At 58.3% G+C, this 56,880-nt stretch carries 54 protein-coding genes (1 of these 54 only partly in view); 29 read left to right on the forward strand and 25 right to left on the reverse strand.

Translation table 11 applies throughout. From position 1 onward, the window contains the following. Positions 1–7: 7 nt before the first annotated feature. Entirely contained in the window at positions 8–121 is a 114-nt protein-coding gene (gene ccoM / locus ACIOYV_RS09365) for a cytochrome c oxidase subunit CcoM (RefSeq protein WP_054046898.1), read from the reverse strand. A 144-nt stretch (positions 122–265) separates the two neighbouring features. Beyond that, positions 266–427, reverse strand: coding sequence for a hypothetical protein (locus ACIOYV_RS09370; RefSeq protein WP_008016476.1), 162 nt, complete (start codon positions 425–427; stop codon positions 266–268). Between the two features lie 173 nt (positions 428–600). Here ACIOYV_RS09370 and ACIOYV_RS09375 point away from each other — a divergent pair, with 173 nt between their 5' ends. The 3 genes from ACIOYV_RS09375 to ACIOYV_RS09385 all read left to right on the forward strand — a co-directional run bounded on the left by ACIOYV_RS09375 (position 601) and on the right by ACIOYV_RS09385 (position 3,219). Further along, positions 601–1,473 carry a LysR substrate-binding domain-containing protein gene (locus tag ACIOYV_RS09375; protein WP_401323105.1) on the forward strand — a complete coding sequence of 291 codons (873 nt, stop codon included), beginning with the start codon at positions 601–603 and terminating at the stop codon, positions 1,471–1,473. Positions 1,474–1,561: 88 nt separating this feature from the next. After that, on the forward strand, positions 1,562–2,032 hold the full coding sequence (locus ACIOYV_RS09380) for a RidA family protein (RefSeq protein ID WP_401323108.1): 471 nt from the start codon (positions 1,562–1,564) through the stop codon (positions 2,030–2,032). Next, positions 2,029–3,219 (forward strand): aminotransferase class V-fold PLP-dependent enzyme, encoded by a 1,191-nt coding sequence (locus tag ACIOYV_RS09385; RefSeq protein ID WP_401323109.1) that lies wholly within the window; start codon positions 2,029–2,031, stop codon positions 3,217–3,219. Before ACIOYV_RS09380 ends, ACIOYV_RS09385 begins: the two co-directional genes overlap by 4 nt. A gap of 45 nt (positions 3,220–3,264) precedes the next feature. Here the strand turns inward: ACIOYV_RS09385 and ACIOYV_RS09390 are convergent, their stop codons facing one another. Next, on the reverse strand, positions 3,265–3,606 hold the full coding sequence (locus ACIOYV_RS09390; protein WP_163908854.1) for an aspartate-semialdehyde dehydrogenase: 342 nt from the start codon (positions 3,604–3,606) through the stop codon (positions 3,265–3,267). Positions 3,607–3,846: 240 nt separating this feature from the next. On the opposite strand from ACIOYV_RS09390, the gene rapA reads away from it, so the two are divergent. After that, positions 3,847–6,693, forward strand: a complete 2,847-nt coding sequence (gene rapA, locus ACIOYV_RS09395) for an RNA polymerase-associated protein RapA (protein ID WP_401323112.1) — start codon at positions 3,847–3,849, stop codon at positions 6,691–6,693. A gap of 180 nt (positions 6,694–6,873) precedes the next feature. Here rapA and ACIOYV_RS09400 read toward each other — a convergent pair whose 3' ends face one another. Then, on the reverse strand, positions 6,874–8,265 hold the full coding sequence (locus ACIOYV_RS09400) for a spinster family MFS transporter (protein WP_401323114.1): 1,392 nt from the start codon (positions 8,263–8,265) through the stop codon (positions 6,874–6,876). Between the two features lie 368 nt (positions 8,266–8,633). On the opposite strand from ACIOYV_RS09400, the gene ACIOYV_RS09405 reads away from it, so the two are divergent. Both ACIOYV_RS09405 and ACIOYV_RS09410 read left to right on the forward strand, forming a co-directional pair. After that, positions 8,634–8,999, forward strand: a complete 366-nt coding sequence (locus ACIOYV_RS09405; RefSeq protein ID WP_054046910.1) for a YkgJ family cysteine cluster protein — start codon at positions 8,634–8,636, stop codon at positions 8,997–8,999. 149 nt (positions 9,000–9,148) lie between these two features. Beyond that, positions 9,149–11,431, forward strand: coding sequence for a putative bifunctional diguanylate cyclase/phosphodiesterase (locus ACIOYV_RS09410; protein WP_401323117.1), 2,283 nt, complete (start codon positions 9,149–9,151; stop codon positions 11,429–11,431). Here ACIOYV_RS09410 and ACIOYV_RS09415 read toward each other — a convergent pair. Further along, a complete protein-coding gene (locus ACIOYV_RS09415) occupies positions 11,322–12,218 on the reverse strand; it encodes an NAD(P)-dependent oxidoreductase (protein WP_401323120.1) in 897 nt (298 codons plus the stop codon). The genes ACIOYV_RS09410 and ACIOYV_RS09415 overlap by 110 nt on opposite strands. A 194-nt stretch (positions 12,219–12,412) precedes the next feature. Here ACIOYV_RS09415 and ACIOYV_RS09420 point away from each other — a divergent pair, with 194 nt between their 5' ends. Then, complete coding sequence (locus ACIOYV_RS09420; RefSeq protein ID WP_401323122.1) at positions 12,413–14,608, forward strand: hypothetical protein; 2,196 nt, start codon at positions 12,413–12,415, stop codon at positions 14,606–14,608. Between the two features lie 307 nt (positions 14,609–14,915). Here ACIOYV_RS09420 and ACIOYV_RS09425 read toward each other — a convergent pair whose 3' ends face one another. Then, positions 14,916–15,221 (reverse strand): DUF2288 domain-containing protein, encoded by a 306-nt coding sequence (locus ACIOYV_RS09425; protein WP_133837346.1) that lies wholly within the window; start codon positions 15,219–15,221, stop codon positions 14,916–14,918. 350 nt (positions 15,222–15,571) lie between these two features. On the opposite strand from ACIOYV_RS09425, the gene ACIOYV_RS09430 reads away from it, so the two are divergent. The 5 genes from ACIOYV_RS09430 (at position 15,572) to ACIOYV_RS09450 (ending at position 20,574) form a co-directional block, all read left to right on the forward strand. Beyond that, positions 15,572–16,699 carry a branched-chain amino acid ABC transporter substrate-binding protein gene (locus ACIOYV_RS09430; protein ID WP_401323124.1) on the forward strand — a complete coding sequence of 376 codons (1,128 nt, stop codon included), beginning with the start codon at positions 15,572–15,574 and terminating at the stop codon, positions 16,697–16,699. Between the two features lie 232 nt (positions 16,700–16,931). Continuing rightward, entirely contained in the window at positions 16,932–17,855 is a 924-nt protein-coding gene (livH, locus tag ACIOYV_RS09435; protein WP_054046925.1) for a high-affinity branched-chain amino acid ABC transporter permease LivH, read from the forward strand. Then, on the forward strand, positions 17,852–19,108 hold the full coding sequence (locus ACIOYV_RS09440; RefSeq protein WP_163908848.1) for a high-affinity branched-chain amino acid ABC transporter permease LivM: 1,257 nt from the start codon (positions 17,852–17,854) through the stop codon (positions 19,106–19,108). Before livH ends, ACIOYV_RS09440 begins: the two co-directional genes overlap by 4 nt. Next, entirely contained in the window at positions 19,105–19,872 is a 768-nt protein-coding gene (livG, locus tag ACIOYV_RS09445; RefSeq protein WP_054046929.1) for a high-affinity branched-chain amino acid ABC transporter ATP-binding protein LivG, read from the forward strand. The genes ACIOYV_RS09440 and livG overlap by 4 nt, the downstream gene beginning before the upstream one ends. Next, positions 19,873–20,574 (forward strand): ABC transporter ATP-binding protein, encoded by a 702-nt coding sequence (locus ACIOYV_RS09450; protein ID WP_054046931.1) that lies wholly within the window; start codon positions 19,873–19,875, stop codon positions 20,572–20,574. Positions 20,575–20,637: 63 nt separating this feature from the next. Here ACIOYV_RS09450 and acpP read toward each other — a convergent pair whose 3' ends face one another. Both acpP and ACIOYV_RS09460 read right to left on the reverse strand, forming a co-directional pair. Continuing rightward, positions 20,638–20,877, reverse strand: coding sequence for an acyl carrier protein (gene acpP / locus ACIOYV_RS09455; protein WP_401323129.1), 240 nt, complete (start codon positions 20,875–20,877; stop codon positions 20,638–20,640). 262 nt (positions 20,878–21,139) lie between these two features. After that, the gene (locus tag ACIOYV_RS09460) at positions 21,140–22,054 is read right to left on the reverse strand and encodes a LysR family transcriptional regulator (RefSeq protein WP_401323131.1); all 915 of its coding nucleotides are present in this window, start codon (positions 22,052–22,054) and stop codon (positions 21,140–21,142) included. Between the two features lie 105 nt (positions 22,055–22,159). On the opposite strand from ACIOYV_RS09460, the gene ACIOYV_RS09465 reads away from it, so the two are divergent. The 3 genes from ACIOYV_RS09465 to ACIOYV_RS09475 all read left to right on the forward strand — a co-directional run bounded on the left by ACIOYV_RS09465 (position 22,160) and on the right by ACIOYV_RS09475 (position 25,305). Next, positions 22,160–22,759, forward strand: a complete 600-nt coding sequence (locus ACIOYV_RS09465; protein WP_401323134.1) for a short chain dehydrogenase — start codon at positions 22,160–22,162, stop codon at positions 22,757–22,759. A 184-nt stretch (positions 22,760–22,943) separates the two neighbouring features. Continuing rightward, the gene (locus ACIOYV_RS09470; RefSeq protein WP_054046938.1) at positions 22,944–23,597 is read left to right on the forward strand and encodes a COG3650 family protein; all 654 of its coding nucleotides are present in this window, start codon (positions 22,944–22,946) and stop codon (positions 23,595–23,597) included. 94 nt (positions 23,598–23,691) lie between these two features. Further along, positions 23,692–25,305, forward strand: coding sequence for an NAD(P)/FAD-dependent oxidoreductase (locus ACIOYV_RS09475; protein ID WP_054046940.1), 1,614 nt, complete (start codon positions 23,692–23,694; stop codon positions 25,303–25,305). Positions 25,306–25,552: 247 nt separating this feature from the next. On the opposite strand, the gene ACIOYV_RS09480 is transcribed toward ACIOYV_RS09475, so the two are convergent. Continuing rightward, on the reverse strand, positions 25,553–26,647 hold the full coding sequence (locus ACIOYV_RS09480; protein WP_401323137.1) for a PLP-dependent cysteine synthase family protein: 1,095 nt from the start codon (positions 26,645–26,647) through the stop codon (positions 25,553–25,555). Between the two features lie 258 nt (positions 26,648–26,905). Here ACIOYV_RS09480 and nhaA point away from each other — a divergent pair, with 258 nt between their 5' ends. The 4 genes from nhaA (at position 26,906) to ACIOYV_RS09500 (ending at position 29,962) form a co-directional block, all read left to right on the forward strand. Continuing rightward, positions 26,906–28,093, forward strand: a complete 1,188-nt coding sequence (gene nhaA / locus ACIOYV_RS09485) for a Na+/H+ antiporter NhaA (RefSeq protein ID WP_163908844.1) — start codon at positions 26,906–26,908, stop codon at positions 28,091–28,093. Between the two features lie 120 nt (positions 28,094–28,213). Beyond that, positions 28,214–29,434 (forward strand): colicin E3/pyocin S6 family cytotoxin, encoded by a 1,221-nt coding sequence (locus ACIOYV_RS09490; protein WP_401323140.1) that lies wholly within the window; start codon positions 28,214–28,216, stop codon positions 29,432–29,434. Between the two features lie 7 nt (positions 29,435–29,441). Beyond that, complete coding sequence (locus ACIOYV_RS09495; RefSeq protein ID WP_401323142.1) at positions 29,442–29,696, forward strand: colicin E3-like toxin immunity protein; 255 nt, start codon at positions 29,442–29,444, stop codon at positions 29,694–29,696. Next, a complete protein-coding gene (locus ACIOYV_RS09500) occupies positions 29,693–29,962 on the forward strand; it encodes a pyocin S6 family toxin immunity protein (RefSeq protein WP_401323145.1) in 270 nt (89 codons plus the stop codon). Before ACIOYV_RS09495 ends, ACIOYV_RS09500 begins: the two co-directional genes overlap by 4 nt. A gap of 70 nt (positions 29,963–30,032) precedes the next feature. Here the strand turns inward: ACIOYV_RS09500 and ACIOYV_RS09505 are convergent, their stop codons facing one another. After that, positions 30,033–30,497, reverse strand: coding sequence for a glycine zipper 2TM domain-containing protein (locus ACIOYV_RS09505; protein ID WP_213937447.1), 465 nt, complete (start codon positions 30,495–30,497; stop codon positions 30,033–30,035). Between the two features lie 166 nt (positions 30,498–30,663). Between ACIOYV_RS09505 and ACIOYV_RS09510 the strand changes: the two genes are divergently transcribed. Then, positions 30,664–30,900 carry a hypothetical protein gene (locus tag ACIOYV_RS09510; RefSeq protein WP_163908840.1) on the forward strand — a complete coding sequence of 79 codons (237 nt, stop codon included), beginning with the start codon at positions 30,664–30,666 and terminating at the stop codon, positions 30,898–30,900. Between the two features lie 5 nt (positions 30,901–30,905). On the opposite strand, the gene pdxH is transcribed toward ACIOYV_RS09510, so the two are convergent. From pdxH to dinG, 5 genes are all read right to left on the reverse strand, one after another. Further along, complete coding sequence (gene pdxH, locus ACIOYV_RS09515; protein WP_054046956.1) at positions 30,906–31,553, reverse strand: pyridoxamine 5'-phosphate oxidase; 648 nt, start codon at positions 31,551–31,553, stop codon at positions 30,906–30,908. A gap of 23 nt (positions 31,554–31,576) precedes the next feature. Next, positions 31,577–32,701, reverse strand: a complete 1,125-nt coding sequence (locus tag ACIOYV_RS09520; protein ID WP_401323150.1) for an OmpA family protein — start codon at positions 32,699–32,701, stop codon at positions 31,577–31,579. 113 nt (positions 32,702–32,814) lie between these two features. After that, complete coding sequence (locus tag ACIOYV_RS09525) at positions 32,815–33,960, reverse strand: serine hydrolase domain-containing protein (protein WP_054615947.1); 1,146 nt, start codon at positions 33,958–33,960, stop codon at positions 32,815–32,817. 276 nt (positions 33,961–34,236) lie between these two features. After that, the gene (locus tag ACIOYV_RS09530) at positions 34,237–36,732 is read right to left on the reverse strand and encodes a beta-galactosidase (RefSeq protein WP_401323155.1); all 2,496 of its coding nucleotides are present in this window, start codon (positions 36,730–36,732) and stop codon (positions 34,237–34,239) included. Positions 36,733–36,827: 95 nt separating this feature from the next. Next, positions 36,828–38,972, reverse strand: a complete 2,145-nt coding sequence (gene dinG, locus ACIOYV_RS09535; protein WP_163908837.1) for an ATP-dependent DNA helicase DinG — start codon at positions 38,970–38,972, stop codon at positions 36,828–36,830. A gap of 99 nt (positions 38,973–39,071) precedes the next feature. Between dinG and ACIOYV_RS09540 the strand changes: the two genes are divergently transcribed. Then, positions 39,072–39,536 (forward strand): CopD family protein, encoded by a 465-nt coding sequence (locus tag ACIOYV_RS09540; RefSeq protein ID WP_054615950.1) that lies wholly within the window; start codon positions 39,072–39,074, stop codon positions 39,534–39,536. A 131-nt stretch (positions 39,537–39,667) separates the two neighbouring features. On the opposite strand, the gene ACIOYV_RS09545 is transcribed toward ACIOYV_RS09540, so the two are convergent. The 4 genes from ACIOYV_RS09545 to ACIOYV_RS09560 form a co-directional block, all read right to left on the reverse strand. Continuing rightward, positions 39,668–40,426 (reverse strand): collagen-like protein, encoded by a 759-nt coding sequence (locus tag ACIOYV_RS09545; protein WP_401323158.1) that lies wholly within the window; start codon positions 40,424–40,426, stop codon positions 39,668–39,670. Further along, on the reverse strand, positions 40,419–40,697 hold the full coding sequence (locus tag ACIOYV_RS09550; protein WP_054046970.1) for a DUF1145 domain-containing protein: 279 nt from the start codon (positions 40,695–40,697) through the stop codon (positions 40,419–40,421). The genes ACIOYV_RS09545 and ACIOYV_RS09550 overlap by 8 nt, the downstream gene beginning before the upstream one ends. Positions 40,698–40,847: 150 nt before the next feature. Next, the gene (locus ACIOYV_RS09555) at positions 40,848–41,570 is read right to left on the reverse strand and encodes an OmpA family protein (protein WP_401323160.1); all 723 of its coding nucleotides are present in this window, start codon (positions 41,568–41,570) and stop codon (positions 40,848–40,850) included. 93 nt (positions 41,571–41,663) lie between these two features. Further along, positions 41,664–42,359, reverse strand: a complete 696-nt coding sequence (locus ACIOYV_RS09560) for an OmpA family protein (protein WP_163908835.1) — start codon at positions 42,357–42,359, stop codon at positions 41,664–41,666. A 190-nt stretch (positions 42,360–42,549) separates the two neighbouring features. Here ACIOYV_RS09560 and ACIOYV_RS09565 point away from each other — a divergent pair, with 190 nt between their 5' ends. The 6 genes from ACIOYV_RS09565 (at position 42,550) to ACIOYV_RS09590 (ending at position 49,446) form a co-directional block, all read left to right on the forward strand. Continuing rightward, positions 42,550–43,047, forward strand: a complete 498-nt coding sequence (locus ACIOYV_RS09565; RefSeq protein WP_054615951.1) for a DUF6231 family protein — start codon at positions 42,550–42,552, stop codon at positions 43,045–43,047. 245 nt (positions 43,048–43,292) lie between these two features. Next, positions 43,293–44,360: a tyrosine-type recombinase/integrase gene (locus ACIOYV_RS09570; protein WP_401323446.1), complete on the forward strand. Its 1,068-nt coding sequence runs from the start codon at positions 43,293–43,295 to the stop codon at positions 44,358–44,360. Further along, positions 44,360–46,036, forward strand: coding sequence for a hypothetical protein (locus ACIOYV_RS09575; RefSeq protein WP_401323163.1), 1,677 nt, complete (start codon positions 44,360–44,362; stop codon positions 46,034–46,036). Before ACIOYV_RS09570 ends, ACIOYV_RS09575 begins: the two co-directional genes overlap by 1 nt. Further along, positions 46,033–47,919, forward strand: a complete 1,887-nt coding sequence (locus ACIOYV_RS09580) for an integrase (protein ID WP_401323166.1) — start codon at positions 46,033–46,035, stop codon at positions 47,917–47,919. Before ACIOYV_RS09575 ends, ACIOYV_RS09580 begins: the two co-directional genes overlap by 4 nt. Next, positions 47,916–48,344 carry a TetR family transcriptional regulator gene (locus tag ACIOYV_RS09585; protein ID WP_401323169.1) on the forward strand — a complete coding sequence of 143 codons (429 nt, stop codon included), beginning with the start codon at positions 47,916–47,918 and terminating at the stop codon, positions 48,342–48,344. The genes ACIOYV_RS09580 and ACIOYV_RS09585 overlap by 4 nt, the downstream gene beginning before the upstream one ends. Positions 48,345–48,465: 121 nt before the next feature. After that, positions 48,466–49,446 (forward strand): toll/interleukin-1 receptor domain-containing protein, encoded by a 981-nt coding sequence (locus ACIOYV_RS09590; RefSeq protein ID WP_401323172.1) that lies wholly within the window; start codon positions 48,466–48,468, stop codon positions 49,444–49,446. Between the two features lie 591 nt (positions 49,447–50,037). Here the strand turns inward: ACIOYV_RS09590 and ACIOYV_RS09595 are convergent. From ACIOYV_RS09595 to ACIOYV_RS09620, 6 genes are all read right to left on the reverse strand, one after another. Then, complete coding sequence (locus tag ACIOYV_RS09595) at positions 50,038–50,361, reverse strand: helix-turn-helix domain-containing protein (protein ID WP_401323175.1); 324 nt, start codon at positions 50,359–50,361, stop codon at positions 50,038–50,040. Between the two features lie 709 nt (positions 50,362–51,070). Beyond that, the gene (locus tag ACIOYV_RS09600) at positions 51,071–51,385 is read right to left on the reverse strand and encodes a hypothetical protein (RefSeq protein ID WP_401323178.1); all 315 of its coding nucleotides are present in this window, start codon (positions 51,383–51,385) and stop codon (positions 51,071–51,073) included. After that, positions 51,382–51,657, reverse strand: a complete 276-nt coding sequence (locus tag ACIOYV_RS09605; protein WP_250603279.1) for a hypothetical protein — start codon at positions 51,655–51,657, stop codon at positions 51,382–51,384. The genes ACIOYV_RS09600 and ACIOYV_RS09605 overlap by 4 nt, the downstream gene beginning before the upstream one ends. Before the next feature lie 167 nt (positions 51,658–51,824). After that, positions 51,825–52,628 (reverse strand): AAA family ATPase, encoded by an 804-nt coding sequence (locus tag ACIOYV_RS09610; RefSeq protein WP_401323180.1) that lies wholly within the window; start codon positions 52,626–52,628, stop codon positions 51,825–51,827. A 21-nt stretch (positions 52,629–52,649) separates the two neighbouring features. After that, entirely contained in the window at positions 52,650–52,952 is a 303-nt protein-coding gene (locus tag ACIOYV_RS09615) for a hypothetical protein (protein ID WP_401323183.1), read from the reverse strand. Continuing rightward, positions 52,949–54,802, reverse strand: coding sequence for a TrlF family AAA-like ATPase (locus tag ACIOYV_RS09620; protein ID WP_401323185.1), 1,854 nt, complete (start codon positions 54,800–54,802; stop codon positions 52,949–52,951). The genes ACIOYV_RS09615 and ACIOYV_RS09620 overlap by 4 nt, the downstream gene beginning before the upstream one ends. Before the next feature lie 517 nt (positions 54,803–55,319). Between ACIOYV_RS09620 and ACIOYV_RS09625 the strand changes: the two genes are divergently transcribed. Together ACIOYV_RS09625 and ACIOYV_RS09630 are read left to right on the forward strand one after the other, a co-directional pair. Then, on the forward strand, positions 55,320–56,282 hold the full coding sequence (locus ACIOYV_RS09625; protein ID WP_401323188.1) for a hypothetical protein: 963 nt from the start codon (positions 55,320–55,322) through the stop codon (positions 56,280–56,282). A gap of 425 nt (positions 56,283–56,707) precedes the next feature. Next, positions 56,708–56,880, forward strand: partial view of a hypothetical protein gene (locus ACIOYV_RS09630; protein ID WP_123366397.1) — the 5' portion only. 43 nt of this gene lie beyond the right edge of the window; 173 of the gene's 216 nt are visible here — the first part of the coding sequence; the start codon lies at positions 56,708–56,710; its stop codon lies beyond the right edge, outside the window.

A 56,880-nucleotide genomic window follows, 5' to 3' on the forward strand; every position in this document is an offset into this window, starting at 1 on the left:
GAAAGACCTACGGTTTGCGCTTATGCGAATCCTTCCAGATGAAATATCCAAACCCTGCAAAAAACAGAACCATGAGGCCGACTGTCAGCACTCCGGCGATCACCACGTTGTCGAAAAACATGACTGGCCTCCTGCACTTGCCCTGTTGCGATGGGGCTAAGTTAACCAATCGGGCAGGAGAGAAAATTGACCGGGATCAATGTCGCCCGAGACTGGGCGTAAAGGAGGGGAAATAACTGACCTGCATCAAACGATGCAGGGGGCTTCAACGCTTTTTCGGTTTGTTCTTCGGCTTTTTCTTCGCTTTACCCAACGGCATGGCCTGTTCGAAGGCCTGGCGCACTTCATTCAGGCGCTTGTCGTTGAGGTCATGAACGCGCTTGGCACGTTCGGCATTCAGGTCGATCAGTTTGTCGTCTTGGCTCATGGCGTTCAGTGCATCGCAGGAAAAGGACGTTCAGTCGGGATTGCGCCAATAATGCGGTCTGGCGTCCGCGCTGACCAGTCACCGCGCAACGGGGCGTTAACAAAATATGTGCTCACACCTGATTTTCACCGCACAATCGGCGCTTTGCTACAGACAGCCTTTAAGGACCGACCGTGGAATTGCACCAGGATCTGCCGCCCTTGATGGCCCTGCGCGCCTTCGAGGCCGTGGCCCGCCACTTGAGTTTTATCAAGGCTGCCGACGAGTTGTCGGTAACCCAAAGTGCGATCAGCCATCAGGTGCACAAGCTTGAGCAATTCCTCAACCAGCGACTGTTTATCCGGCGTACCCGGGCCATCGATTTGACGCCGGCCGGCGAAACCTACTACCGCAAGATCCAACCCGCGCTGGAATCCATTGCCTCGGCCACCCGCGAACTGCGAGGTGATGAACACCAGGAAAGCAGCCTGCGCATCGGCCTGCTCGCATCGTTCGCGACCTTATGGCTGGCACCGCGACTGGCCGGGTTCAATGCGCGCCACCCGCAGATTCATGTGGAATTGTTGCCTTCAGTGCAACTGGCCGACGTCAATGGCGGCGAAGTGGACCTCGCCATCCGTTACGGCAAGGGCGGTTGGCCCAAGGTCCGGGCCCGGCGCTTCATGGGAGAAACACTCACGCCCGTGTGCAGCCCCGCGTTCAAGGCCCAAGGTGTCGATAAAGGTCCGCTGCTGATGGCCAAATCCCTGCAGCCCTTCGAGTGGATCGACTGGAGCGCGCAAAACGGCATCGACCTCGCCCCCTACCCCAGCGTGATGCTCCACGATTACAACATCGTGGTCGAAGCCGCTGTGGCTGGCCAGGGCATCGCGATGGGTCGCAAGCGCTTGATCGAGCGACGACTCAGGGAAGGCGCGCTGGTGGCAGCTTTCGACACCCCGCCATTCAGCAGCGAGATCGGCTATTGGCTGGTCACCCCGGATCGCCCGCCGAGCCATGCGGCCGAATGTTTCGGCCAATGGCTGAACGAGATCGCCGACACATGAGCCATTTGAATACGTCGGATTAAATCTATCCGTTTGTCGCACCTGTGCGGCGCCACCATGCTGAACCCTTCATTCAGGAGGATTCAACATGACCGACTCACTCGCCCAACGCGTCCAAAAACTCGGCCTGGCCCTGCCCTCCCCGAGCCAGCCGGTTGCCAACTACGTCAGCCATGTGGTCAGCCAGAACCAGTTGTTCATTTCCGGGCAGATCCCGTTGCTCGACGGCAAGCCAGCGTTCATCGGACGCCTGGGTGAGTCGATCAGCGACGAAGAAGGCACCAACGCCGCCGAACTCGCCACCCTCGGCCTGCTGTCACAGCTTGGCAACGCATTGGGCGATGACCTGAGCAAACTGGTGCGCATCATCCGCCTCGGCGTGTTCATCGCCAGCGCCGGTGATTTCAAGAACCAGAGCGCGGTCGCCAACGGTGCGTCCAACCTGCTGGTCAACGCCCTCGGCGAGAAAGGTAAACACGTACGCACAGCGGTCGGCGTGTCCAGCCTGCCCGCTGGTGTGGCGGTGGAAGTTGACGCGATATTCGAGCTGCGTCCATGAACCGCGCCGAAGTGGAGCGTTTGCGGGCTGCCACTCCAGGTTGCGCCAGCGTGATTCACTTCAACCACGCTGGCGCTTCATTGCCCAGCCAGGCGACCCTCGACGCCATCCTTGAGCAATTGCAGCGCGAAGCCCGCGGCGGCCCGATGGAGGCCGCCGATCAAACCATCCAGGCCCGCGCCCGAACAGCGGCGGCCACACTGCTGAATAGCGTGCCCGAGGCCATTGCCTTTGCCAGCAGCGGCTCGGCGGCCTGGGGCATGGCGTTCAATGCGCTAGGACCGTGGCAGGCCGGCGACCGGATTCTGATTGGTCGCCACGAATGGGGCGGCAATCTGGCGTGCATCGCCCAGGCCGTCGGCGCCGGGGCGCAACTGGAAGTGATCCCCTGCGACGCAACGGGCGTCGTGTCGGTGACCGCTCTTCAGCAAATGATCGATCCAAAGGTGAAGCTGATTGCCCTGACCTGGCTCCCCGCCAACAGTGGCCTGATTAACCCCGCCGAGGCGATTGGTGCTGTGGCGCGAGAGCACGGCATCGCTTATTTCATCGACGCCGGCCAGGCGCTGGGGCAATTGCCCTGCGATGTACAGGCGTTGAACTGCGATGTGCTCAAGGGTGCCGGGCGCAAATTCCTGCGCGGGCCACGGGGTACGGCGCTGCTGTATATAAGGCCGGGATTTATGCAGCGGCTTAAACCCACGCAACTGGATGTTCTGTCAGCCCCGTGGAACGGCGAAGGTTTCGCCCTGCGCGACGATGCGCGGCGCTTTGAAACCAGCGAAGTGTCCGTGGCGTTGCTGGCCGGCTTGGCCAACGCGCTGGAGGAATGCAACGGTTTGGGACTGGCACAGATTCGCCAGCGGATTGATTCGCTCAGCCGAGATTTGCGCGAACGCCTGATGACGATCCCCGGCCTGACGCTGCACAACCTCGGCCCGGCGAACCATCAATCCGGGCTGATCGCCTTTACGCTCAAGGGCTGGGACAGTGTCGAACTGAAGCAACGGCTGGCACAACGCGGGATCAATATCGGCGCCAATGGCGTGGCGTATACGCCGCTGGACATGCAGGCTCGTGGATTGGAGAGCATTGCGCGGATTGCGCTGAGTTATTTGAATACTGAGGAGGAGATCGAGGTGTTGCTCGGGAGTTTGCGGGAATTGGCCGGCGTGGGCGGCGATTGAAAAGATCGCAGCCTTCGGCAGCTCTTACACGGGCGGGGTCGTTCTTCAGATCTGGATATCGACCCAGAGGCCCTGACGCGGTTCGTCTTCGATCAGCGGCACGACCGGCACGGTGTTGTCGGCATTGAGTTCGTCACCGGGGACCGCCAGGTGGACTTCCGGATCTGCGTCGGCTTCATGGCGACGGCGATCCTGTTCCTGGCGGCGGCGTTGTTCCTCGCGCAGTTGCAGGGCGGCCTCTTCCGGGTCGCGCTTTTGCAGGTCGATCGTGCTTTCGCTGGAGCTTTCCTGCACAGGCACTACCGGCGGAATGTCCGGGCGCTGGCGGATCGGGTCCTGCTGAGAGGTGATCGGCACGGCACTCAAGGGGAGCATCGGTTGCAGCATAATTATTAGTCTCCTGTCATCAGGCTGTCGGCTGCTGCTGCGGCGACTTGAGCCATCGGTCGCAAAGTTGTGAACCAGCGCACGCGCGAGCAGCGATGTTTTATCCGACAACACAGAACTCAGGTGTTCCCGAACATCGAAAAATCGCGGCCGTCACCCACACCGACGCGAGTTATCCTTTGGCCCTGAAGGCTCATTCCGTTAAGATAGCCCGCTTTTTCAAGGTGGGAGTCAGGCAGCATGGCGCAGCAGTATCAACCGGGGCAACGCTGGATTAGTGACAGCGAAGCCGAGCTGGGTTTGGGCACCGTTCTGGCACAGGACGGCCGCTTGTTGACCGTGCTCTATCCGGCCACTGGCGACACTCGTCAGTACGCGCTACGGAATGCGCCCCTCACACGTGTGCGGTTTTCCCCGGGTGACTCGATCACTCACTTCGAAGGCTGGAAACTGACCGTACAGGAAGTCGACGATGTCGATGGCCTGCTGGTCTACCACGGCCTCAACGCGCAAAACGAAGTGGTGACCCTGCCGGAAACCCAACTCTCGAACTTCATTCAGTTCCGTCTGGCCAGCGACCGTCTGTTCGCCGGGCAGATCGACCCGCTGGCCTGGTTCTCCCTGCGTTATCACACCCTGGAACACACCAGCCGTCAGCTGCAATCTTCCCTTTGGGGCCTGGGCGGCGTGCGTGCGCAGCCAATCGCTCACCAATTGCACATCGCCCGTGAAGTCGCTGACCGTATCGCGCCGCGGGTATTGCTGGCGGACGAAGTGGGCCTGGGTAAAACCATCGAAGCCGGTCTGGTGATCCATCGCCAACTGCTGTCGGGTCGCGCCAATCGCGTGCTGATCCTGGTTCCAGAGAACCTGCAGCATCAGTGGCTGGTGGAGATGCGCCGCCGCTTCAACCTGCAAGTCGCGCTGTTCGACGAAGAACGCTTTATCGAAAGCGATGCCGCCAACCCGTTCGAAGACACCCAGCTCGCACTGGTTGCACTGGAATGGCTGGTGGACGACGAGAAGTCCCAGGACGCGCTGTTCGCCGCCGGTTGGGACTTGATGGTGGTCGACGAAGCCCACCACCTGGTCTGGCACGAAGAAAAGGCCAGCGCGGAATACTCGCTGGTCGAACAACTGGCCGAAGTCATTCCCGGCGTGTTGCTGCTCACCGCGACCCCGGAACAACTGGGTCAGGACAGCCACTTCGCGCGTCTGCGCCTGCTCGACCCGAACCGCTTCCATGACCTGCACGCCTTCCGCGCCGAGAGCGAAAACTATCGCCCGGTGGCCGAAGCCGTTCAGGAGTTGCTGGATAAAGGTCGCCTGTCGCCAGAAGCGCACAAGACCATCCACGGTTTCCTCGGCAACGAAGGCGAAGCGCTGCTGACCGCCGTCAATGATGGCGACGTCGAAGCCAGCGCCCGTCTGGTGCGTGAGCTGCTCGACCGCCATGGCACCGGCCGCGTGCTGTTCCGCAACACCCGCGCCGCCGTACAGGGTTTCCCGGAACGCAAACTGCACCCGTACCCGCTGCCGTGCCCGGACGAATACCTCGAACTGCCGCTGGGCGATCACGCCGAGTTGTACCCGGAAGTCAGCTTCCAGGCCCAGCCGGATGCCAACGAAGAAGAACGCTGGTGGAAATTCGATCCGCGCGTCGAATGGCTGATCGATCAGCTGAAAATGCTCAAGCGCACCAAAGTGTTGGTGATCTGTGCCCACGCGGAAACCGCCATGGACCTGGAAGACGCCCTGCGCGTGCGTTCCGGCATCCCGGCCACGGTGTTCCACGAGGGCATGAACATCCTCGAACGTGACCGCGCCGCCGCTTACTTCGCCGATGAAGAGTTTGGCGCGCAAGTGCTGATCTGTTCGGAAATCGGCAGTGAAGGTCGCAACTTCCAGTTCTCGCACCACTTGGTGCTGTTCGATCTGCCGTCGCACCCGGACCTGCTGGAGCAGCGTATCGGTCGTCTTGACCGGATCGGCCAGAAGCACATCATTGAGCTGCACGTGCCGTACTTGGAAACCAGCCCGCAAGAGCGCCTGTTCCAGTGGTACCACGAAGCGCTGAACGCCTTCCTCAATACCTGCCCGACTGGCAACGCCTTGCAGCATCAGTTCGGCTCGCGCCTGCTGCCGCTGCTGGAAAACGCTGACGATGGCGAGTGGCAAGCACTGATCGACGAAGCGCGCAGCGAGCGTGAACGTCTGGAAGCCGAGTTGCACACCGGTCGCGACCGTTTGCTGGAACTCAACTCCGGTGGTTCGGGCGAAGGCGATCAGTTGGTCGAGGACATCCTTGAGCAAGACGATCAGTTCGCCCTGCCGATCTACATGGAAACCCTGTTCGACGCGTTCGGCATCGACAGCGAAGACCATTCGGAAAACGCCCTGATCCTCAAGCCGAGCGAAAAAATGCTCGACGCCAGCTTCCCGCTGGGCGACGAAGAAGGCGTGACCATCACCTACGACCGTAACCAGGCGCTGTCTCGCGAAGACATGCAGTTCATCACCTGGGAACACCCGATGGTGCAGGGCGGCAAGGACCTGGTGCTGTCCGGTTCGATGGGCAACACCGCCGTGGCGCTGAACAAGAACAAGGCGCTGAAGCCTGGCACCGTGTTGCTGGAACTGCTCTACGTCAGCGAAGTGGTCGCCCCGCGTTCGCTGCAACTGGGCCGTTACCTGCCGCCGGCCGCCCTGCGCTGCCTGCTCGATGCCAATGGCAACGACCTGTCGGGCCGGGTGTCGTTCGAGACCCTGAACGATCAACTCGAAAGCGTGCCGCGTGCCAGCGCCAACAAGTTCATCCAGGCCCAGCGCGATCAGCTGACGCCACGGATCAACGCCGGCGAAGAGAAGATCGCCCCGCGTCACGCCGAGCGTGTGGCTGAGGCGCAACGTCGCCTGGCCGCCGACACCGACGAAGAACTGGCGCGCCTGACCGCGTTGCAAGCGGTCAACCCGACCGTGCGCGACAGCGAACTGGTGGCCCTGCGCAATCAACGCGAGCAAGGCCTGGCCATGCTCGACAAGGCTGCGCTGCGACTGGAAGCGATTCGGGTGTTGGTGGCGGGCTAATCGCCCTCCTCTACTCCGTAGAAACAAAAAAGGCCCGCAGCGATGCGGGCCTTTTTTGTCTGGCTGATTATTGCTGCGCTGCTGATGGCCTCTTCGCGAGCAGGCTCGCTCCCACATTTGGAATGCATTCCCCTGTAGGAGCGAGGCTTGCCCGCGAAGAACGATAACGCGGTCTTTCAGTTAAACCGCAGCGCCCCCTTCGCGGGCAAGTCGGGTCGCCGCATCGCTCGCTCCCACAGGGCTTGGTGTCTCAACAACAGCCACCAACCCTTCCTTCATCCGCTTCGCATCCCGCACAAAACACCGCGACGCCATAAACAGAAACACCATGGTGAGAAACAGCGCCACCGGGATCAAATACATCGCGTCATGCAGCCCGACTGCCTTGAACGCCTCAGTCATCTCAGCGGCGCCCGCCGCCAGCATCGCGGTGTGGGCGAAGTGATCGGACAAACCGCCCACTACCACCGGCCCCAAACCACCGCCCAGCAAATACAACCCGGCAAAGAACAGCGCCATCGCCGTGGCCCGCAGGCGCGGTTCGACCACGTCCTGAATCGCCGTGTACACGCAGGTGTAGAAGTTGTACGCAAACAGCCAACCGAGGCTGAACACCGCGACAAACAACCCGATGTCGATGCGCCCGGCATGCAGCGCCCAAGCGGTGCACACGGTCGAGATGATCAAACTGAACGCGGCAAACAACAGGCGTCCATTGGCCACGCGCTGGTGAATCTTGTCCGCTACCCAACCGCCCAGCGTCAGGCCGAACAGCCCGGTCACGCCGACGATCACACCCGTCGCCACCGCCGCTTCATGCAACGGCATCAGGAAATAGCGCTGCAGCATCGGCACCAGGAAGGAGTTGCAGGCGTAGGTCGCGAAGTTGAAACACAGCCCCGCCATCACCAGCCACAGGAAAGTCGGCACCGCCAGCACCCGACGAATCGGCCGGTCCACGCGTTCCTGGGAGACTTGCACACTTTCCGCCGCGCCGCGTTTCGGTTCTTTAATGAAGAACATGAAAATCGCCAGAATCAGCCCCGGCACCGCCGCGATAAAAAACGGCGCACGCCAGCTGTCGAAGGCCTTGACCATCGCGCCGATGGTGAAGAACGCCAGCAACAAGCCCAATGGCAGGCCCAGCATGAAAATGCCCATCGCACGCGCGCGGCGGTGGGCCGGGAACAGGTCGCCGATCAGCGAGTTGGCGGCAGGTGCATAACTGGCTTCACCGATACCGATGCCCATCCGCACAATCAGGAAACTCCAGAAACTGCCGACCAGACCGTTAACGGCGGTGAGCCCGCTCCAGACCGCCAGGCCCCAGCCCATCAACTTGGCCCGGGAACCGGTATCGGCCATGCGCCCCAGCGGCAGGCCGGCAATCGCATAAACGATGGTGAAAGCCGTACCGATAATCCCCAGCTGAAAGTCGCTGAGGTGCCATTCCATGCGGATTGGCTCGATGATAATGGCCGGGATGGTGCGATCGAAGAAGTTGAACAGGTTGGCCAGGAACAGCAGGAACAGAATGCGCCAGGCATTCGCCGCTTGGGTCGAGTTCTGCATGGGTCCGTCTCTTTTATTGTTATGAAGGCGTCGCGGCCCCCGGAAACTGCAATCTAGTCAGGCGCGCGCGGCGTGTCTGTCATCATTCGCCAGCCTGATATCAGACCATCGAATCCCAGCCAGACACAAACCCTGTAGGAGCGAAGCTTGCTCGCGAAAGCGGTCTTTCAGCCAACGAAGATATCGACTGTACGACCGCTTTCGCGAGCAAGCTTCGCTCCTACAGGTCCGGTGAAATTTCAAGCCACGCGCTGACGAAACATGTGAAAAATATACCTCCGCGCCCCCCTTCCCAAGTCCAAAGCGAAGCCTAGAATAGCGACCTGTTCTGCCCCACCGTTGCCCCCATCCCTCTTTGACTATCGCCCATGTCCGAAGCCAGTCCGTGTCTGAATTGCGGTGCCTGCTGTTCTCATTTTCGCGTGTCTTTTTTCTGGGGTGAATGCACCTCGGCGGGGGGAACGGTGCCCGACGAGCTGGTCGCGCCGATCAGCCCCAGCCGGGTCGCCATGCTCGGCACAGACTGCAAACCCACGCGCTGCATCGGGTTGGTGGGCGAAGTCGGCAGCCAGGTGCAGTGCTCGATTTATGATCAGCGCTCCAGCACTTGCCGGGAGTTCGACGCCTCCTGGGCCAATGGCGAGGCGAACGTGGATTGCGATGCGGCGCGCGCCGCATTCGGGCTGCCAGCGCTGCAACCTGAGTTCGAAATACCTTATGAGCAGAGCGCTTGAGGCTTAGCGCCAATCGCTATTAGCCCCATACCGAAATCATTGGCGTCACCGTGCCATCACGGCTTGCGCTCTGTACATGACCTCTATACTCCAAAGCATTCGCCGGTGCTCAGGGCACCGGCCAGGATGACTCAGAGACGGGGCGTGCTATGGAGTGGCTTGGTTTGCAGTTCCTTACCGAGCTGCCGGAAGGCGGACAGGTCGTACTCAACTGCACCCACAACCCTTTTTTGGTGCTGCTGGCCTATGTGGTGGCGTGTGCGGCTGGCTTTGCCACGCTGGACATGACCGAACGGGTCGGCCATGTGGAAAAGGCCGGTACTCAGCGACTATGGCGCTGGGTCGGCGCCGGGTGCCTGGCGGGCGGTATCTGGGCCATGCATTTCATCAGCATGCTGGCGTTCCAGGCACCGGTCGAAATTCACTACCAATTGCCCGTCACCCTGCTTTCGCTGGTATTCGCCCTGACGGCCTCTTTTCTGGCGATGCACACCCTCAGCCATCCTCATGTGACGTTCTGGCAATACCTGCGCGCCGCCATCTGGATCGGCCTGGGCATCGCGACCATGCACTATGTGGGCATGGCCGCCATGCATTCGATTGCGACGGCCTACTACGACCCCACCCTGTTCACCCTCTCCATTGTCATCGCGATTGGCGCCAGCCTAGCCGCCCTGTTGATTTCCAGCCACCTGCGCAATGGCACCGGGCTGTTTCATCAAATGCGCAAATTGACCGCCAGCCTGGTGCTCGGGGCCGGCATCGTCAGCATGCATTTCACCGGCATGGCGGCGCTCACCCTGGTGCTGCCGATTGGCAGCTTGCCGATCCTGCCCAGCGAAAATAACCACCTGCAATTGGGGCTGACGGTCGCGGTCATGACGCTGTTGATCATCGGCAGTTGCATCAGCGCAGCACTGGCCGACAAGAAACTGCAAAACAAGGAACACGACCTGCGCCGGGTCAACACCCTGCTCAGTCAACTGGACCAGGCGCGCATGTCGCTGCAACAGGTGGCGCACTACGACGCCCTGACCAACCTGATCAACCGTCGTGGCTTCAATCAGATATTCGCCGAGAAACTGATCGAGAAAACCAACGAAGGCGGCATGCTGGCGGTGATGTTCCTCGACATCGACCACTTCAAACGCATCAACGACAGCCTGGGCCACGATGCCGGCGACGAGTTGCTCAAGGTGCTGGCGGCCCATATCAAAGGCGCGGTGCGCAGTCACGACGATGTGGTCGCGCGTTTCGGTGGCGACGAGTTCTGCATCCTCATCGGCCTGCACGATCGCGAAGAAGCCCGGCACATGGCCCAGCGCATCATGTTCAAAATGAAAGAGCCCATCGAGCTGTCGGGTCGGCGCATGGTGATGACCACCAGCATCGGCATCAGCCTGTTCCCCGAGGACGGCAAGACTTGCGAAGAGCTGCTGAAAAACGCCGACCTGGCGCTGTATCAGTCCAAGGGCAGCGGTCGCAACAGCCTGCATTTCTTCAGTGCGAACCTGCGCACCCGGGCCACGATGGAACTGCAACTGGAAGAAGAATTGCGCCACGCCTTGCGCGAAGACATCGGACTGAAGCTGTACTACCAACCGATCTATGAGCTGAAAAGCGGCCAGGTCACCAAGCTTGAAGCGCTGGTTCGCTGGCAACACCCGATTCATGGTTTGCTCACGCCGGACCGTTTCATCGCCATCGCCGAGGCCAACGGGCTGATCGCCGAACTGGACAATTGGGTGCTGTGTAAAGCCTGCGAAGACTTGGGCGAGTTGTCGCGTAATGGCTGTGAGGCGCTGAAAATCGCAGTGAACTGTTCGCCGCTGAACCTGGCTCGGGAAGAACTGGCCGATGAAATCGAAGAAGTCCTGCGCGTCACGGGCGTTGCGCCCGAACGCCTGGAACTGGAAGTCACGGAAAATGCGCTGATGGGCAACATCGCCAACACGCTGGTGCTGCTGCGGCAGATCCGTGCCCTCGGCGTGTCGCTGTCGATCGATGATTTCGGCACCGGTTATTCATCCCTGGCCTACCTCAAGCGCCTGCCGCTGAACACGCTGAAGATTGATCGCTCGTTTATCCAGGACATCCCCAAGGCCACTGCGGACATGGAGATCGTGCAGGCCATTATCGTCATGGCGCATACCCTGCATTTGCAGGTGGTCACCGAAGGCGTCGAAACCCTGGAGCAATACGAGTTTCTCGAACGCCACGGCTGCGATTTCGTCCAGGGTTATCTGCTCAGCCGCCCGGTGCCGCTGGAGGAACTACGCCCGGTGCTGAACGAAATCAACCAGCGCAAACACGCGCACACGGTCAGTCCGTTGAGTCTGGCTCGCGGTATAACCGGACTAACGTTGACGGATCCTTTTCCAAAAAGCCCTGGCCCCCATGCAGGCGCATCAATTGTGCGGCCAATCCGCTGATCGGCGTGGCCGAGCCCTGTTCGCGAGAGAATTTTACTGCGGTGTCCAGATCCTTGAGCAGCGTGCGCACATGCCATTTCACGGGTTCGAAGCGGCTCTCGGCCATTTGCGGGGCGAGGATCTGTAACGGTTTGGAGTCGGCGAAACCGCCGGCCAGCGCTTCGGCGATCAGGCTGGCATCGACGCCTGAACGTTCGGCCAGCGCCACCACTTCAGCGATCACCAAGGCATTGCAGGCGACGATCATTTGATTGCAGGCCTTGGTCACCTGGCCAGCGCCAACGGCGCCCATATGAGTGACCCGCTGCCCCAGACTCAGCAACACCGGCCGCACACGCTCAAGGTCTGCCGCTTCGCCACCGACCATGATCGCCAGGCTGCCCGCCTCGGCACCGACCACCCCGCCCGACACCGGCGCATCCAGCCAGGCCATGCCGGATTGGCTGGCGAGTGCCGTGGCCATTTCCCGCGTGGCGGTGGGCTCCAGGCTGGAAAAATCCACCAGCAACTGGCCACTTTTCCCACCCTCGGCGACACCTGCCGGACCAAACACCACCTCGCGCACCACCGCCGTCTCCGCCAGACACAGCATCACCACGTCCGCGTGCTGACACAGTTCGGCGGGCGTCGCGACCTGCCGCGCTCCCGCTTCGACCAAGGGCGCGCACTTGGCCGGATTACGGTTCCACACCGTCAGCGGATAGCCCGCAGCCAACAGGCGCTGGCACATCGGCAGGCCCATCAAGCCAATTCCGGCGAATCCGAGGGAAGGTAAAGCGGCCATCATTTTGCCTCCTTTTGATTAAAGATCGTCGAATACTGGCCGATCCATCATAAATCAGGAAGGGACTCCCCTGAGCGACGAACGGGCAAGCCCAATCGCTCGGGACATTTACGCGCGCAAAAAGACGCGAGAACCCATTCCGTGAAGTTCGATGACAGCTTGTCGTTGAACCAACCCGTCCAGGCACATGGCGCACCATGACTTCTAAAAATAATCCAGCCACTGCGGTATCCGATTTGACGTTGAGCCCAGCGGCCAACAGCCCTTCAGCGTCGAAGCCATTGGTCCCGTCGCGCCCGCTGGCGACCCAGCAGTACCTGTATTTCACCGAAACCAATACCGACCGCATCCTCGACAACCTCGACGGCCTGCGCGACATGGTGTTCCCGCGCCCACCGCATCTGGAAGGCGACAGCGAACAGCACAACGAGCAGGAATTCCCCTCGGTGTGCCTGATCGGCCTGGGCCGCTGCGGTTCGAACATCGCGCTGGATGTCGCCGAACTGGTGTACAACGCGCGCAAGTTCTACCTCAACGAATTCAACAACGAAGATCGCCTGTCGCCGGACAAACGCTACGCCGAAAAAGGCTACAGCCCGGCGCAGTGGATTCGAAACAACCTGCGTCTGGGGCCGAACAAGGCCACCAAACCGGTGTTCCTGGTCGAGCCGCTGGTAATGCTCGGCGACCTGGACAAAGACATCGCCGGTCGCATCCGTTTCTCGCGCAAGGGCGAAAAAAGCGGTTTCCTGCGCGACTACAGCAAAATGAAAATCATGGACTTGTCGGAAGTCCACGCCGGTGGTGCGGGTAACGCGCCGATCCTCGGTCAGTACCTGGCCAAGATCATCCTGAACAAGGACACCCAGCGTTTCTCCAGCCCGGACTGGAAGATGATTCACTCGTACCTGATCGACAGCTGCGGGATCAAGGCCAACCAGTCGCGCCTGTATTTCTCGATTTTCAGCGCTGGCGGCGGCACCGGTTCGGGCATGGCCTCGGAGTTCGGCCTTGCCCAGCAGCACTCGTACATGAACAAGACGTTCGACACCAAGCCGATGGACGAGCACGACAGCAAAAGCGGCCACGCCTTTGTCTTCGAGCCGATCTTCACCAGCGGCATTTGCGTGCTGCCGAACATTTCCGACCACCGTAGCGAAATGTCCGAGGCGCTGCACATCAACGCCGGTCGCCTGCTGTGCAAATACCTGTCGGAGGAATGGGACTTTTCGTACAACTTCGACAATGAAGACAGCAGTGAAGCCAGCGTCATGGGTCGTATCCGCCCATGGAACGCGATGATGCTGATCTCCAACGACATCATGCGTTACGCCGAAGAAAGCGATGACGGCAACATCCAGAACATTGATGTCAATGCGATGGAAAAACACGCCAACCAATACATCTCGCAGCAGATCTTCAACATTCTGACGGCGCAGGCGGTTACGACTGACTACGACCAGAACTATTTCCGACGCGCCGGCATCGACATCGGCGAAACCATTCGCCTGGATGCCAACGACCTGTTCATGAGTCTGGCCGGCCCGGTGGCGATTGCCTACGCCGAGTCCGTGGTGCCGGAAACCCCGGCGCCGAGCAGCGACAAGTTCAAGGTGTTTGATAAAGAGCCGCAACGCCTGAACATCGATGACCTGTTCTTCCGCTCCATCGACTTGCCGCATTTCAACAAAGTCACCCAGGCGATCGAAGGCATCAGCCTGTTGCCGATCGAGTCCAAGCGCTATCGCGCCTCGCTGGAGCAGTACAAGAATTCCGGCTATGACGCGGCCGCGTTGCACGACCTGCACTTCTTCAAGAACTGTTCGTCGGTGGTGTCGATCGTGTCGTTGCCGAAAGACTACAAGCTGTCCTACATGGACCTGAACCGCTTGAAGACCCACCTCAACAGCCTGTTCCCCAACACCACGCTCAAGCGTTATGCGCTGGTGATCGGCGCCTCGGCCAACCTGTCGCTGACCACCTTGATCGCCAAGAGCCCGTGCCTGTCGGACGATTTCCTGACGCTGATCGTGGCGTTCATCAAGCGCTGCTTCGCGAAGAATCCGTACCGCTTCGACGAGACCCTGGACAACTCGATCCTCGACTTCATCATCCATGAAGACTTCGACGAAGACCTGATCGACGACTTGCTCAACGAATTCGAAAATCCGGCGAAGATCCTCGACACCAACTGGTACGCGATCAAGCCGATGTACGAGAAGAAATACCGCGAGCTGATCAACGACAAGGACAAGTTCGTGTCGATCAACGACATCCGTTTGTCACGGGATTGCGTGAAGAAAGCGATCAAGTACTTGCGTGAGATTTATCGTCATCGGATTGGCAAGACCAAGGTTATTTCCCTTAATAACCATACTGGCAAGACTTTCTAATCCAGGCCTAGACCGAGTCGCCCCAATCGCGAGCAAGCTCGCTCCCACAGGGGATCATGTTCCTTCAGAAAGAATGCGATCCCTGTGGGAGCGAGCTTGCTCGCGATGGCGTCCTCAAACCCACCACAAATCCCAACATCCAGAAACAATTAAGCAGCCCGCAGGCTGCTCACAAAACTGTTCCCGTTACGTGCACGTCACCCTCTTCAAGACCCTTCTGTGGCCTTTCTCTACGGCAACATGCCATCACGCTACTCGGCTACACACTTTTAGCCGATCAAGCCGCGCACCATTTTAGTGCCGCTCGTCAGCTCGTCGCCCTTTCCTGGATCAGAATCCACGGCGAAACCACCACCGCCCACAACTCGGGATCACGTTCGAAAAGATCCAGCGCCCGCGTTTCAGAGAGCTTGGCGAGGGTGTCGGCGGCCAGCCAGGCAGCCACTTTCTCGCCTTCGTCCGTGGCCACGGCTTCGGCGGCGGCGATCAAATCCAGGCTCGGGTCGACCCACAATAGGGCACCCTTGGCGAAGAACGGTTCCAGTTCCTTCCAGGTAATAGATGCGGTCTCACCAAGCAGCTTGGCATAGAGGGTGCTAGGTTCTTGAGTCATGGGTCCTGTCCGGAAAAGAAATCGGCGTGAATGATAACGTCGGTGGTCTGGCAGAAAAACCCGGATGCAATTGAGTCACCGAATGAAAAGCGCAGGAAAGCCAAGGAATGCTGCTGAATCAAGCGATTAGCCAGCTAACAACCCGCCGCAATTCTGTATTTTTCTTTCAAAAAAGCGACACCCTTTGGTTTTGCCCCTCGGCGCCAGCTTCCCAGGCTGACAATCGGCGCTCTACACTGTACCGGTACAGTTGCCGGGGGCATTTTCCGGAGGATATCCAAGATATCTGACCCGGTTCTGCTGCTACGGCGCCAGGACTATAAAAACTACAACAGTAAGAGTGGAGCACTATGACTAAGGCTACTAAGCAGATTTCCAAACTGTTTGCCGCTATGGTTCTGGCCGGGGTTGCCAGCCATTCGTTCGCAGCTGACACCATCAAGATCGGCATCGCCGGCCCTAAGACCGGTCCTGTAGCCCAATACGGCGACATGCAGTTCAGTGGCGCCAAAATGGCCATCGAACAAATCAACGCCAAGGGCGGCGTCGACGGCAAGAAACTCGAAGCCGTTGAATACGACGATGCCTGCGATCCGAAACAAGCGGTTGCTGTAGCGAACAAAGTCGTCAACGACGGCGTCAAGTTCGTGGTCGGTCACCTGTGCTCCAGCTCCACCCAACCCGCTTCGGACATCTACGAAGACGAAGGCGTGATCATGATCACCCCGGCTGCCACCAGCCCGGACATCACCGCCCGTGGTTACAAAATGATCTTCCGTACTATCGGCCTCGACAGCGCCCAGGGCCCTGCCGCCGGTAACTACATTGCCGATCACGTCAAACCGAAAATCGTTGCTGTGTTGCACGACAAACAGCAATACGGTGAAGGCATCGCCACCGCCGTCAAGAAAACCCTCGAAGGCAAAAACGTAAAAGTTGCCGTATTCGAAGGTATCAACGCTGGCGACAAAGACTTCTCCTCGATGATCTCCAAGCTCAAGCAAGCCAACGTCGACTTCGTCTACTACGGCGGCTACCACCCGGAGCTGGGTCTGATCCTGCGTCAAGCACAGGAAAAAGGCCTGAAAGCCAAGTTCATGGGTCCGGAAGGCGTGGGTAACGACTCCATTTCGCAGATCGCCAAAGACGCTTCCGAAGGTCTGCTGGTAACCCTGCCGAAATCTTTCGACCAGGATCCGGCCAACATCGCCCTGGCTGATGCGTTCAAAGCCAAGAAAGAAGATCCGAGCGGTCCGTTCGTGTTCCCGGCCTACTCGGCTGTTGAAGTCATCGCCGGTGGTATCACTGCCGCCAAGAGCGAAGACACTGCCAAAGTGGCTGCTGCTATCCACGCTGGCACCTTCAAGACCCCGACTGGCGACCTGAGCTTCGACGCCAAGGGCGACTTGAAAGACTTCAGATTCGTGGTTTACGAGTGGCACTTCGGCAAACCTAAAACTGAAGTTTCGCCTCAGTAAGGCGTTGCCTGACTGACTGCCAATAAAGCCCACGGCGTGCCGTGGGCTTTGTTTTACGAACGTATTGGGCCGCGCTGGCGTGATCCGCCAGTCTCCCCACCTGAAAATCTCAAAACCGTCATCAGCGGTTCGCTGGCAAACCTCGAATTCGAAGTGGATGCAGATCCACGGGGCTCGAGCGGGAAAATGACTCCACCAGTGAAATGCGTATCAGGTTTTTAGGAGCGCAGTAATGCCTGACATCTATCACTTCTTCCAGCAGCTGGTTAACGGTCTGACCGTTGGCAGCACGTATGCCTTGATCGCCATCGGCTATACGATGGTTTACGGCATCATTGGAATGATCAACTTCGCCCACGGCGAGGTGTACATGATCGGTTCCTACGTGGCGTTCATCGCCATCGCGGGCCTGGCCATGATGGGACTCGACAGTGTCCCGCTCTTGATGACCGCCGGTTTTATCGCGAGCATCGTCGTCTGCAGTGCCTACGGCTACAGCATTGAACGGATTGCCTATCGCCCCTTGCGCGGCAGCAACCGTCTGATCCCGCTGATTTCAGCCATCGGCATGTCGATCTTCCTGCAGAACACCGTTCTGCTGGCGCAAGACTCCAAGGACAAATCCATCCCCAACCTGATCCCCGGCAATCTCTCCTTCGGGCCAGGTGGCGCACATGAAGTGCTGATTTCCTACATGCAAATCGTCGTGTTCGTGGTGACCCTGATCGCCATGCTCGGCCTGACGCTGTTCATCTCCCGCTCCCGCCTGGGTCGCGCCTGCCGCGCCTGTGCCGAAGACATCAAGATGGCCAACCTGTTGGGGATCAATACCAACAACATCATCGCCCTGACCTTCGTCATCGGTGCTGCGCTGGCGGCCATCGCGGCCGTGCTGCTGAGCATGCAATACGGCGTGATCAACCCGAACGCCGGTTTCCTCGTTGGCCTCAAGGCCTTCACCGCCGCAGTACTGGGCGGTATCGGCAGCATCCCCGGCGCCATGCTCGGCGGGTTGGTGCTTGGGGTGGCGGAAGCCTTTGGTGCCGACATTTTCGGCGACCAATACAAGGACGTCGTGGCTTTCGGCTTGTTGGTTCTGGTGCTGTTGTTCCGGCCGACCGGCATTCTGGGCCGTCCGGAGGTTGAGAAGGTATGACTAAGAATCTTAAGCAAGCGCTCTTCAGCGCGCTGCTGGTCTGGGCGGTTGCGTACCCGGTACTCGGCCTGAAACTGACCATCGTCGGCATCAACCTGGAAGTTCACGGCACCAGCAACATGACCCTGGCGATCATCGCGATCTGCTCGGTCCTTATGTTCCTGCGCGTCATGTTCAATGACCCGATCAGCAAGGCCTGGAAATCCTCGCCAAGCATGCCGTTGATTCCCGCGAAGGCAAGCAACTTCCTGACCCTGCCGACGACCCAACGCTGGATCATCATCGCGTTGATCATCGGCGCCCTGGTGTGGCCGTTCTTCGGCTCGCGCGGCGCGGTGGACATCGCGACCCTGATCCTGATCTACGTGATGCTGGGCCTGGGCCTGAACATTGTGGTCGGTCTGGCGGGCCTGCTCGACCTTGGTTACGTCGGTTTCTACGCCGTCGGCGCCTACAGCTATGCGCTGTTGTCGCATTATCTGGGCTGGAGTTTCTGGGTCTGCCTGCCGATTGCCGGCCTGATGTCCGCCACGTTCGGCTTCCTGCTCGGCTTCCCGGTCCTGCGCTTGCGCGGTGACTACCTGGCGATCGTGACCCTGGGCTTCGGTGAAATCATCCGTCTGTTCCTGCGTAACCTGACCGACATCACCGGCGGCCCGAACGGCATCAGCAACATCGAAAAGCCGACGTTCTTCGGCCTGACCTTCGAGCGTAAAGCCGCTGAAGGGATGCAGACGTTCCACGAATACTTCGGCCTGGAATACAACTCGATCAACAAGGTGATTTTCCTGTACCTGGTTGCCCTGTTGCTGGCCCTCGGTGCGCTGTTCGTCATCAACCGCTTGCTGCGGATGCCGATCGGTCGTGCGTGGGAAGCGCTGCGTGAAGACGAAATTGCCTGCCGTGCGCTGGGTCTCAATCCGACCGTGATCAAGCTGTCGGCCTTCACCCTGGGCGCGAGCTTCGCCGGTTTTGCCGGTAGCTTCTTCGCCGCCCGCCAAGGCCTGGTGACACCGGAGTCTTTCACCTTCATCGAGTCGGCGATCATTCTCGCCATCGTGGTATTGGGTGGCATGGGCTCGCAGTTGGGCGTGATTCTCGCGGCCGTGGTGATGATTCTGTTGCCGGAAATGATGCGTGAGTTCAGTGAATACCGCATGTTGATGTTCGGCGCCTTGATGGTGCTGATGATGATCTGGCGTCCTCAGGGTCTGCTGCCCATGCAACGTCCTCACATGGAGCTGCGCAAATGAGCCGCGAGATCCTTAAAGTCGAAAATCTGAGCATGCGCTTCGGCGGCTTGCTGGCGGTCAACGGCGTGGCCCTGACCGTGCACGAAAAACAGGTTGTGGCGCTGATCGGCCCTAACGGCGCCGGCAAGACCACCGTGTTCAACTGCCTGACCGGTTTCTACAAGCCGAGCGGCGGCAGCATCCTGCTTGATGGCCAGGCGATTGAAGGCCTGCCCGGCCACGAGATCGCCCGCAAAGGCGTGGTGCGCACCTTCCAGAACGTGCGGCTGTTCAAGGACATGACCGCGGTCGAGAACCTCTTGATCGCCCAGCACCGTCACTTGAACACCAACTTCCTGGCCGGTCTGTTCAAGACTCCGTCGTTTCGCAAAAGCGAGCGCGAAGCCATGGAATTCGCCGAGTACTGGCTGGACAAGGTCAACCTCACGGCCTTCGCCAACCGTCCGGCCGGCACCCTCGCCTACGGTCAGCAACGTCGCCTGGAAATCGCCCGCTGCATGATGACCCGCCCGCGGATCCTCATGCTCGACGAACCGGCCGCCGGCCTGAACCCGAAGGAAACCGAAGACCTCAAGGCGCTGATCAGCGTGCTCCGCGAAGAGCACAACGTGACCGTGCTGCTGATCGAACACGACATGAAACTGGTCATGAGCATTTCCGACCACATCGTCGTGATCAACCAGGGCACGCCCCTGGCGGACGGCACGCCGGAACAGATCCGCGACAATCCTGAAGTGATCAAAGCCTACCTGGGGGAAGCGTAAATGCTGCAATTCGAAAACGTTTCCACCTTCTACGGCAAGATCCAGGCCCTGCACAGCGTCAACGTGGAGATCCGCCAAGGCGAAATCGTCACCCTGATCGGTGCCAACGGCGCGGGCAAATCCACCCTGCTGATGACGCTGTGCGGTTCGCCGCAGGCCCACAGCGGCAGCATCAAGTACATGGGTGAAGAACTCGTGGGGCAATCCTCGGCGCAGATCATGCGCAAGAGCATCGCCGTGGTGCCGGAAGGTCGTCGGGTGTTTGCCCGTCTGACCGTGGAAGAAAACCTCGCCATGGGCGGCTTCTTCACCGACAAGGGCGACTATCAGGAACAGATGGACAAGGTCCTCGGACTTTTCCCACGCCTGAAAGAGCGTTTTGCCCAACGCGGCGGCACCATGTCCGGCGGCGAACAACAAATGCTCGCCATCGGCCGTGCGCTGATGAGCAAGCCCAAGTTGCTGCTGCTCGACGAGCCTTCACTGGGTCTGGCGCCGATCATCATCCAGCAGATCTTCGACATCATCGAACAACTGCGCAAGGACGGTGTGACGGTGTTCCTGGTAGAACAGAACGCCAACCAGGCGCTGAAAATTGCTGACCGCGCGTACGTTCTCGAGAACGGCCGCGTAGTGATGCAAGGCACTGGCGAAGCGCTGCTGACCGATCCGAAAGTGCGCGAAGCGTATCTGGGTGGTTGAGGTTTTGCGGTAAACAAAAAACGGCCTTCGGGCCGTTTTTTTTGTGCGGTGAAACCTATGGCACTACGACCAGACACGGCGTTCCAAATAGTCTATCGCTGCTTGAACAGTTCCAATCCTTTCGACGTCTTCGTCCGAAATCTCCAATTCAAACTCTTCCTCCAGACCCATGACTATTTCAACGCCATCCAGGGAATCTGCTCCCAGATCAGTAACAAAAGCGGCCTGGTTTTTTACCTCGGCCTCAGACACTCCCAGTTGTTCAGCTATTACTTTTTTAACCCTTTTTTCTATGTCGGCCATTTTTCGCACCCCTGATCGTAACCACCTGATCTGAATTTATTGAAGGTGCGGGCAATTTTCTACTGTCAGAAATAACAGGTATCGATAACTAATCACGATGAGCAACTGCTGGTTATTCCAAACACTTCCATCAAGGATGTTCGCAAATCCCCGTGGGAGAGGGCTTGCTCGCGAAGGCAATTTCATATTCAAAAGAGATGTTGGCTGACCCACCGCTTTCGCGAGCAAGCCCGCTCCCACAGGATCTGTGCAGGACCGGACGTTAGCGCTGGAGTCGGTCGAGGGCTTCACCACTGCGTTTGAACCAGCCAATCAAATAATCCGCCAGAACTTGGGTGCGCTTCGGCAACCCGCCCTGATAGGGATGCACCAGGTACATCGGCATGCGACGGGTCTGATAATCGCGCAGGAGCCAGCGCAATCGGCCGTCAGCCAATTCCGCTTGCAGCAGGTATGACGGCAACCGCGCGATGCCGGCGCCGGCCAGTGCCGCTTTCTTCAGCAGGCTGTAATGGTTGCTGGCGAACGGTCCCGAGACGCGAACCCGCAGCAATTCGTGCTGCTGGTGATAAAGCCATTCTTCTCGCCCGCTGTAATGACTGTTGAGCAGGCAGCGGTGTTCAGCCAACGACTGAGGCGTCAGCGGTTCACCGTATTGCTCAAGGTAAGCCGGACTGGCGCAGGTCATTTCGTGCCAGGCCAGCAGCGGTCGGGCCACCAGGCGTTCGTCGTTGCCGACTTCGGAGCGAACCGCCAGGTCAAAACCGTCACGGGACAGATCTCGATAGTTGTTGCTCAGGTCCAGCTCGATCTGCACTTCGGGGTATTTACTGGAGAACTCCAGCAACAAACCATCGAAGAAGGTTTCCCCTAGCGACACAGGAACGGTCATACGCACCGGGCCGGCCACGTCGTCCTTCAATCGCGCCAATGCCTGACGCGCTCGTTCCACTTGGACTACAAGCGCCTGGGCTTGCGGCAGCAACGCTGCACCCGCTGCCGTGAGACTCAAGCGGCGAGTGGTGCGTTGCAGCAGGACCACGGAGAACCGCATCTCCAGAAGACTGATGCGCTTGGAGAGTTGGCCCTTGCTGCACCCCAATTGCTGGGCCGCCAGGGTAAAACTCCCGGCTTCGATCAACACCGCGAACGCCGCCAGGTCATCCATTTCGCTCATGGATTGTTTCCATTTGAAAACCAAAGGTTGCCTATTAGTGCGCTTATCCACAGAAAAAACCACTCTAGACTGATGCCTCGTTCAACCACTTCGAGGAACAGCACGATGAAAATTCTTTTGATAGGCGCAGGCGGCACCATCGGTTCGGCGGTCGACAAAGAGTTGTCGCAACGCCACGAAGTCATCCGCATTGGCCGCAACAGCGGTGATTTACACGTGGATATCAGCGACAGCGCCTCGATCCGCACCCTGTTCGAAAAAACCGGCAAGTTCGATGCACTGGTCTGCGCCGCCGGCAACGTGACCTTCGCCCCGCTGGACGAAATGACCGCCGACAGCTTCGCCCTGGGCCTGAAAGACAAGTTGATGGGCCAGGTCAACCTGCTGCTGATCGGCCGCGAATTCGCCAATGACGGTGCCTCGTTCACGTTTACTACCGGCGTGCTCAGCCACGACCCGATTCGCAGCGGTGCTTCAGCAGCATTGGTTAACGGCGCGCTGGACAGCTTCGTCCGCGCCGCCGCCATTGAATTGCCCCGTGGCCTGCGGGTGAACTCGATCAGCCCGACTGTGTTGCTGGAAGCCATGGGCAGCTATGCACCGTATTTCCGGGGTTATAAGCCGGTTCCTGCGGCGGATGTGGCGTTGGCCTACGCCAAAAGTGTCGAAGGCTTGCAGACCGGTCAGACTTTCCACGTCGGTTAAACCCGACGCGATCCCTGTAGGAGCGAAGCTTGCTCGCGAAAGAGGCTGAACATTCACTAGGGATGTTGGCGGACACACCGCCTTCGCGAGCAAGCTTCGCTCCTACAGGAGATTGGGAATCGTCTGGGGTTGTGATGAGCGGTCAGGCTGCGTAACGTGGCGGCACTTGTCTGGAGAACCAAAGATGCGTGTTGCCCGTTCCCTTGTCCTCGTTGCCCTGCTTCCGTTGTTCGCCGCATGCCAGTTGTTCGATGGTCCGCGGCAGAGCGCCTCCCATGTCGGCCAGACCCGCATGCAGGGTCAGTTGACGGCGGCGGACGGCAAGCTGATGTTCCAGCCATGCAATGAACAGCGCAGCCTGGTGGTCAACGACACCGGCGGCACCAGCGTGCTGCAAGAGGCCGCGAGCCTGGCCGATGATCAGGGCAAGTTGTTCGCCGACGTGCGTGGCCGGATCAATGGGAGCAGCCTTGATCTGGAACAGTTGTACCGCGTCGAGCGCTCGGGCACGGCGTGCGACGATCCCAATTTCAAACTGTTGATCCTGCGGGCTGCCGGCCATGGGCCGGAGTGGAACGTCAAGGTCAGCGGCAAAGGCATGGCCATCGACCGTGCCGGCGAGCCACCGCTGGCGGTGCCCTACGTTGAAGAACAATTGGGCGACGGCCGTTTCAATCTCAGCAGCGAAGCCAACGGCAAGCACATCGAATTGTGGGTCGCGCCGAATCGTTGCGTCGACAGCAGCACTGGCAGCATCCAGCACATGAGCGCCGAACTGCGGATCGACGGTCAGGTGCAGCGCGGCTGCGGGTATTTCGGCGGCTCGCGTAACGACTGATCGTTTTTGCCTCACGGGACCGGCGTTTGGGGCTTATAATCGCCGCCTTCAAACGCCTTGGCGCAGTTGTGCGCCCCGCGAACCGGATCCTGTCATGTTACGAATCACCGAACTCAAGTTGCCGATCGACCATCCCGAAGAAGACCTGCGCCCTGCCATCGTGCAGCGCCTGGGCATCGCCAGTGATGACCTGCTCGATTTCACCTTGTTCAAGCGCAGCTACGATGCGCGCAAGAAGTCCTCCGAACTGTGCTTCATCTACACCATCGACCTCACCGCCAAGGATGAGGCCGCGTTGCTGCACAAGTTCGCCGATGACCGTAACGTCAACGTGGCGCCGGATGTCAGCTACAAAGTGGTCGGCCAGGCGCCGGCCGATCTGCAGCAACGCCCGATCGTGGTCGGTTTCGGCCCGTGCGGGATCTTCGCCGGGCTGCTGCTCGCACAAATGGGTTTCAAGCCGATCATCCTCGAACGTGGCACCGAAGTGCGCCAGCGCACCAAGGACACCTGGGGCCTGTGGCGTAAAAGCGTGCTCAACCCCGAATCCAACGTGCAGTTCGGTGAAGGTGGCGCGGGGACATTCTCCGACGGCAAGCTCTACAGCCAGATCAAGGACCCGAAATTCATCGGCCGCAAAGTCCTGCATGAGTTCGTGAAGGCCGGCGCGCCGGAAGAAATTCTCTACGTCAGCAAGCCGCACATCGGTACGTTCCGTCTGACCGGCGTCGTGGAAAACATGCGTGAGCAGATCCGTGCACTGGGCGGCGAAGTGCGCTTCCAGCAGCGCGTCACCGACGTGTTGATCGAAGACGGCCAACTGGTCGGCGTCGAGCTCAATGGCGGCGAACAGATCCATTCGAAGCACGTGATTCTGGCCCTCGGCCACAGCGCCCGAGACACCTTCCGCATGCTCCACGGCCGTGGCGTGTTCATGGAAGCCAAGCCGTTCTCGGTGGGTTTCCGCATCGAACACCCGCAGTCGCTGATCGACCGCGCGCGCCTGGGCAAATACGCCGGCCACCCGAAACTCGGGGCGGCCGACTATAAACTGGTGCACCACGCGAAGAACGGTCGTTCGGTCTACAGCTTCTGCATGTGCCCGGGCGGCACCGTAGTGGCGGCGACTTCAGAGCCGGGCCGTGTGGTCACCAACGGCATGAGCCAGTACTCGCGTAACGAGCGCAACGCCAACTCCGGGATCGTCGTCGGCATTACCCCGGAAGTCGATTACCCGGGCGGTCCGCTGGCCGGCATCGAATTGCAGGAACGCCTGGAATCCCACGCCTTTGTGCTCGGCGGCAGCAACTACGAAGCCCCGGCGCAACTGGTCGGCGACTTTATCGCCGGCAAGCCGTCCACCGAGTTGGGTAGCGTCGAGCCGTCCTACAAACCGGGGGTTGCCCTGGGTGATCTGGCGCTGGCTCTGCCGGCGTTCGCCATCGAAGCGATACGCGAAGCCTTGCCGGCGTTCGAGAAGCAGATTCGCGGCTACTCGCTGCACGATGCGGTGTTGACCGGGATCGAGACGCGCACCTCCTCGCCGTTGCGGATTACCCGCAACGAGTCGATGCAGAGTTTGAACGTGAAAGGCTTGTTCCCGGCCGGTGAAGGCGCGGGTTATGCGGGCGGGATCTTGTCGGCGGGTGTCGATGGGATTCGGATTGCCGAAGCCGTGGCTCGCGATATCCTCGGCCTTGAGGCATAACACCAATCCCCTGTGGGAGCGAGCCTGCTCGCGAAAGCGGATTAACACTCAACAGAAATGTTGGCTGATCTACCGCTTTCGCGAGCAGGCTCGCTCCCACATTGGTTTCTGGGGTGTGCCTGCGATTCGCGCCATCACACAAATCTCTTGTAGGAGCGAGGCTTGCCCGCGAAGAAGTTGACGCGGTCTTCCTGAAAGACCGCGTTATCGTTCTTCGCGGGCAAGCCTCGCTCCTACAGGGGCGGTTTTAGATGTTTGCGCGCAGCACGGTCGTCGGCAGCGGTTCGCCGCGTTCGACACTGGCCGCCACGGCATCGATCAGCCCACTCAATTCATAGCCCTGGCCCTTGAGCCAATCCTGGTCGTAATAGGTGGTGGCGTAACGTTCGCCGCCGTCGCACAGGATCGCCACGATCGACCCCGACTCCCCCGCCGAAACCATTTGCTGCGCCGCGATCAACGCGCCGATCAGGTTGGTGCCGCTCGACCCGCCCACGCGCCGACCCAAACGCTGCGCCAGGTAATGCATGGCCGCCAGCGACAAGGCGTCCGGCACCTTGACCATCGCATCGATCACCTTGGGCAAAAACGACGCTTCCACCCGCGGCCGGCCAATCCCTTCGATCCGCGAACCGCAGTCCAGACGCAACGTCGCATCGCCAGTCTGGTAGTAGTCGAAAAACACCGAGCGCTCGGCATCGGCACACAGCACGCGGGTGCAATGCTGGCGATAACGCACGTAACGGCCGAGGGTCGCGGTGGTGCCACCGGTGCCGGGGCTGGAGATCAGCCAGCTCGGCTCCGGGTGCTTTTCAAAGCGCATCTGCTGGAAAATCGACTCGGCGATGTTGTTATTCGCCCGCCAGTCAGTGGCGCGCTCGGCGAAAGTGAACTGGTCGATAAAGTGGCCGTCGTGCTCGCGAGCAAGGCGCTCGGACTCGGCGTAGATCTGGGTCGGATCATCCACCAAATGGCTCTTGCCACCATAAAAAGCGATCTGCGCGATCTTCTCTTTGGAAGTGGTCGCCGGCATCACCGCAATAAACGGCAAGCCCAGCAAACGGGCGAAGTACGCTTCGGAAATCGCCGTCGAACCGCTGGACGCCTCGATCACTGGCGCACCGGGCTTGAGCCAACCGTTACACAGCGCGTAGAGGAACAAAGAACGAGCCAATCGATGTTTCAGGCTGCCGGTGGGATGGCTGGACTCGTCCTTGAAATACAACTCGATGCCCGGCAAGCCCGGCAGCGGCAAGGGAATTAGATGGGTGTCGGCGCTGCGCTGGAAGTCGGCTTCGATGATCCGGATGGCTTCGCGGGCCCACTGTCGGTTGTCGCTCATGGTGGTGATCTCGTTGAATCAGGCAAGAGTCGGCCTTGTTTCAAGGCTCAGCCCACAAGCTTAGGAAAATTCCTGCATCACGCACAGATACAGCTGAGGTCCAATACGCCCGGCAACTGCTAGGCTCAGTCCTCGTTGGATGTCGCTGGCGTTCGCGTCGCAATGCTATATAACAAAAAAGAATATAACTTTTGTTTTAACAACTAACGGTACGGGTTAGGGTGTGCCACCTTTTGAATTCATCGATGGAGAGCGACCTTGCCTCTGCGTAGCACTTTCACGCGTTTCTTTCAGTTGGAAGCTGCCAGCGGTCTGTTACTGATCGCCGCTGCAGCCCTGGCTTTAATCATCAACAATTCTTCGCTGTCGTGGCTGTATAACGGCCTGCTGGACACCCCCGTGGTGGCCCAGATCGGCGCGTTGAAAATCGCCAAACCCCTGCTGCTGTGGATCAACGACGGCCTGATGGCCATGTTCTTCCTGCTGATCGGCCTGGAAGTGAAGCGCGAAGTCCTCGATGGCCAGTTGTCCAAGCCTTCGCAAATCGTCCTGCCCGGCGCGGCGGCGATTGGCGGCATGGTGGTGCCGGCGCTGGTCTACTGGTTTCTCAACCGCGATGACCCGACAGCGCTGGGCGGTTGGGCGATCCCGATGGCCACCGACATCGCCTTCGCCCTCGGCGTGCTCGCCCTGCTGGGCAAGCGTGTGCCGGTGTCGCTCAAGCTATTCCTGATGACCCTGGCGATCATTGATGACCTGGGCGCCATCATCGTTATCGCGATTTTCTATTCCGGCACACTGTCGACCTTGTCCCTGGCCTTGGCCGGTGCCTGCATAGTCGCGCTGATCGCGATGAACCGGCTCGGGGTGGTCAAGCTCGGGCCGTACATGATCATCGGTTTGATCCTGTGGGTGTGCGTGCTCAAGAGCGGTGTCCACGCGACACTGGCCGGCGTGACGCTCGCGTTCTGCATTCCACTGCGCACCAAAAACGCCGAACCTTCGCCGCTGATGACCCTGGAACACGCCCTGCACCCGTGGGTGGCCTACGGCATCCTGCCGCTGTTCGCCTTCGCCAACGCTGGCCTGTCCCTGAGCGGCGTGACCCTGGAAAGCTTCACCCACCACGTACCGATGGGCATCGCCATCGGCCTGCTGCTGGGCAAAACCGTCGGCGTCTTCGGCCTGACCTGGCTGGCCGTAAAGATCGGCATCGCCGCCCTGCCCCAAGGCGCCAATTGGGGCCAAGTGCTGGGCGTCGCGATCCTCTGCGGCATCGGTTTCACCATGAGCCTGTTTGTCGGTTCCCTGGCGTTCGTGCCGGGCGCCAGTGAATACGCAGGGATGGACCGAATGGGGATTTTGACCGGTTCGATTCTGGCGGCGTTGATCGGTTATGCGGTGACGGCGGCGGCGAGCCGCAAGAGCGCCGCGCTGCAATCCTGAGTCACAGAGAACACTCCTAGGGATATCAGAGACTCGTCCTACAGCCACGCTTAGCCACATTCGTTAACGTCGTGCAGCCTCCTTTCGAGGCTGTCGACGGACGAACTTCAAGGACGATCAGTGGCTGGCAACAAGGACATTCCCCGGGTTAAAAACCCGCCGTCAGGTGACGGACATCGCGTCACCTACCGCTTTATGACCTCCGCCGAGCTGGCCGAGCGTGACGCACGGCAGCAAGCCTACGACGACATGCTCGCGAGGCAAGCGGCGTTCGAACGCACTCTTCCAGTCACTTCTTCTAAGGACGAAATCGTTCGCGCGGGTTGCGTCTTCGCCAAGTCCTGCAAGTTGCCGGACGCGATCATCGATTACGCCAATCCTTCTGGGATGGTGCCCACCGACAGCCTCAACGATTACGGGGAAGTCGCCTGGCTCGGTGCTCGCGAGGCAGACGATGCAGGGCTGCTGAATCTGCAAACGATCAGCGCCAATACCCTCCCGCTGGGCATCGGACATATCGCTTTACGCGCCACGGCCATTTCTGCCTTGCCATCCATAGGCGCAGCAGGCGCCACCGTATTGGCCGGTTTGGTCGCGTTGTTCTGGACGCCGAGCCTGGGCGATAGCGCGCTCTATACCGAAGATCAACTGCGCGCACTGAAACAGGCTCGCACGCGTGTTCGGTTAAGGGTCGAGCAACAGGCTGACGGCAATCTCAAGGGTTACGCCTTTTACACCGGCAAGAACCGCGATTGGGAAATGGTCGATGTCGCGCAGTTCGAGTTACGCGGCAGTCAGCAGGTGGCGGACCTTGGGGATGGCATTGAACTGATCTGGACGCCGGCAGTGGATGGCTCCGACATTCTCGGCATTCCTGCTTTGGAAGCTGCACCGCAAGCACCGCATATCTGGGTTTATCCGCCGACGGAAGCAGCGGATAGCATCATCGTGAACCCGGTTTACCCGCCTGAATACAAGGATTTCATTCTTGTGTTTCCGGTGGGGTCGGGGGTTAAGCCGGTTTACATTGTTGTTAACGTCTCTGGAAGAAAACTTCCGAACCCTGATCACGACTATCACTCACCACCTGAAACAGAAGAGATCACAGGCTTTTCAGGGTTGAAGGAGGTTAAAAAGAAAACACCCAAACAAGGGGGCGGTGGGCTGCGGTCACGTTGGATGGATGCTAAAGGACGGACGATTTACGAGTGGGATTCCCTGCACGGTGAACTAGAGGCATACCTCGCTAGCGATGGCAGTCATCTAGGTTCTTTCGATCACACGACAGGCGAACAAATAGACCCACCCAAGAAGAAACGAAGCATTAAAAAGTACTTGTGAGGATTGTATGGGCTTGAAAGTCAGTTTGGATTGGTACGATAAAAAAACAGAAATTGCGAAAGGGAAAGAATACTCCGCAGATTTAGCCGACGACGGCTCAATAATTGACGCGTTAGGCTTGATGAATGAAGGCAATATTTATGACGGTGGTTTCGATTTGAAAGCAGACTGGGTTCCGAAACTTCAGCCCTTGTTTACTCACAGAATTGAACCCGCTACCTTCGATTACCAAATATCGTTTCGGTATAGGAAGGAGTGGTGAGCATCTTTATCGCACTCTCTGGATTCTTCCCCGACCCTGATACAGACAATTCACTACAGTACGAAAAAGATGTACCGCAAGTCTTGGAAAGAACGGTGCTTGAGGCCATGGGCTGGTCGACCCTGTGGGATATACCTGAAGGTGAACACGAGTTATCCCCCACTCAAGCTGTTGCGATTATGCAAATCGTCGACAGCTCTTTCAGAACCGATTTGGTTTATTACCTGGGACTTTGCCAACGCCTAGAGGTATTGAATAAAACCTAAATGGATACCCAGACACAAAAAACCCCGACCAGTCACCTGATCGGGGTTTTCTTTTACCCTTCGCTTCCGCTTAGTGCGAAACGCGACTAGTCCCGCCAACAGTGGAAATCCGCACCCGCTCGCCAACACGGAACACTTCATTCTCCTGAACCTGCTGCACATAGGCGCGCATGCTGCCGTCGTCTTCACGCACGGTAATTTCTACGCCTTGAGTACGCGTCAGGCCTTCTTCAGTGGCCGAACCGATCAAGCCACCCGCAACAGCACCAATAACCGCTGCAACGATGCTGCCGCGACCGCCACCGATGGCGCTGCCGCCAACGCCGCCGACTGCTGCACCGGCGATGCCGCCGATTGGGGTCTTGGTGCCTTCGATTTTCACGGGACGCAGGGATTCGATGGTGCCCATACGAATCGTCTGCACGCGACGCGCTTCGTCACGGGAGTAGGAGTCACCGGTCAGGCTGGACTGGCAGCCGGTGAGCAACATCGCCATCGTGGAAAAGGAAGCAACCAGCAGAACAGACTTACGCATAGCATCAACTCCAAAGGACAGGTATTCATTAAACTCCGCAGCTTGACGCGTGTCACGGCATCGCCCGGATAAAATTGGTTTCATTCAGGCCCGGTACAGGCGCCTCTGAACTCACAACACAGTAGCGTCAAATCCACAAAACTGCGTCGTTGACCCAAGGATTTCCATGGATTACTTCATCATTGTCGTCACGACGGTAGCCGGTTTGTACTTCCACTGGTGGCTGTACGTTCGGATCAAACGCTGGATGGACCGCGATCTGGCGTTAGCGTTGGCCGGGAAAGACGAGCATAAAAAAGCCTTTATGCTCCAGCAACTGGCGAATGCTCAAGCGCAGAAAATCAAGCGTCGGGACCTGCCGCAGTGGCTTGAGGCCGCTGCGGCGGGCTATCCCGGTCGGTAGACTGCTTAAGGTGCCAGACGTTCAAGAATCCAGTCGGCGCCTTGCAAGCGGTAGTTGAGGCGATCGTGCAGGCGGCTCGGACGGCCTTGCCAGAACTCGATGCGCTCGGGGAGCAAGCGGTAACCGCCCCAATGTTCCGGGCAGTGTGGCTGCGTGTCGCTGAAGCGCTGCTCGGTAATCTTGAGCAACTCTTCCAATTCGCCACGATCAGCAATCACCCGGCTCTGCGGCGAAGCCCAGGCACCGAGGCGACTGCCCAGGGGCCGGACCTGGAAGTAAGCGTCGGACTCTTCAGGCGAAACCTTGACTACGCGTCCTTCGATCCGCACCTGGCGCTCCAGGGTCGGCCAGAAGAACGTCATGGCGGCGAACGGGTTCACCGCCAGATGCTGGCCCTTGGCGCTGTCGTAGTTGGTGAAGAAGGTAAAACCCTGAGCATCCAGGCCCTTGAGCAGCAGAATGCGGCAATGGGGCCGACCGTCCAGATCGACGGTGGCCAAGGTCATTGCATTCGCCTCGACCGGCACCTGTTCGGTTTTCACCGCATCGGCGAACCACTGATGAAACAGCGCGAACGGCTCGGCCGGGGCTTGCGCCTCGGTCAGGCCATCACGGGTGTAGTCGCGACGCATATCAGCCAGGGCCTGGGTCATGGCACATTCCTTCTGGTTAACGATCAGTTCTTCGCAGCATCCGCCGCTACGACTTTCTTATCAGCAGCAGCTTTGGCCGGTGCAGCTTTTTTCGCCGGGGTCGCGGCTTTGGCGGGTGCTTTCTTGGCCGGAGCCTTGGCTGCGGCTTTCTTGGCTGGCGCCTTTTTCGCGGCAGGCACAGCGGCTTTCTTGGCGGCCGGTGCAGGCGCTACAGGTGCAACCACTGGTTTGGCGGCCTGGGCAGCGACCATGGTCACCGGCGCCGGGGCTGGCATGTTGTACTTGCTCAGCAACGCCACCATGGTGTTTTGCGGGGTCACCAGCAATTCCACGCGACGATTCAGGGCACGGCCTTCATTGCTGTCGTTGGCGGCACGCGGGGCTTCACCGCCCATGCCACGCAGCATCAGGCGATCACGCTGCAAACCGCTGAGACGGAAGATCGCGGCCACGGCCTGAGCACGTTCCTGGCTGAGTTTGACGTTGGCTGGAACGGCGCCCGAGGTGTCGCTGTGACCGAGGACCAGCACAGCGGTTTTTGGATCGAGTTCGAGAATTTTCGCAACGCGGCTGAACGGGCCCAAGGTAACCGGCAGCAGCATGGCCGGGCGATCCGGGTTGAACGAACTGTCTGCCGGCGCGATGACCACCAGCACGTTTTCACGGCGCTCGAGTTGCAGGTTGCTGTCCTTGATCGCGTCACGCAGGCGCGGTTCGTAATCGTCGAGCCAGGCCTGGGTCACTTTCGGATCGGGCATCGGCACGGCTTTGGCGGTGCTCTGCTCTTTGCCGCCGAACGGCCACCACCACTTGCCACCCGCATCGGCTTCAGCCTTGGCAACGTCGGCTGGCTTGGCTTCGGGTTTGGCTTCAGGTTTGACGTCTGCCTTGGCGACAGGTTTGTCGGTGCTGTCATCGGAACCGAACGGCCAGTACCAATGGCTGCTACTTTCAGCCTTGGCCACTGGCGCGGTGATCGCTGCTTTCACAGGTGCGGGCGCTTGGGCCGGTTCTTTGGCGGCGACGGTGTCGGAAGAGGAACCAAACTGCCACCAGTGGCTACCGCCCTCGGCGTCATTTTGCGGAGTTTGCGCGCAACCGGTGATGGCGAAGCACAGTGCCAAAGCGAGAGTTTTATTGGATGACATTGGATATCCACAAAATGAAGTAATAAACACAGGCCCACATCGGGACCGCATAAACAGACGCTTTGAAACGAAAAAGGTTACGAGGTTCCTGCGCAGGAACGTTCAGCAAAGTTTTACAGACAAGTGGCAAGCACCCGTACGAGCTTCTGCGCGCGTGGATCCATCAAGACATACGGTCCCAAGGTATTTGTCACAAAACCAAAGGCCACATCGTGCTCTGGGTCAGCAAAGCCGATGGAACCGCCAGCGCCCGGATGGCCGAATGCGCGTGGGCCGAGGCCATACGTGGCGTTCGGAACGTCCGGTTGATCGAGCATGCAACCCAGGCCGAAACGGGTCCGGGTCAGCAAAGTCTTGTCCTCACCGAGGCTGTGTTCGCGGGTCAGCTCGTCGAGCATTTCGCTTTCCAGCAAGCTGCCGTCCAGCAGACCGGCGTAGAACCCGGCCAGGCTGCGGGCATTGCCGTGGCCATTGGCGGCGGGTTGTTGCATGCGCCGCCACTCCGGTTTGTTGGTGCTGGTCATGATCGACGGCGGATTGGTGAACGCTCGGGTGGTCATGGCCGTCGGTTCGCGCATGGTCACTTGAAGCAGGCGTTGGGCCGCAGCATCGCCGACGTTGCCCTTGCCCCGGGCGATGTGCGCCACGCGGTGAAACTCTTCGTCTGCCAGGCCGACATGGAAGTCCAGGCCCAACGGCTTGGCGACCCGCGCGACGATGGATTCACCCGGCCCACGACCGTCGGCACGGCGCAGCAACTCGCCCACCAGCCAGCCGTAAGTGATCGCGGCATAGCCGTGACCGTCACCCGGCGTCCACCATGGAGTTTCGGCGGCCAGCGCGTCGACCATGGTTTGCCAGTCATACAGCGCTTCGGGCGCCAGCAACTCACGCAGGGCCGGCAGACCGGCCTGATGGCAGAGCAATTGGCGCAGGGTCACGGATTCTTTGCCGGCAGCGGCGAATTCAGGCCAGTAGCGGGCCACCGGGGCATCGAGTTGCAGCTTGCCTTCGGCGACCAGTTGCAGCGCGGTGACGGCGGTGAAGGTCTTGGTGCAGGAGAACAGGTTGGCGATGGTGTCGCTGTGCCAGGCTTCAAGGCCATCCTTGTCGGAAGTACCGGCCCAGAGATCGAGAACGGTTTCACCGCCGACCTGAATGCACAACGCTGCGCCACGTTCCTGGGGATCGTCGAACAGCGCGGCGAAGGCTTCGCGCACTGCTTCGAACTTAAGCTCGTAATGACCCTGAATCTGCAAACGCAACTCCCCCGGATAAACGCTCTACAAAGTGGTCCGCATTGTTCCAGCCCTAGAGGGTTTTGGGAACAGGGGCGGGCTGGGCGGTGTAGCCGCCCATAGATTTGTTTTTAAGATGTATGCCGTATGTGTGGCGAGGGGGCTCGCCCCCGTTGGGCTGCGAAGCGGCCCCAAAACCTGCAACCGAGGTGTATCAGATACACCGCATGCATTGGTTTCACGACTGCTTCGCAGCCGAACGGGGGCAAGCCCCCTCGCCACAGGCGGTCTTAAACCTTAATGCCCATTCCCGGAATGCCCGCCCGCATGCCCGGCGCCCTGCCCCGGGCCTTTACCGGCATCGGCTTTCCTGCCGCCCTCGGCCGCATGGCTGGCTTTATCCGCCTCGGCCTTGGCCTTCTCGGCCTCTTTACCCAATTGATCGACGGTCGCCAGGTTGCTTTTACGCACGCTGTCGACGAAGCCCTGGAACGGCACATCGGTGATGCCCACCAGGCCGAAGTGGCCGTTCTCGCCATCCAGCAAGCGACCGGTCACCGGTTGATCGAGGTACTGGAACCAGTGCACACCGACAATCGACGGTTCGCTCAACGCCTGTTTGAGGAAGTTGGCGTAGGCCGGGCCACGGTCTTCTTCCTTGGCCAGTTGCGTCACGCCGCCCCAGAACGGGCCGCGATCCGCCGAGCCGAAATTGAACTCGGTGATCAGCACCGGTTTGTCCAGGCTACGCAGTTTTTCGAAGTCGTAACCGTCTTGGGGTTGCAGGGTGTACATGTTGAAACTCAACACATCGCAATACTGCGCGCAGGACTCGACCGCTTCCGGGGTGCTGATGGCGAAACGGCCGCCGAGCAGCAACTGGTTCGGCGCGTGCCACTTGAGCGAGTCGGAAATGGTCTTGAAGTAGGTGTCCGCAAAGACCTTCTGGAAGTATTTGTAGTCGGCTTCGATTTCCGGGTGTTCGGCGCTTGGCAGCGGCGCCACGAAGCCCGGATCTTCCATCAGTTCCCACGCCGGCAGGTCAATGCCCCAGGCTTTCGACAGGCCCGCCTGGTTGCGGTACTTGTCACGCAATTGCTTGAGGAACGCACGTTTGGCCGGCACGTCGGTGGTCATCTTCAAAGTGCCGTAGGCCAGGGCATAACGGGATTTCGGGTCATCACCGGGACCGGCCCAAGCCAACTCGTTGTCGGCAAAGTAACCGATCAGCCATGGATCATCACGATGATCCCGGGCTGCGATGGCCACGGCACGCTCGGTGGCCATGGCGAAACGCGGGTCGAACGGGTCAGGCATACCGCCCCACCAGTCAATGCCGGTGCTGATGCTGGCGTAATCGCCGACGATCGACAGCGGCAAGGTGTACGGCACGCGATCCGCGTTACCCAGCGCCGGATCGCTCCAGTTGCCGACGGTATTGAAGCCCCAGGCTTGCAGGCGATTCAGGGTGTGGTCGGTCCAGCGTTGTTCATCAACCACCGCTTTGCAGGGCTCGGCCGATTTGGCGACGGTGGCTTCGGCGGCGTTGGTCTTGGCGGCTTCGGCGATGCCGGACTCGGCCGTTGAAGGCGCGACAGGTTGCTCGGCGGCTTTTTCCGCTGTCTGTACCACCGCATCAGCCTTGGCCGCTTCGGCCACACCGGCCTTGGTTTCACTGCTCACCGCACAGGGCTGACCATAGATACGCTGCAAGTTAGCGCCATAAAAGTCGTACCAGCGCCCGACGTTGTAGGCCCGGCCCTGATCGGCGCCGTTGCCACCCCGGTTGTCGCCTTCGCCATATTGGTTGGCCAGCGGCTCGTCAGGCTTGGGCAGCGATTCGAACATCCACTCGCGACCGGCGATGTAGGTTTGATCGACGTCCGGGGTAACGGTGTTCACGCCCAGGGAATAGAACGGATGGCCTTCCGGGGTCACCAGATACCAGCGACCGTCACGTTTCTCGGTGCGGAAAAAACCGCTGGCCTTGAACGCCGGGCCTTTGTTCAAGCCACCGAACTTGTCCAGGGACGACTTCTCGCGCTCGGCCAGCCAGGTTTTCAGTTGTTGCTGTTCTTTCGCGGCAGCGGACTTCAGTTGCTCGTCGCTGCTGACTTTCTCCGGCCACTTGGCCCGGGTCGATTGGCCGTAAGCGTCCACCAAAGCGCCATACACCGCTTTGCTCACGTCCTCGCCGTCCTGTACGCCGAAGCGTTCCAGCAGGATGCTCTGGGCGACTTTCGGCTGGTCCATCGACAAACTCACCGACACCACCTGACTGCGATCCAGCTCACCGCTGCTGCTGGCGAGCAACACGCGCTGACCGTCGACCGTCATGGGCATTGGCGGGCCGGCCTTCATGCCCTGGCTCAGCGGCGAACTGGCCACCAACGGCACCAGCAGGGTTTGCGCCGGGCCGGCCGGCAGATCGACGCGGCTGACCAGGGTCTTGCCGTCGTTGCTCTGGATGGTCACGTAGAGGGTCAAGGCCCAGTTCATCGCGCTCTGGACCCGCAGGCTCATGACGCCCGACTGCGACCAGTCCCAGGCGCCGGTCTGCGGGGTCAGGCGCAAGGGAGGCTTGGCCACCGGGTTGAAGGTCACCCGGCGCAGCACTTCGCCTTCGGCCGTTTGCTCGGCGTTGGATTGCGGCAGGCTGGCGTCCTGGGTCGCCACCTGGACCACGTCGGCGGGGCGAACAAAGTTGAACAGCGTCTGCTGGCCGGCGGGTGCGGCGAGCAAGGGCGTTGCGAACAACAGGGCAAATACAGCAGGCAACGAACGACGAATCATGAGAACGAAATTCTCCCTAACGACCAACAATGGCCAATGGAAAAGCGATGACAGAGAGATAGACAACGCGGTGGGCAAAACTGCCCACGCGTGTATCAGGAAATTTCACGCCGGAAGGGAGGCAACGCATTGAGGATCGCTTTGCCGTAACGCTGGGTGACCAGGCGTCGATCGAGCAACGTGATGGTGCCGCGATCTTCTTCAGTACGCAGCAAGCGACCGCAGGCCTGGACCAGTTTCAGCGAGGCGTCCGGCACGGAGATTTCCATGAACGGATTGCCGCCCCGGGCTTCGATCCATTCGGCCAGCGCAGCTTCGACCGGATCGTCGGGCACCGAGAATGGGATCTTGGCGATCACCACGTGCTCGCAATAGGCGCCGGGCAAATCCACGCCTTCGGCGAAACTCGCCAGGCCGAACAGCACGCTGGAATCCCCGCCATCGACCCGCGCCTTGTGCTTGTTCAGGGTTTCCTGTTTCGACAGGTTGCCTTGAATGAACACTTGCTTGCGCCAGTCGCGGTCCAGGCCGTCGAACACGTCTTGCATCTGTTTGCGCGAAGAGAACAGCACCAAAGTGCCCCGCGAGCCTTCGACCAGCGACGGCAAATCACGAATGATTGCGGCGGTGTGGGCCGGCGCATCACGCGGATCGGCCTTCAGGTCCGGCACTCGCAGCACGCCAGCGTCAGCGTGATGGAACGGGCTCGGGACCACGGCGGTCACGGCTTTCTTCGGCAGCCCGGCGCGCATGCGGAAGCGGTCGAACGTACCGAGGGCAGTCAGGGTCGCCGAGGTCACCAGTGCGCCGTAGGCCACGTTCCACAAATTGCGACGGAGCATTTCCGCCGCGAGGATCGGGCTGGCGTTGACCTCGATGTCGAACAGCGAACCGCTTTCGGCCAAGGTCAGCCAACGGGCCATCGGCGGGTTGTCTTCCGGGTCTTCGGCGGTGAACGCGGTCCACAACTCCCAGTTGCCCGAAGAACGGGACAACAGGCTGCCAAACAGCGGATACCACTCTTCGGCCTGGTTGCTGGCGATGCCAATGTTGACCTCGCCGTCCATGCCTTCCTTGAGCAGTTCGGTGAGGCGGGTGAACAAATCGGTCAGGCGCGCGAAGGCCTTCTTCAGCTCGACGCCCATCTCGCGCATGTGCTCGGGAATCACCCCGCCGACGAAACGGTGACGTGGGCGCTCACGGCCTTCGACGTCTTCGCCGGGTTTGAAGTCGGCGACCTGCTCGCACGCGGTGAACATGAACTGCTGCTGGGTCTTGATCTCCCGCGCCAGTTCCGGCACCTGTTCGATCAACTTGCCCAGATCGCCCGGCAACGGGTGCTGGGCCAGCAATTTGGTGAGGTTCTTGGCGGTGGTTTCCAGCCAGTCGGCGGTGGAACGCAGGCGTGTGTAGTGGGCGAAGTGACCAATTGCCTTGTCTGGCAGGTGGTGGCCTTCGTCGAACACGTAAATGGTGTCGCGCGGGTCCGGCAGCACGGCGCCGCCGCCCAGAGCCAGGTCGGCCAGGACCATGTCGTGGTTGGTGACAATCACGTCAACCTTGCCCATGCCTTCGCGGGCCTTGTAGAAGGCGCACTGGCCGAAGTTCGGGCAATGACGGTTGGTGCACTGGCTGTGATCGGTGGTCAGGCGCGCCCAGTCGGCATCTTCGAGGGCGGTGGACCAACTGTCGCGGTCGCCGTCCCATTTATTGCCGGCGAGCTTCTCGATCATGCTGGTGAAGAGCTTTTGGCTCGCTTCATCCACTTCGATCTTGAAGCCTTCTTCTTCGAACAACTGCGCGGTGGCGGTTTGTGCGTGGCCTTCCTGGAGCAACATGTCGAGCTTGGACAGGCACATGTAGCGCCCACGCCCCTTGGCCAGGGCGAAGCTGAAGTTCAGCCCGCTGTTGCGCATCAGGTCGGGCAAATCCTTGTAGACGATCTGCTCTTGCAGGGCCACGGTGGCCGTGGCGATCACCAGGCGTTTGCCCGCAGCCTTGGCCGTCGGGATCGCCGCCAGGCTGTAGGCCACGGTTTTACCGGTGCCGGTGCCGGCTTCCACCGCGACAATCGCGGGGTCGCCACTGCGCCGGCCTTCGTCGTCGGTGTCGATGTCACCGAGGACTTTGGCAATTTCGGCGATCATCAGGCGTTGGCCGTAGCGCGGCTTGAGGCTCTTGGCTTCAAGAAAACGCGTGTAGGCGCCCTGGATCGTAGTTTTGAGTTCGGTGCTGATCATGGATTGTCGGGCGCAAAAAACGCTGGATAAATTTTCAGTGGTTCGGATCGGCGGCTATCATACCGCGCTAATTAATCCCGCGCAGAACGGAGTACCCCAATGACCGCTTTTAGCCTCGTTTACACCCTGCATGTGCTGTCCGCCCTGGTATGGGTCGGCGGCATGTTTTTCGCCTGGATGGTCCTGCGCCCGGCGGCGATGAAGGCCCTGGAAGGACCCGGCCGGTTGAAGCTGTGGGTAGAAGTGTTTCAAGGTTTTTTTCGCTGGGTCTGGGTCGCGGTGGTGGTTTTGCCGATCAGCGGTGTGGGCATGATTCATCTGCAATACGCCGGGTTTGAAGCGGCACCGCGTTATGTGCAGGTGATGATGGGGTTGTACGTGGTGATGACCGCGCTGTTTATCCGGATTCAGGCGTTGTTGCTGCCGGAATTGCGCACAGCGGTCGACGCGCAGGACTGGCCGGCGGGTGCGGCTGCGCTTGGGAAGATTCGCAAGTTGGTGGGGATTAATCTGATTGTCGGGTTGGTGTTGGTGGCAATTGCGGCGGCTCGGCCTATGTTCTAAAAGCTTCGCGGGCAAGCCTCGCTCCTACAGGATTCATGTCGTTCGCGAATATCGCAGACGACTCAAAAACTGTAGGAGCGAGGCTTGCCCGCGAAGACTATCGATCAGACGACACACATTTCAGAAACGGCTTACAACCGCTGAACCGTCACCGATCCCGCCGCACCCGCGGGCCCTGGCTGGCCATCAACGCCCGGGCGCCCACTCTTGCCACCGTCAGCCTTGTACACCAGGCAACCCTTTGCCTTGCCACCGGCACCCGGTTTACCGCCAGGCCCGGCCAGACCACCTGCACCGCCGGCGACTTGAACCTTGATTTGTTCGGCCGGGTAATCGCGCGGCACTTCCAGGCGCACCAGTGCACCGGCCGCTCCAGGCTGGCCGTCGCTGCCATTGCTGCCGTCGAAACCACGACCGGCCTGGCCCCAGGTGCAACCCGGCTCTTCGCCGTTGGCGCCATCCAGACCGACAAACCCCGGTGCGCCGGCACCACCACGCGCGTCTACGATCAGCTTCGGTGCGTTCAATGATTTGATCTGCAAATTCAGGTTACGACCCGAGCGCGCAGCCTTGAGATAAGTCCCCGGCGCACCGCGAGCGGTAATCAGGCTGCCTTCGGATAAATCGGCGCGGCTGACTTTCAGCTCCAGCGCCTGCTCGCCGGGCACGATAGCGATCCGCGCGTCACGCCCCAGGTGCAATTCGCCGATCGTCACTTCCGTCACGTTCGAGGGAATCAGCAAAGTGCCGTAGTCGGCGACTTCGAGTTTTTCCAGCTGCAAGGTGCTGGCCGTGTTGGGCAAGCGCATCAGGGAATTGGTTTCGACGCTCACGACCTGGGCGCAGGCCAATGGGCTGATGAGTGCAGCGAGCAGACAGAGTTTACGCATGGGAAGCCCCTGGTACGGCCGGGGCCGGAATGGTTTGCAGGTGGAAAACGCCAAAGAACAGAATCTTCAAGCGATCACGCCACGGATGGGCGCGACCTTTGAGGCTGCGGTTACACAGCAGCACTTCAAGAAAATGGATAATCGCCAGCAGGGCGCCGGCCATACTGACCAGCAGGTGCAGCGGATTGATAAACGGAATCAGCAGATTGACCAGTACCACCAGCCAGAACAATAGGGTCAACAGCTTCCCCAGCCCCCAAAACACCTTCATACGCTCCCCCGTTGAGAATTATTCTTTGAGCGCACAGTAACGGCTTCCGCAAGGGATAAGCCAGAGGGCAAGAGAAAATTCTTCAACGCGGCCGCCAGATGGCCGACTTTCGGCACCCGGCGGCTCTAGATCAACGTTATGCGTCATGTGTCAGCGGTTGATGTGCAATTCCACACGTCGGTTTTTCGCGCGCCCCTCTTCTGTTTCGTTGTCGGCCACCGGTTCGCTTTCACCTTTGCCTTCGCTGGTGAGTTTGTTTGGCGCCAGGCCCTGACTCAACAGATAAGCCGCCACGCTGCTGGCGCGACGTTCCGACAGAGCCTGGTTATAGGCATCCGAACCTTTGCTATCGGTATGGCCCACCACTTTGATGCTGACCACGTCCGCGTTCTGCAACTTGGCCATCAATGCATCCAGTTGGCTGCGGGCCGCCGGGGTCAGGTCGGACTTGTCGAACGCGAACAGCACGTTGCCGGCATCGCTCAGGGTGATGACTTCGGAGACCGGTGCAGGCTCGACGGGTTTCACGCTGGCCGGGTATTGCGGCAGCGGGCAACCACGATGATCGACCGGGGTATTTTCCGGCGTATCGGGGCAACGATCGCGTCGGTCGAAGACGCCGTCGCTGTCTTCGTCGCCATCCTGGGCGTAGCAGATCAAACCACCGGTCAAGATACCGAGCGCCGCACCACCGGCCGCCCAACCGCCACTTTCGATAGCACCCAGGCCACCGCCGACCAGTCCGCCAATGACGCTGCAGATCGGCCAGGTACGTTGATTCAAGGGGGCAGTGCCATCGCTGTGAGTAGCGCAACCGGTCAACAGGCTGCCAAGCAGCAGAACCGGTAAGACGGTCCGTGTTAGAACGCTCATTTGTGAATGCTCCTGTGTTACCGGCCCATACCGGTTACACAGGAGTAAAGACCCGCATCCGCGACTGCACAAGCCGCGGAGCGGAAGGGACTTTTAACGCTCGATTTTGATTTCGGTGCGACGGTTCTGCGCGCGGCCATCCGCGGTTTTGTTATCGGCCACTGGCTGGCTCTCGCCTTTACCGGTTACCGACACGAAGCTGCTGCGCGGTACGCCATCGTGGATCAGGTATTCCACCACCGAATGAGCACGTTTATCCGACAGTTTCTGGTTGTAGGCATCGCTGCCCACGCTGTCGGTGTGGCCGGTCACGGTCAGGCGCGCGGTAGACGATTCCTGTTTCAGGCGAGTAGCGACTTTGTCGAGCACCTCTTTATCGGATGGAGTCAGTGTGGCTTTGTCGAACTGGAAGTGAACATCGCGGATGACGATGGTTTCTTCCTTGACCACCACGGCCTCTTCAACCACTGGTGCAGGGACTGGCGGAGGGCAACCGTCGGCATCGACCTGCACGCCTTTAGGCGTATGCGGGCACTTGTCGCGGCTGTCCGGCACGCCATCGCCATCTTCGTCGCCATCACCGTGCACCCAGCAATAAGCGGCTGCCGTGCCGCCGACCAGCAGCGCACCATACCCCGCCCATGCTGAACTTTCGGTGGCACCGAGACCGGCACCCACGACACCGCCGACCGCCGCACAGGTCGGCCAGTCGGTTTTCTGCAAACCTGCGCAACCAGTCAACACACTGGTTAGCAGAACCAAGGGTAATGCTGTCCGAACTATGCTCATCTAGTTTTCTCCTGAGGGATCGGCTTAAAACCGATTCAGGGAGTAAAGACCGGAGTTTTAATCTCCGCCAACAATAGGCCACTGCCGTTTTGCCCAATGTTCACGGCAGATCGGCACTTTTGCCTCTCGGTGGCTCTAGGCCCGGACGTTGGGGCAGGCTAGTCTTGGCAGTTCTGATTGAGGATCTTCGATGATTGCAGGTATTTCTTCACGCACGCCCCAGCAGGCATTGGCCGCTTTGCTTGACCGCTATGCCCCGGCGCGCCTGTTGCTGATTGGCGCCAGCCAGTTCCCGGCGCTGGAAGCGTTCAAGCTCGCGCACCCGGACAGTTGCGTCGCTCATGCGGAACCCGGGCCACTGCCGCCAGAGCTGGCGGCGCGGCGCTTTGACCTGGCGCTGGTGGTCGATTGCCTGGAGCACTTGCCCAAACGCGATGGCCTGAATCTGTTGGGTGGGATCCGCAACCTGAACGCCAGTCGCATCGCGGTATTGGCGGATTTGCCGGCCAGCGGCTGGCAGGAAACCGACTTCTTCTCCCTGGCCCTGCAAGCCAGCGAACGCTTCCAGCGCGATGAGCAGGTGTTGACGCTGTTCACCTATGATCTTCTTGACTATAAACAGGTGCCCGACTGGCTCAATTCACGGTTCTGGGCCAATCCGGAAAACTTCGGGAAATACTGGTGGTAACGCAATGATCTGACACCTTGTAAGCGTTAGATCCCCATTGTATTAGATGGCAGCCCCTCACGACCTCATAACCTGAGGTAGTGATTAAGGGGTGATCTAATGGCCCTGAATCTGTTTAAACAGACAAAAGGGATTGGGTGTCTGGTCAACGTAAGGGATGGCAGATGGAGCTTGTGAGGGCTACTCAAGATTTTGTGATTGATGGGCAACCCTACCCGGGGTTCCCCATTCTTCTGTGGGATTCGATGGAGAGTTGTATCCCCGCCAATCAGTTCTTCCGTCACTACTTGCTTCGCGGGGAAATCGGGTCTAAACGTTCCTGGCCCAGTACTGGGCGCGCTCTTTACGATTTCTTCAGCTTCCTCCAAGCCCATGAACTGGACTGGCGTGACGTTGATCGTGGCGAAGCGAAGAGTCTAGTGGCAGCCTATCGAGACTATTGCCTGAAGACGTGCGAACTGACACGGACAACCACTCGCCAGCGCTTGACTTACATCTGCAAGTTCTACGAGTACGCCCTCAAGGAGGGGTGGGTGAAACGCGTGCCCTTCACCTATGAGGAACGCAACGTAAAGCGTGAAGCGAACTTCCTTGCGCATGTCGATGCCAGTGGCGGCAAGACCATGGCAAAAGATGTAATGCCCCGCACCTACAAGACCCTGCCCAAGTTTCTGAGCATGGCCGAGATCAAATCACTACTGACCGCAGCGGAGAACCCCCACCATCGGATGATGATGCGCCTAGCGCTGTATACAGGTCTGCGCCGCGAGGAGATCGCTGCCTTCCCGCTGGTCTATGTTTTCGACCCTGATAAGGCTGGAAAAACCGATCGCAACCTGCGCATTCGGCTCGATCCGTTTGATGGCAGTGGCATGGTGACCAAAGGCAGCAAGCAGCGAGATATTCACGTTAGTCGCCGATTCATGTCCGATCTCTATCGCTATGTAACGAAAGTGCGCGGCGAACGTGCCTCGCTGAGCAAGACCCCGCAAAAGGCGTTGTTCCTCAATAAGTCCGGAGAACCTTATGGGGACAGCGGCAAGAGTCTCAACCGAATCATCAGCGAGACTGGCAAGCAAGCGGGAATCAAGGTCCATGCGCACATGCTACGGCATACTTACGCCACCCAAACCCTGGTTAGCCTTCAGCGTAACCCTGCGAGCGGACTGGAGCCATTAGTGTTTGTTCAGCGGCAGCTCGGCCACAGTTCGATACAGACAACCATGGTGTACCTGCACTTGGTCAACGAAATGGCCGACGAAGCGGTGCTGGCATATGACGATGAGTTGAACGCATTGGCGGAGGCGGCCTGATGGGAAAGCGCAAGGTATTTACAAAGACCGACCTCAGCGTCCCGCAAATCGAGTACAGCCGCGACATGGCTGGCAATGTGGTCATTTTGCCTGAGGCCATTCCGCCGAGTAACACCAAGGTCGAGTTCAAGCGGAACGCCACCCACAGCCGTAGTTTCGATTTTGACCGCTGGTACCGCGCTGGCATCGACCCCATCACCTATGCCTGCCAGCGCCAGATCGAACGCTTCCTCTCAGATGGGGAGGCCGTCATTGCGACCAGCACGGTGGCTGGTTACTGCAGCGGACTACGCCATTTTTTCGAATACTGCATGTTGCGGGCGACGGCATTTGGCCGTGAATTGGCCTTGACCGATGTAACCCGGGACCTGATCGACGGTTATCTCGGCCATCTCGCTGCTTTAGGTGTGGAAACTACTACTCAGAATATCTGCTACTCGAAGACCAAGTCCGTACTGCTCGCTTTGGGGCGTCGCGGGCTGATCCACCTGGTTACCTCCGGCGATGCGGCCACCTTTCCGAACAATCCCTTTCCGAACATCAACCGCAAGGGTAATCGCGAGACGGCGCTGTCCAAGCGCGAGCGGCAAGCGCTAACGGCGGCACTTCGGCAGGCCATCAAGCCGATCTGGGACGACGATGCACCTGTGACCGGTGAACTCCTAAGCATTATCCTGTTGGTCGTCGCACTGCACACTGGGCGAAATACCACGCCACTGCTGGAAATGGGTCGCGACTGCCTGCGCCCGCACCCCAAAGACAACACCGTATTCCTGGTGCTATGGAAACGGCGCGGCTACAACTCCAGCAAAGTGGCCCTCCGCGCAGAGTCAGACGCTGAACGCCTTTTGGAGTCCACGCCAAGCGTGAGAACCACTGTGGAGCGGCTGATTCGTCGCGTGATGACTCTAACCGAGCCTCTGGATGCAGAGGCTCCGGTCGACCTTAAGGGCCGCGTGTGGCTATTTCGCAGTCGCGCCGGGAAAAACGCCTACGAAGTCCATGCATTGAATGCATCATCGTTGGGATGGGCAGTAACCAGCCTTGTAGCTCGCTATAACCTTACCGACAGCGACGGAAATCCACTACGCATTAACATCTCGCGTCTGCGAAAGACTTTCGGCAACCGGATCTTCGAGCTGACCGATGGCGATTTGGCGACCACTGCCGCAGCCCTCGGCAATACCCCGCGGGTAGCCGACCAAAATTACTTGGCGCCAGGCGAAGTCGCCCGTCGTAACTGGCAGTTCATGGGTGAGGTACTGGTTCAGGAGTTACTAACCCAGACCATTGGAGCGACCTATAAAGACACTCCCATGGGCCGCTGCGCCAATCCGGTGAGCGGCCAGTACGCCCCGAAGCGCGAGGGCGCGATCTGCATGAACTTCATAAACTGCCTGCGGTGCAGACACTACGCGGTGACCGCCGAGGACCTGTACAAGCTCTTCAGCTTCTACTTCCGCGTGCTGGCCGAGCGGTCGCGAATGAACAAACGGCGCTGGGAACGAGAGTACGCTCATATCCCCCGTTTAATAGATCACTACATCGTTGCCGAGGGTCTTCGTCGCGGCACGTTCAAGGCAGCCGTCGTCGACGCCTCCCGTGAGCGTGCCCGCACCCTACCGCATCCGTTCTGGTCGGTTGATCTGATTGACAGCCTGGAGGTCTTTGCATGAGCGACAACACCTTGGTGGCAACAACCGGTGCCTCCTTTGCAGCCCAGTCTGGCGATGTGCGTAGGCTTTCCGAATCCGAACGCGACGCCCTAATTATCAGCAGCACTCAGGTCGATGGGGAATGGGTCACCCTCAGCCGCTACGGCGATACTACTTGGCAACTCGTCGGTTTCTCCAGCAACGTGGGGATGAGCAGTAAACGGCTGGATTTCAGCAAACTACCGCCGGCGTTTCGAGTGGTAATGAAGGCGATTTTATACCGCTACCTACGGCGTGGGCGCAGAAGCGGCGTGCGGCCTAGAGGCGGCTCGATGAAAAATTTTTTTGAATGTGCACTGCCGTTCCTACGCCATCTAGAGGCGCTTAAGCTCGATCATATTGGCGCGGCCACCCCCATGGTCTGCGGGACCTATGTGAATACCTCCAAGGCGTTTCGGCAAACCACGCAGTATAAGGGTAAGCCACTTTCGCAAAGTGGATTGCAATCCCGTTTCCAAGCCGTCGAAGCGATCCATGAACTCAGTCAAAACACCGATGACAGGATGCCGGCGCATCCATGGCCCGAAACTTCCGCTAAGGCATTGGCTGGGCTAACCTCCCGTGGATGCCAAGTCAGCAAAACACCACTGATTCCCGATGATGTGTTCTGCATTCTGTTCGAGCGAGCCCACCAGCAAGTTGAACGCGGCCACCAACTGCTTGACCTCTGGGATGCATTGGACGCTCCAAGGACGCAGCGAAAGGGGCAATCTCGCAGTGCCCTCAATGTTGCCATAAATCTCAAACTTGGCGCCCTTGGTTGGGAGCGCGGTCTGAGGGCACTCAAAAAGGCGATAGTTGATCTACGGACTGCTTGCTACATCGTCATAGCCAGCACCTCCGGTTGTCGCAACCACGAGCTGACCAACCTGCAATCAGGCGCGCACCACCGCACCCAGGACGATGAAGGCACCATATACCATTGGATGCGCTCTCGGTCGGAAAAGACCGGTGCCGGAGTGCATGACTGGATGATCCCCGAAGCCGCTGTGCGTGCACTGCGCCTGATGGAGCGCTGGAGCATGCCATATCAGGCCATGATCGCCGCCGAAATCATGCAGCGGCGCCGCGCCAATCCCTATGATCCGGAGATCGTGGAGGCACAGAGGCACCGCCATTCACTCTTTCTAGGCCTAGATTTAAGAGATAATCAGGTACGCACGCTTGGCAACAGTAATTGGAATCAGAGCCTTAAGGCGTTCACGAAGAATTGCGGTCTGAGTTGGAACCTCTCTAGCCATCAGTTCCGCCGCAAGTTCGCCAACTATGCCGCGCATAGCCGTTTCGGTGACCTGCGCTACCTCAAGGAGCATTACGCTCACTGGACGTTGGACATGACGTTGGGCTACGCCATGGACGATATCTGGGGGCAGCATCTGGACCTTGAACTGTACGCCGATATTCAGGGTGAGTTGGAAGACATAAAACTCGGCGTAGTGGACAACTGGCTAGGTGACGAACTCTTGGCCGGGGGCTATGGCAACGCGCTGAAGAAGTGGCAGCGAGAGCCACAGAACCTACTGATCTTCAAGGATCATGCCACGATGCTGAAGTCCATTAGTGAGAGTACCGCAATCCGCAGCAACGGCCACGCCTGGTGTACGGCGGACAATGACGGTTGCGTCGGCAACACCCTTGAACGTACCCGTTGCGGCGACTGCAACCATGCCGTGATCGGACGCGGCCATGCGGCCATTTACCAACGGCTCTACGATGATTTGAAAGGGCTACTGCATTGCCCAGATATTGGCGAGGGCGGCCGCCAGCGCGTAGAGCGCAACCTGAATCGCTGCCGTGAAGTACTGATACAGTTGGGAATGGACCCGGAGACTTTAATCGCATGAAACCCAAGGAGAAGGTGGCCAACTACAAGCCTGCCGAGGATCGCGAGAAGGATCTGAAACTCGCCCTACTCCGCATCCAGAAGGGACGCGCCCGCACTGGGGAATCCAAGGTTACCATCGCGGCGGTCGCCCGTGAGGCTGGCGTATCAACGGCGCTGATTCACAACCATTACCCCCGAATTGCCGAGGCTATCCGAGAGGTTCAGGGTCGCTCCAGTCGCGCAATGCGTGATGTGAAACAACAAGACTTGATTGCGGAACGCAAGAAGTCCGCAGCGTACCGACAGGAGATCGAAGAATTGCGGGCCAAGGTCGCCAATCTCGCATCCATCAACGAGGTGCTGATCTACGATAACCTTGTGCTCAAAGCAAAGCTGAACGACCCAAAGGTGGTCGAGATCACTTCAAGGAAGCCGCATGGATAGGTCGATTTTGTATAGTGCGCAATCGCCCCCTTTTGTTTCGACGGAAAGGTGGGTACAGAAATATCCTTAGTATGATTAAGAAATACCAAATGCTCAAAACCGGGATTTAAAGCGAGTAAATATGACAGAAGCAGAAACCCGCGGTTCTATCTTCATCTCATATGCGTGGGGCGAGGGATTCGAGAACAAGGAGTGGGTACGTCAGCACATTGTTTCCTATTTGGATTGGAAACATGACGTTTTCTGGGATCGCGACAAAATCGGCTATGGCGAGTTGCCGGACGTTGCCATCTCCAAGCAGTTGGCCAAGCGACCGGTGACGGTTTTGTGCCTATGTGATCAGGATTATCTGCGATCCGCTAAAAAAGAAGGATCAGGCTTGTCTCGTGAGCTGCAAATGCTGGCCCAGATCGTCGATCAGCCGGGCGTCAGGGTCATCCCGCTAATCCTTGAACCTGGATGCACTGAGCACTTGCCTGCTCCTTTGACCAATCGCATCTACCTAAACTTGCAGCCCCTAATACAGCGGAATATAGATATTGGGGTAGCAGTATCGGGGCTGGCAGAAGGTTGCAGCCAAGCAGAGGTGCAATCCGGGATCAACAATCAGTTAGCCGCATCCAAGCTACGAGAGCGCGCCGATAACTACCTGCGGCAACTCCCCATAACGATCTGGGGGAATGGGCGCAATCATGAGGTTACTGTCTACTCGGAGAAAGCTGCCCCCTACCTACTTATGCCACCTCAGTGGATGTGGGAAAGCGATCATTGGAACTACATGCTCAACGATGACAGCCCGACCTTTTGCCCTACCAAAGGTCGTTGGCATTGGGAGAATTGCACGAACTCTCTGGACATTCGACCGTTGAGCACAGCGTCGGTATCGACATTCTTTCCTCAGTTGGCCAACGAAGACGAACAGGTGCTACTGAATACAGCAGGCAAACTGTTGGCATCCAAATTTTTCAAGACCTTTTACATTGATGAGGCATTCACATTCTCTGCTGAGGATTTGATTACCTATCTGATCAGTTGCAAAGAGGGCTTTCAAGTCCTGGAGCATCTGCTGGATGCGGCAGATGCCCATGCTCAAGTAGCCTGAAGGAAAGCAAAACAGCTTTCCTGGCTGTTCCATATTTGTCGTTACAGCATTGTGAGAGAAGCCGCCCAGAGGTCATGCGACTTGGGCGGCCAAGCTACTCAATGCATGGGCAATGAAATTCAGATATGTCCGGACAACACGTTCTTGAAAATCGGCATCGCCCAAATCACGCTTGGCCATCCAGCGTGAAAGGCCACCCGTGATGGCTCATGAGCAGAGAACAGCAGGTCTAAGCTCAAATTGAGGTGTCACGGCGTACTCAACGTCAACTCCATACTACCGAAAACCAACTGCGGAAAACGGTCTGGGTGAGTTTTGAGGCGCCCATTTCTTTGTGACAAGATTTACTGCAGCCACTTAGAAAGCGATGAGTGAACTGCTCCGTGTAAACCACTTTTACTCCTTGTTAACCATGGTGGTTTACAGCGCAGAAATTAGATTTACAGAATTATGACCTACTCCACCCCCGTAGGTTTTCCTGCGTTTGATCGTCACTTGGAAACTATCCCTGAGTCGACCCACTGCGCCGACCGACGAAGCGATATACAGCGCGTTGAAGTCATTACTCGAGTGTTTCCAAGGCTCTCGTGCCTATTCGGTTTTGGGGTAACGCTTGCGTAGCTTCGAAACGCCCTCCGCGACCTCAAGACGCTCGATTTCCCCAATGACGTCCTCGAGGACTTTCGCAACAGAACGATTGTCCTTCAGGGCATAGCTACCGACCATCAACATTATGGGGGACGTACCAAGCACAGCAGCAATGTCGTCAAGCTTTTCGATTGTTGGAGCATACAAACCTCGCTCCAATGAACTGATGTAAGTCCGACTGTTAAGGATGGAAAAGTCCTCCTGCGTCCGGCCTTGTTTCACACGAAGCCACCGAAGAACTGTCCCGAAAGCACTTTTCAATTCCACTTTGCATGCCCTGCAAAAGGAACGACAAGGCGCTTTCGAACAGTATATGACTACAATGTATACTGTTCATGCTGAGGGTTCTCCGTGTTCATAACCAATAAACAGGCAGAAGTGAAAGGCTCTCAAGCAATGCTGGAGCCTGGCCACCAAGGTTGGCATTTTGTTCAACAACACCTGCTGTCACCTTGGTTTCATACAACGATAGTCAGATGCGAGGACGGCCTAGAATTCCACGACGTAGTGTTTGTGGATGGCTTGCCAGCGCTAACGTCCCTTCTGGAGCTAACGGAAACGGGAGTCCAGGTCAGGTCGGTACAGTTGGTGTCACCTGGGTGGCTCAACGGCACCGGTGACTGGCACATGGATATATTATTGGAAATCGCTCGAAGTCAGGATGGGGCCTCGCTGCGGTATACCCTCCATGATGGCCGCCATTTCTACTTCCCTGAGGCACAGCCAGAGGTCTCACGAAAATACAGTGTGCTGGTATTTCCAACACGGGAGGACGATGGACCGTAGCCTTCAGATTCTAAATGTTTGTTGATAGACGCATGAAGAATCTTAGCGATACCCGCTCAACCCAATTCTGCAAATCAAAGCCTAGGGGGCCCACGCCGTCGTGCACTAGGGCCCTCGTCCTGGATGTAATTGAAGAGCGTTGTCAGGTAGCGGGAATGGCGTATTGTTCGAGGGTTCAGGACTGAAGGATTCAGGCCTGAGGGTCTTGAGGACCTTGAGGACCTTGAGGACCTTGAGCGTCTTGATCAGCTTTTTTGGTGATCTTCACCACCGTTGCGGTCTGTGCGCGTTTGGCCGCATTGCGCATGCGCCGCATCGATGTGTCACTAATAACGACTACTCGATACCCCTCGTAATTTTTCTCAGGCTTGCCCTTCTTCTTTTTTTTCTTGCCTAGGGATTCAAACTCCCGAACAACGGCGCGCGCAGCCCCAATCAACGGAGCGAAAAACATCCGTGGGGTCTCTTTGGCAGCGTCGATGAACTCTTGCTTCAACGTAGTCATTTTCTCACCTCTCGTGCGATCTCACGCACAAAGACAAATGCCGCACCTAACAACATCACCACATAGCAGATTATGTCAACGTAAAACGTCAGATGTTCAACGAGGGTCAGCACATAGGTGATGGTAGCATCTGTACCGTTAGACTCCAGAAGGTGTACAAGTTTCTGCAATCCGAAGGCTGCGCCGGCGACGATGGCAAAGATCGTGGTACCTACAAAAATGTGCGCCGCCAAATGAATGGCGGGTGTCAGCAATCCCTTCACGTCGCTCAACAGCATATCCTCGCTAAATCAGCAGAGATTAGCTGATTTCACCGACGAGTGGTGGCCCATTACGCCGCCAAATGCGACTTGCGCCGGCCCTCCCTTGATCATTTTGCGTTGATTAATCGGCCAGTTGCTTTCATGAGAGCAACTGGTCGAAAAATGTTCGTAGACTGCTAAAGTGATACACGCAAGCGCCGAGCACGTTCCTTAAACGCCCGCTCACCACCTTCCAGAATCTCGCAGACTCGCCGCCGTATACAGGGGTTCTCTAGACTGCCACATTCGTACGTGATCTCGGGCAATTGCCCCAACCTGTGGCGACCGCAAGACGCTACGATCACTTGATCGGCATCAGTATTCACAACCAAATTGGCATTGTGGGTCACGATAATGATTTGACGTCGCAGCTTAGCCTCGCGGAATCGTGCAACCAACTCCTCAAACACAGATTGCGGATCCAGATTCTCTTCCGGCTGATCAATAATGAGTGGCCGATCATCTTCCGCATCGATCGACAAATACAGCAACAAGAGCACAATCCCTCGCGTCCCTGGCGAAAGCTGCTCAATCTCCACCCCGTCGTACTGAAGGGTGTACCCAACGGTTATGTGTTCCGTACTGTAGAGCCAGTCCGAAATCTGACGGGCCCACTCGCGGAACTCGACGTTATCCGGTTTATGCGCCCGCAGATTTTCCTCATTGGTCTTGACGAACTCAAGCAGCGCAGCAGCGGCTTCGGCGGATGTTCCTGCTTGCCAGGCAGACATCAACATTCCTTTAGCAGCCAGTAGAACCTGGCCACGTCCGCGGAATGGACCGGTGCGAAGGTCGAGCAAGTTTTCGCCGGCTATAGCCCAGCTTTCAATGTCAATATTGCGTTTAACGGTGAAGGCCAACCGAGCCATTGAACCAGTATCAGCTTCGATTCGCTGTTGGATCGGCGCATATAAGGCTTTGAGCTCCTGCTCCTCTTCCACGATGGCCTCAAATACCCCCTCTTAGGAGGTACGACGCCGTTGGATTAGGTCCCGTATCTTGGCATCCGCCTCTTGCGCACGAATGATCTGTTCATCGAGCTTGGTCAAAGCGCTTTCCGCCTTGGTGATTTTATCGCTCAGCGCTGAGTAGCGCTTAACCTTCGTTTTATCGGCACCAACCAGCAGGTTTAGGCGGACAACCTCCCGATCGAGCAATGCCAAAGTCTGAAATTGAAGCTCCCCGCCTTCTGGAATTACTGAAATCGTGGGATCGGCATCCTCATTCATCGGAGGATCAAGTTCGGATGGTCCTTGCAGTTTCACCACCAGAGCCTTAATAACAACGTGTCAACATCACCCAGGAAGTCCACTTTAAACGCATCCCAGTCAGCCTCTGACAAGCCCGTATCAGGACGCTCTTGCTGCATTTCGTCCAGAAGCTCTGGCGCTCGACGTGTGCGGAAGTCCTCGACATCCCCTTTTAGGTGAAGCAATGTCTGGTGGCGGCGCTTCGCTCGCTCGACCTGCAGGCGTTTCTGTTCAGCGGCCTGCGAGACATCCTCCAAACGTTTGGTACGCTCCTCATTGCCTTTGGGGATCAGTGAAGTTCGATCGCGTTTGTCCTGCTCGATCGCCTTGGCCTTCTCATCACGGTCTTTCCGCAGCCCCGCTAAACTTGCTTTTCGAGTCCGCTCCTCCGTCAAGTCATTGGAGGCCTTCCGTAGCGTTCCCTGATGACGCCGGCGCTTCTGATGTGTGCCCTCGAGCCTCAGCTCAAGCAGCTCCTGAAAGAGGGAGGTGCCCATACGGTCATCTCGCGGGTGCGCGTTGAAGATTACTCGTTCTATCTCCGCATTCAACGGCTTACTCGTATCCTCCGCAGAGCACAATTTGTTCACAAACTGCTGGGAAAGGTATTGGACGTGGGAGCTGTATATAAGATCGTCAACATCAGCATTTATTACTTCGCTGCCGGTTGCCTCACCGTTCTCCCAAGTGAGCTCTACCCTACAGTCATCCAGATGCTGTTTGGCCCGAAAAACAAACGACTCGGTGTTGATATGCGATGAGAGCCCGTATCCCCCTGCAGCAACTAAATCGGCCAGTGCTGTTTTCCCCGACCCACGTGCACCGATAACAGCAACCAAGCCGGAATTTAGCGGAATATTTGCCTTCGTCAGCCATGGCGCACCACTGACCTTCAAAGACTCGATGGTATGGCTCTGGAGAGCGCCTCGTCGTGGTTCTGGCCCAATAAGCACGCGCTCCTCGGGTTCCAGGCAGGTCTGACGGAGGGATTCAAAGGCCAGATCGCCTTTGATCCAGCAGTAGCGCTGCTTGTCCGGCACGCCCACCATATCTTCCGTATGCGCGTCCGATCCATGTAGACAAGGCTTCCCGCCGTTGTATTGCGCGTCCAGGTCTTGCGCTGAAACTGCGCCTTGGCCAAGCCAGAAACTTATCTGCTTAGGATTGGAGTCGAAAATAATATGGGCCAACTGCTCGATGTTTTTGCGCTGTGCTGCCCAGGAATCACCCGAGTCTCTTAGGCCGGAAGTACCATCCTTTTGACCCCCTGCAACTGCGATCAGTGCATTTTGCTTAACCCATTCATGCTTGCTCAGAGCAGCCTTCAATTGTTCCAGGCTGACCTTGAACTGATTTGCACCGACAGAACGAGCAGCCTCGAGATCCGTCTGCTCCGGGTGGTGCTTCTTACCCAAGCGGATCAAATCATCACGATGACAGCGGAAGTTCTCTCCCTGATACGGAAACTCGAACTCCAATAGAAAACGTTTGATTCGACCGATGTGATTTGGATCATCCGGTGGGAAGAGTAGATGCAGGTTGAGCGCCGCCCCACGATTCGTCTCTATGTTGAGACGAAGCTCAACGTTGGCAAAAATAAGTCCAACATTCGACAGACGTCCCTGACGTTTAAATTCGAGAACTTTTTCATAGGGATCGATGCCGAAGTAATCGGTAATACCCAATGCCTCAATCGTAGGGTCGGAGGTCTCTATTCGGGAAAGAAAAGCCTCCCAAGGATCGGAGCCTTTGTATTGATCATTTAAGACAGTACCGGGGGTATGTATATGCGGATCCCACCGATGCCACTCGGAACCGCGCTCACTATGCATTGCATTGCCAAATACGCATGTTTTTTCTTCCATGTTCCCCAGATCCCCTCGGACAGCCTTGGACTGTTTTTAGTGCTCCCACGTAACCCAGGTGGACTTACCTGAGAGCATTAAAGTTGGATGGCACTTAATCTCTCTCGAAGACTACTCTTCTTTTAACCTACAGCCAGGTATTCACGCTACGTTCCAGTCATCTATACGGCTTTAAGCCCACGAAGGCTGGTCAGCGTAAACGTGACGTCGCTGTACATGGGCCAGACGCCCAATGGGTTGGCCTACGAAATATAGGAAGGTCTAGCGATGTCTAGCGAATTTTGCTAGACATCTCTAGATTCGCGCATCTGTCGACCGTTGCCGAGACCGCGTAACTAGATGCACTGACACCTAGGCCAAAGGTTCGAGTCTCAAACGGCTGTAAATTTGGAATGGATCTCAGTCGATCGTAACAGGCACCGATCGGCCTGGAGCAGTCACTCAGCGTCTACAAAACCAGAGGCGATTCAGTATGATGCGCCCGGTGTTATGGGATGGCATCGCCTAAGGAGTAGTCATGATAAAACCACCGTTCAAAATTCTTAAATCGTATCTGGTAGATGCGTTTTTCATTACGACCGAAAAGTTGTATCGCGAATTCGAGGATTCTCTAGAGGCGGTGGATAGATTCAGAAGTGGACGAATCTATTTTCTTGTCAAACGACGCAAAGCGCGGTTTTCCAGTGCCTGTATAAGCAAAAAGTGCCAGATAGTGTTTAAGTATGTCTCACAGGGCATGCTGTCGCGCCCGCACAAGATCGACATTGCTCAACTGATGCATGGCGCACCGGCTATCAATAAAAAATACTTTCCGACCCCGGCCCATCTGCAATCAATGATTCAATATGTCGAGTCCGCGGATGAGTATGAGCGCCTGCTGAGGCGAGAGCCCTTGGTCGCAGCTGTCATGCCCGGAAGCGGGGAGAAGGAACGAGCGGATCGGGCAATCGCCTACCATTTCCTGACACCTGCGGACCCGATACCCAGGGATGAAAACAGGCATATCATTTTTGCTCATCAACTGCTGCGTGTTACCGATGACCTTCCTGAAAAATACGAAGTCATGTACATCGGCAAGGCCATGGAACTGTCTGACCGAATGGACGGGCACAAGCGTGTGCAGCAAGCCCAGGCAGAATGCGAGGACGATGCGGAAATCTATCTGTACTTTTTTACGCCACGATTCGAGGCGGTGGCGTCTCGCGATGGCATGGTCATCAAACAACCTGACGATTATCTGAATCTAGGGGAAGAAAATCTCGTGCTCGCCGCCGAGGCCGGTTTGATCAATTACTTCTCACCTGAAATGAATGTTCAAAATAAAACGACGGACCTGCGTAAAAGCAAGGCCATGACCCGCGTGAAGAGTTTGAAATACACGCATTTTATTTCGGAGTGCAATTTTGACGAACATGATTATGCGTTCGAAACGACGAAAATCAGGAAGAGTGGCGCGCACGAGAAGATTTACTCGCTCTGACGAAGAGCAGGTACCTCGTACTCACGTGTTCGATGGTAAGGCGCCTTCACACCAACTGCTAAGGGGGCCTCTCGCTTTTTATCGCGTGCTTGCAGTTGCCACCGCAAAGAATAGCAACGCTGAGCACAGTATCAGTGATATGTATGCCAAGCGGAATGGTGTTGACCAAGAGTTTCTACCGCCTCCTTGGCGCCTTGCGGGCGCAACAGCAGCGCTGATTACAGTGACTGCCGATACAGCATTTTATTTCTGCGCTCCTCGTCGGTAAGCGTTCAGCCAAGTCACCTTGCGTCATTCCACCAGATATCAACTGATATGCAAGCAGTTTGCTCGGTATCGTTTGCCCATCGGCTCCCCCTTGTCATCGCCAGGTTGGAGCAGCATCATTAAGCTTTAAGGACTGGTAATTCAGCAGGATCTGGCCTGTGAGTGAACTATTGGGTGTACTGGCTGACTTTGTTTTCCAAGCGATTTGCTTCCCTATCGGCTGGCCTTTGATGAAGGCCCTTACCCTAGGGAAATACCCCGCTAAAGGCTCCTGGTTTTCAGAAAGCCCTTCAGCGCAATGGACGTCTGCGATTGGGCTAGCCGTTTTGGT

Origin of the sequence: Pseudomonas sp. NPDC087342, from assembly GCF_044744265.1 — a bacterium.
GTDB classification, from domain to species: Bacteria; Pseudomonadota; Gammaproteobacteria; order Pseudomonadales; family Pseudomonadaceae; genus Aquipseudomonas; species Aquipseudomonas nunensis.

Excerpts from the sequence above, each read along its gene's own strand:
- ccoM (WP_054046898.1), bottom strand. The coding sequence starts at position 121 with ATGTTTTTCGACAACGTGGTGATCGCCGGAGTGCTGACAGTCGGCCTC.
- ACIOYV_RS09370 (WP_008016476.1), bottom strand. The coding sequence starts at position 427 with ATGAGCCAAGACGACAAACTGATCGACCTGAATGCCGAACGTGCCAAG.
- ACIOYV_RS09380 (WP_401323108.1), top strand. The coding sequence starts at position 1,562 with ATGACCGACTCACTCGCCCAACGCGTCCAAAAACTCGGCCTGGCCCTG.
- ACIOYV_RS09385 (WP_401323109.1), top strand. The coding sequence starts at position 2,029 with ATGAACCGCGCCGAAGTGGAGCGTTTGCGGGCTGCCACTCCAGGTTGC.
- ACIOYV_RS09390 (WP_163908854.1), bottom strand. The coding sequence starts at position 3,606 with ATGCTGCAACCGATGCTCCCCTTGAGTGCCGTGCCGATCACCTCTCAG.
- rapA (WP_401323112.1), top strand. The coding sequence starts at position 3,847 with ATGGCGCAGCAGTATCAACCGGGGCAACGCTGGATTAGTGACAGCGAA.
- ACIOYV_RS09400 (WP_401323114.1), bottom strand. The coding sequence starts at position 8,265 with ATGCAGAACTCGACCCAAGCGGCGAATGCCTGGCGCATTCTGTTCCTG.
- ACIOYV_RS09405 (WP_054046910.1), top strand. The coding sequence starts at position 8,634 with ATGTCCGAAGCCAGTCCGTGTCTGAATTGCGGTGCCTGCTGTTCTCAT.
- ACIOYV_RS09410 (WP_401323117.1), top strand. The coding sequence starts at position 9,149 with ATGGAGTGGCTTGGTTTGCAGTTCCTTACCGAGCTGCCGGAAGGCGGA.
- ACIOYV_RS09415 (WP_401323120.1), bottom strand. The coding sequence starts at position 12,218 with ATGATGGCCGCTTTACCTTCCCTCGGATTCGCCGGAATTGGCTTGATG.
- ACIOYV_RS09420 (WP_401323122.1), top strand. The coding sequence starts at position 12,413 with ATGACTTCTAAAAATAATCCAGCCACTGCGGTATCCGATTTGACGTTG.
- ACIOYV_RS09425 (WP_133837346.1), bottom strand. The coding sequence starts at position 15,221 with ATGACTCAAGAACCTAGCACCCTCTATGCCAAGCTGCTTGGTGAGACC.
- ACIOYV_RS09430 (WP_401323124.1), top strand. The coding sequence starts at position 15,572 with ATGACTAAGGCTACTAAGCAGATTTCCAAACTGTTTGCCGCTATGGTT.
- livH (WP_054046925.1), top strand. The coding sequence starts at position 16,932 with ATGCCTGACATCTATCACTTCTTCCAGCAGCTGGTTAACGGTCTGACC.
- ACIOYV_RS09440 (WP_163908848.1), top strand. The coding sequence starts at position 17,852 with ATGACTAAGAATCTTAAGCAAGCGCTCTTCAGCGCGCTGCTGGTCTGG.
- livG (WP_054046929.1), top strand. The coding sequence starts at position 19,105 with ATGAGCCGCGAGATCCTTAAAGTCGAAAATCTGAGCATGCGCTTCGGC.
- ACIOYV_RS09450 (WP_054046931.1), top strand. The coding sequence starts at position 19,873 with ATGCTGCAATTCGAAAACGTTTCCACCTTCTACGGCAAGATCCAGGCC.
- acpP (WP_401323129.1), bottom strand. The coding sequence starts at position 20,877 with ATGGCCGACATAGAAAAAAGGGTTAAAAAAGTAATAGCTGAACAACTG.
- ACIOYV_RS09460 (WP_401323131.1), bottom strand. The coding sequence starts at position 22,054 with ATGAGCGAAATGGATGACCTGGCGGCGTTCGCGGTGTTGATCGAAGCC.
- ACIOYV_RS09465 (WP_401323134.1), top strand. The coding sequence starts at position 22,160 with ATGAAAATTCTTTTGATAGGCGCAGGCGGCACCATCGGTTCGGCGGTC.
- ACIOYV_RS09470 (WP_054046938.1), top strand. The coding sequence starts at position 22,944 with ATGCGTGTTGCCCGTTCCCTTGTCCTCGTTGCCCTGCTTCCGTTGTTC.
- ACIOYV_RS09475 (WP_054046940.1), top strand. The coding sequence starts at position 23,692 with ATGTTACGAATCACCGAACTCAAGTTGCCGATCGACCATCCCGAAGAA.
- ACIOYV_RS09480 (WP_401323137.1), bottom strand. The coding sequence starts at position 26,647 with ATGAGCGACAACCGACAGTGGGCCCGCGAAGCCATCCGGATCATCGAA.
- ACIOYV_RS09495 (WP_401323142.1), top strand. The coding sequence starts at position 29,442 with ATGGGCTTGAAAGTCAGTTTGGATTGGTACGATAAAAAAACAGAAATT.
- ACIOYV_RS09505 (WP_213937447.1), bottom strand. The coding sequence starts at position 30,497 with ATGCGTAAGTCTGTTCTGCTGGTTGCTTCCTTTTCCACGATGGCGATG.
- ACIOYV_RS09510 (WP_163908840.1), top strand. The coding sequence starts at position 30,664 with ATGGATTACTTCATCATTGTCGTCACGACGGTAGCCGGTTTGTACTTC.
- pdxH (WP_054046956.1), bottom strand. The coding sequence starts at position 31,553 with ATGACCCAGGCCCTGGCTGATATGCGTCGCGACTACACCCGTGATGGC.
- ACIOYV_RS09520 (WP_401323150.1), bottom strand. The coding sequence starts at position 32,701 with ATGTCATCCAATAAAACTCTCGCTTTGGCACTGTGCTTCGCCATCACC.
- ACIOYV_RS09530 (WP_401323155.1), bottom strand. The coding sequence starts at position 36,732 with ATGATTCGTCGTTCGTTGCCTGCTGTATTTGCCCTGTTGTTCGCAACG.
- dinG (WP_163908837.1), bottom strand. The coding sequence starts at position 38,972 with ATGATCAGCACCGAACTCAAAACTACGATCCAGGGCGCCTACACGCGT.
- ACIOYV_RS09540 (WP_054615950.1), top strand. The coding sequence starts at position 39,072 with ATGACCGCTTTTAGCCTCGTTTACACCCTGCATGTGCTGTCCGCCCTG.
- ACIOYV_RS09545 (WP_401323158.1), bottom strand. The coding sequence starts at position 40,426 with ATGCGTAAACTCTGTCTGCTCGCTGCACTCATCAGCCCATTGGCCTGC.
- ACIOYV_RS09550 (WP_054046970.1), bottom strand. The coding sequence starts at position 40,697 with ATGAAGGTGTTTTGGGGGCTGGGGAAGCTGTTGACCCTATTGTTCTGG.
- ACIOYV_RS09555 (WP_401323160.1), bottom strand. The coding sequence starts at position 41,570 with ATGAGCGTTCTAACACGGACCGTCTTACCGGTTCTGCTGCTTGGCAGC.
- ACIOYV_RS09560 (WP_163908835.1), bottom strand. The coding sequence starts at position 42,359 with ATGAGCATAGTTCGGACAGCATTACCCTTGGTTCTGCTAACCAGTGTG.
- ACIOYV_RS09565 (WP_054615951.1), top strand. The coding sequence starts at position 42,550 with ATGATTGCAGGTATTTCTTCACGCACGCCCCAGCAGGCATTGGCCGCT.
- ACIOYV_RS09570 (WP_401323446.1), top strand. The coding sequence starts at position 43,293 with ATGGAGAGTTGTATCCCCGCCAATCAGTTCTTCCGTCACTACTTGCTT.
- ACIOYV_RS09575 (WP_401323163.1), top strand. The coding sequence starts at position 44,360 with ATGGGAAAGCGCAAGGTATTTACAAAGACCGACCTCAGCGTCCCGCAA.
- ACIOYV_RS09580 (WP_401323166.1), top strand. The coding sequence starts at position 46,033 with ATGAGCGACAACACCTTGGTGGCAACAACCGGTGCCTCCTTTGCAGCC.
- ACIOYV_RS09585 (WP_401323169.1), top strand. The coding sequence starts at position 47,916 with ATGAAACCCAAGGAGAAGGTGGCCAACTACAAGCCTGCCGAGGATCGC.
- ACIOYV_RS09590 (WP_401323172.1), top strand. The coding sequence starts at position 48,466 with ATGACAGAAGCAGAAACCCGCGGTTCTATCTTCATCTCATATGCGTGG.
- ACIOYV_RS09600 (WP_401323178.1), bottom strand. The coding sequence starts at position 51,385 with ATGACTACGTTGAAGCAAGAGTTCATCGACGCTGCCAAAGAGACCCCA.
- ACIOYV_RS09620 (WP_401323185.1), bottom strand. The coding sequence starts at position 54,802 with ATGGAAGAAAAAACATGCGTATTTGGCAATGCAATGCATAGTGAGCGC.
- ACIOYV_RS09625 (WP_401323188.1), top strand. The coding sequence starts at position 55,320 with ATGATAAAACCACCGTTCAAAATTCTTAAATCGTATCTGGTAGATGCG.